The sequence below is a fragment of the Halolactibacillus sp. JCM 19043 genome (genome assembly GCF_001310395.1).
In the GTDB taxonomy this organism is placed as follows: Bacteria; Bacillota; Bacilli; order Bacillales; family Amphibacillaceae; genus Halolactibacillus; species Halolactibacillus miurensis.
On sequence record NZ_BAXD01000002.1, the window covers coordinates 56,715 to 114,385 of the forward strand.

57 protein-coding genes and 5 pseudogenes (1 of these 62 only partly in view) are annotated in these 57,671 nt (G+C 40.6%); 27 read left to right on the forward strand and 35 right to left on the reverse strand.

Translation table 11 applies throughout. From position 1 onward, the window contains the following. The first annotated feature begins 318 nt into the window (after positions 1 to 318). Together JCM19043_RS01970 and JCM19043_RS01975 are read left to right on the forward strand one after the other, a co-directional pair. Positions 319 to 990, forward strand: a complete 672-nt coding sequence (locus JCM19043_RS01970) for an NAD(P)H-dependent oxidoreductase (protein ID WP_062319536.1) — start codon at positions 319 to 321, stop codon at positions 988 to 990. A 115-nt stretch (positions 991 to 1,105) separates the two neighbouring features. Next, positions 1,106 to 1,837 (forward strand): S9 family peptidase, encoded by a 732-nt coding sequence (locus JCM19043_RS01975; RefSeq protein WP_062319538.1) that lies wholly within the window; start codon positions 1,106 to 1,108, stop codon positions 1,835 to 1,837. A gap of 78 nt (positions 1,838 to 1,915) precedes the next feature. On the opposite strand, the pseudogene JCM19043_RS01980 reads toward JCM19043_RS01975, so the two are convergent. The 4 genes and pseudogenes from JCM19043_RS01980 to JCM19043_RS01995 all read right to left on the reverse strand — a co-directional run bounded on the left by JCM19043_RS01980 (position 1,916) and on the right by JCM19043_RS01995 (position 6,622). Beyond that, positions 1,916 to 3,711 (reverse strand): annotated as a pseudogene (locus tag JCM19043_RS01980) (ABC transporter substrate-binding protein). Positions 3,712 to 3,778: 67 nt separating this feature from the next. Next, positions 3,779 to 5,251 carry an ABC transporter permease gene (locus tag JCM19043_RS01985; RefSeq protein WP_062319539.1) on the reverse strand — a complete coding sequence of 491 codons (1,473 nt, stop codon included), beginning with the start codon at positions 5,249 to 5,251 and terminating at the stop codon, positions 3,779 to 3,781. Between the two features lie 33 nt (positions 5,252 to 5,284). Beyond that, positions 5,285 to 6,235, reverse strand: a complete 951-nt coding sequence (locus JCM19043_RS01990) for an ABC transporter permease (protein ID WP_062319542.1) — start codon at positions 6,233 to 6,235, stop codon at positions 5,285 to 5,287. Positions 6,236 to 6,325: 90 nt separating this feature from the next. Next, positions 6,326 to 6,622 (reverse strand): hypothetical protein, encoded by a 297-nt coding sequence (locus JCM19043_RS01995; RefSeq protein ID WP_062319545.1) that lies wholly within the window; start codon positions 6,620 to 6,622, stop codon positions 6,326 to 6,328. 216 nt (positions 6,623 to 6,838) lie between these two features. Here JCM19043_RS01995 and JCM19043_RS02000 point away from each other — a divergent pair, with 216 nt between their 5' ends. Further along, positions 6,839 to 8,536 (forward strand): ABC transporter ATP-binding protein, encoded by a 1,698-nt coding sequence (locus tag JCM19043_RS02000; protein WP_062319546.1) that lies wholly within the window; start codon positions 6,839 to 6,841, stop codon positions 8,534 to 8,536. 78 nt (positions 8,537 to 8,614) lie between these two features. Here JCM19043_RS02000 and JCM19043_RS18510 read toward each other — a convergent pair whose 3' ends face one another. From JCM19043_RS18510 to JCM19043_RS02040, 10 genes are all read right to left on the reverse strand, one after another. Beyond that, the gene (locus JCM19043_RS18510; RefSeq protein WP_369813720.1) at positions 8,615 to 9,616 is read right to left on the reverse strand and encodes a M3 family metallopeptidase; all 1,002 of its coding nucleotides are present in this window, start codon (positions 9,614 to 9,616) and stop codon (positions 8,615 to 8,617) included. Continuing rightward, entirely contained in the window at positions 9,571 to 10,413 is an 843-nt protein-coding gene (locus JCM19043_RS18515) for a hypothetical protein (protein ID WP_369813721.1), read from the reverse strand. The genes JCM19043_RS18510 and JCM19043_RS18515 overlap by 46 nt, the downstream gene beginning before the upstream one ends. A 94-nt stretch (positions 10,414 to 10,507) precedes the next feature. Next, positions 10,508 to 11,227, reverse strand: coding sequence for a YebC/PmpR family DNA-binding transcriptional regulator (locus tag JCM19043_RS02010; protein WP_062319549.1), 720 nt, complete (start codon positions 11,225 to 11,227; stop codon positions 10,508 to 10,510). Between the two features lie 108 nt (positions 11,228 to 11,335). Further along, positions 11,336 to 12,478, reverse strand: a complete 1,143-nt coding sequence (locus tag JCM19043_RS02015; protein WP_062319551.1) for a DUF2264 domain-containing protein — start codon at positions 12,476 to 12,478, stop codon at positions 11,336 to 11,338. Next, positions 12,471 to 13,274: an AraC family transcriptional regulator gene (locus JCM19043_RS02020; RefSeq protein ID WP_062319553.1), complete on the reverse strand. Its 804-nt coding sequence runs from the start codon at positions 13,272 to 13,274 to the stop codon at positions 12,471 to 12,473. The genes JCM19043_RS02015 and JCM19043_RS02020 overlap by 8 nt, the downstream gene beginning before the upstream one ends. Beyond that, complete coding sequence (locus JCM19043_RS02025; protein ID WP_062319555.1) at positions 13,267 to 14,046, reverse strand: sugar phosphate isomerase/epimerase; 780 nt, start codon at positions 14,044 to 14,046, stop codon at positions 13,267 to 13,269. Before JCM19043_RS02025 ends, JCM19043_RS02020 begins: the two co-directional genes overlap by 8 nt. A 33-nt stretch (positions 14,047 to 14,079) precedes the next feature. Further along, the gene (locus JCM19043_RS02030; RefSeq protein WP_062319557.1) at positions 14,080 to 15,075 is read right to left on the reverse strand and encodes a hydroxyacid dehydrogenase; all 996 of its coding nucleotides are present in this window, start codon (positions 15,073 to 15,075) and stop codon (positions 14,080 to 14,082) included. Next, positions 15,072 to 15,701 (reverse strand): YitT family protein, encoded by a 630-nt coding sequence (locus JCM19043_RS02035; RefSeq protein ID WP_369676083.1) that lies wholly within the window; start codon positions 15,699 to 15,701, stop codon positions 15,072 to 15,074. The genes JCM19043_RS02030 and JCM19043_RS02035 overlap by 4 nt, the downstream gene beginning before the upstream one ends. A gap of 143 nt (positions 15,702 to 15,844) precedes the next feature. Then, the gene (locus JCM19043_RS17155) at positions 15,845 to 16,012 is read right to left on the reverse strand and encodes a hypothetical protein (protein ID WP_231631355.1); all 168 of its coding nucleotides are present in this window, start codon (positions 16,010 to 16,012) and stop codon (positions 15,845 to 15,847) included. Positions 16,013 to 16,169: 157 nt separating this feature from the next. Beyond that, entirely contained in the window at positions 16,170 to 16,793 is a 624-nt protein-coding gene (locus JCM19043_RS02040; protein WP_231631356.1) for an alpha/beta hydrolase, read from the reverse strand. Positions 16,794 to 17,021: 228 nt separating this feature from the next. On the opposite strand from JCM19043_RS02040, the gene JCM19043_RS02045 reads away from it, so the two are divergent. Both JCM19043_RS02045 and JCM19043_RS02050 read left to right on the forward strand, forming a co-directional pair. Then, complete coding sequence (locus tag JCM19043_RS02045) at positions 17,022 to 17,450, forward strand: MarR family winged helix-turn-helix transcriptional regulator (protein ID WP_062319560.1); 429 nt, start codon at positions 17,022 to 17,024, stop codon at positions 17,448 to 17,450. Beyond that, positions 17,440 to 18,090, forward strand: coding sequence for a YitT family protein (locus JCM19043_RS02050; protein WP_082394378.1), 651 nt, complete (start codon positions 17,440 to 17,442; stop codon positions 18,088 to 18,090). Before JCM19043_RS02045 ends, JCM19043_RS02050 begins: the two co-directional genes overlap by 11 nt. Before the next feature lie 93 nt (positions 18,091 to 18,183). Here the strand turns inward: JCM19043_RS02050 and JCM19043_RS17160 are convergent, their stop codons facing one another. Both JCM19043_RS17160 and JCM19043_RS02055 read right to left on the reverse strand, forming a co-directional pair. Further along, positions 18,184 to 18,492 (reverse strand): hypothetical protein, encoded by a 309-nt coding sequence (locus JCM19043_RS17160; RefSeq protein WP_231631357.1) that lies wholly within the window; start codon positions 18,490 to 18,492, stop codon positions 18,184 to 18,186. Beyond that, positions 18,486 to 19,601 carry an MATE family efflux transporter gene (locus JCM19043_RS02055; RefSeq protein ID WP_231631358.1) on the reverse strand — a complete coding sequence of 372 codons (1,116 nt, stop codon included), beginning with the start codon at positions 19,599 to 19,601 and terminating at the stop codon, positions 18,486 to 18,488. The genes JCM19043_RS17160 and JCM19043_RS02055 overlap by 7 nt, the downstream gene beginning before the upstream one ends. 295 nt (positions 19,602 to 19,896) lie before the next feature. Here JCM19043_RS02055 and JCM19043_RS02060 point away from each other — a divergent pair, with 295 nt between their 5' ends. The 4 genes from JCM19043_RS02060 (at position 19,897) to JCM19043_RS18000 (ending at position 23,776) form a co-directional block, all read left to right on the forward strand. After that, complete coding sequence (locus tag JCM19043_RS02060; RefSeq protein ID WP_062319562.1) at positions 19,897 to 20,454, forward strand: LemA family protein; 558 nt, start codon at positions 19,897 to 19,899, stop codon at positions 20,452 to 20,454. A 5-nt stretch (positions 20,455 to 20,459) separates the two neighbouring features. After that, positions 20,460 to 22,151: a DUF2207 domain-containing protein gene (locus tag JCM19043_RS02065; RefSeq protein ID WP_062319563.1), complete on the forward strand. Its 1,692-nt coding sequence runs from the start codon at positions 20,460 to 20,462 to the stop codon at positions 22,149 to 22,151. 108 nt (positions 22,152 to 22,259) lie between these two features. Further along, positions 22,260 to 23,192: an L-lactate permease gene (locus tag JCM19043_RS17995; RefSeq protein WP_255349919.1), complete on the forward strand. Its 933-nt coding sequence runs from the start codon at positions 22,260 to 22,262 to the stop codon at positions 23,190 to 23,192. Further along, positions 23,189 to 23,776, forward strand: coding sequence for an L-lactate permease (locus tag JCM19043_RS18000; protein ID WP_255349920.1), 588 nt, complete (start codon positions 23,189 to 23,191; stop codon positions 23,774 to 23,776). Before JCM19043_RS17995 ends, JCM19043_RS18000 begins: the two co-directional genes overlap by 4 nt. Positions 23,777 to 23,856: 80 nt before the next feature. On the opposite strand, the gene JCM19043_RS02075 is transcribed toward JCM19043_RS18000, so the two are convergent. From JCM19043_RS02075 to JCM19043_RS02085, 4 genes and pseudogenes are all read right to left on the reverse strand, one after another. After that, the gene (locus JCM19043_RS02075; RefSeq protein WP_062319565.1) at positions 23,857 to 24,129 is read right to left on the reverse strand and encodes a DUF4351 domain-containing protein; all 273 of its coding nucleotides are present in this window, start codon (positions 24,127 to 24,129) and stop codon (positions 23,857 to 23,859) included. Positions 24,130 to 24,203: 74 nt separating this feature from the next. Beyond that, positions 24,204 to 24,437: an Rpn family recombination-promoting nuclease/putative transposase gene (locus JCM19043_RS18005; RefSeq protein WP_255349929.1), complete on the reverse strand. Its 234-nt coding sequence runs from the start codon at positions 24,435 to 24,437 to the stop codon at positions 24,204 to 24,206. Next, positions 24,437 to 24,777, reverse strand: a pseudogene (locus JCM19043_RS18520) (Rpn family recombination-promoting nuclease/putative transposase); the annotation flags it as partial. The gene JCM19043_RS18005 and the pseudogene JCM19043_RS18520, both read right to left, overlap by 1 nt. A 349-nt stretch (positions 24,778 to 25,126) precedes the next feature. After that, positions 25,127 to 26,317 (reverse strand): coenzyme F420-0:L-glutamate ligase, encoded by a 1,191-nt coding sequence (locus JCM19043_RS02085; RefSeq protein ID WP_062319569.1) that lies wholly within the window; start codon positions 26,315 to 26,317, stop codon positions 25,127 to 25,129. Between the two features lie 198 nt (positions 26,318 to 26,515). Between JCM19043_RS02085 and JCM19043_RS02090 the strand changes: the two genes are divergently transcribed. Next, the gene (locus JCM19043_RS02090) at positions 26,516 to 27,433 is read left to right on the forward strand and encodes a LysR family transcriptional regulator (protein ID WP_231631359.1); all 918 of its coding nucleotides are present in this window, start codon (positions 26,516 to 26,518) and stop codon (positions 27,431 to 27,433) included. A 16-nt stretch (positions 27,434 to 27,449) separates the two neighbouring features. Here JCM19043_RS02090 and JCM19043_RS02095 read toward each other — a convergent pair whose 3' ends face one another. Continuing rightward, positions 27,450 to 28,448 carry a hypothetical protein gene (locus JCM19043_RS02095; RefSeq protein ID WP_062319573.1) on the reverse strand — a complete coding sequence of 333 codons (999 nt, stop codon included), beginning with the start codon at positions 28,446 to 28,448 and terminating at the stop codon, positions 27,450 to 27,452. Positions 28,449 to 28,720: 272 nt separating this feature from the next. On the opposite strand from JCM19043_RS02095, the gene ald reads away from it, so the two are divergent. The 6 genes from ald (at position 28,721) to JCM19043_RS02125 (ending at position 34,449) form a co-directional block, all read left to right on the forward strand. Beyond that, the gene (ald, locus tag JCM19043_RS02100; RefSeq protein WP_062319575.1) at positions 28,721 to 29,845 is read left to right on the forward strand and encodes an alanine dehydrogenase; all 1,125 of its coding nucleotides are present in this window, start codon (positions 28,721 to 28,723) and stop codon (positions 29,843 to 29,845) included. 40 nt (positions 29,846 to 29,885) lie between these two features. Next, positions 29,886 to 30,950 (forward strand): GTP-binding protein, encoded by a 1,065-nt coding sequence (locus JCM19043_RS02105; RefSeq protein WP_062319577.1) that lies wholly within the window; start codon positions 29,886 to 29,888, stop codon positions 30,948 to 30,950. Continuing rightward, complete coding sequence (locus JCM19043_RS02110; protein ID WP_062319579.1) at positions 30,926 to 31,246, forward strand: hypothetical protein; 321 nt, start codon at positions 30,926 to 30,928, stop codon at positions 31,244 to 31,246. The genes JCM19043_RS02105 and JCM19043_RS02110 overlap by 25 nt, the downstream gene beginning before the upstream one ends. Continuing rightward, positions 31,174 to 31,896 (forward strand): hypothetical protein, encoded by a 723-nt coding sequence (locus JCM19043_RS02115; protein WP_231631372.1) that lies wholly within the window; start codon positions 31,174 to 31,176, stop codon positions 31,894 to 31,896. Before JCM19043_RS02110 ends, JCM19043_RS02115 begins: the two co-directional genes overlap by 73 nt. An 8-nt stretch (positions 31,897 to 31,904) precedes the next feature. Next, positions 31,905 to 32,384, forward strand: coding sequence for an LURP-one-related/scramblase family protein (locus tag JCM19043_RS02120; protein WP_231631360.1), 480 nt, complete (start codon positions 31,905 to 31,907; stop codon positions 32,382 to 32,384). Positions 32,385 to 32,763: 379 nt separating this feature from the next. After that, the gene (locus tag JCM19043_RS02125) at positions 32,764 to 34,449 is read left to right on the forward strand and encodes a methyl-accepting chemotaxis protein (protein WP_062319582.1); all 1,686 of its coding nucleotides are present in this window, start codon (positions 32,764 to 32,766) and stop codon (positions 34,447 to 34,449) included. A 194-nt stretch (positions 34,450 to 34,643) separates the two neighbouring features. On the opposite strand, the gene JCM19043_RS02130 is transcribed toward JCM19043_RS02125, so the two are convergent. Beyond that, positions 34,644 to 35,843, reverse strand: coding sequence for a DUF4317 family protein (locus JCM19043_RS02130; RefSeq protein ID WP_062319584.1), 1,200 nt, complete (start codon positions 35,841 to 35,843; stop codon positions 34,644 to 34,646). Next, positions 35,836 to 36,591 (reverse strand): MurR/RpiR family transcriptional regulator, encoded by a 756-nt coding sequence (locus JCM19043_RS02135; RefSeq protein ID WP_062319587.1) that lies wholly within the window; start codon positions 36,589 to 36,591, stop codon positions 35,836 to 35,838. Before JCM19043_RS02135 ends, JCM19043_RS02130 begins: the two co-directional genes overlap by 8 nt. 219 nt (positions 36,592 to 36,810) lie before the next feature. Here JCM19043_RS02135 and JCM19043_RS02140 point away from each other — a divergent pair, with 219 nt between their 5' ends. The 5 genes from JCM19043_RS02140 (at position 36,811) to JCM19043_RS02155 (ending at position 41,416) form a co-directional block, all read left to right on the forward strand. Then, the gene (locus JCM19043_RS02140; protein ID WP_062319589.1) at positions 36,811 to 38,238 is read left to right on the forward strand and encodes a 6-phospho-beta-glucosidase; all 1,428 of its coding nucleotides are present in this window, start codon (positions 36,811 to 36,813) and stop codon (positions 38,236 to 38,238) included. Between the two features lie 92 nt (positions 38,239 to 38,330). After that, the gene (locus JCM19043_RS02145; protein WP_062319591.1) at positions 38,331 to 38,900 is read left to right on the forward strand and encodes a DUF4358 domain-containing protein; all 570 of its coding nucleotides are present in this window, start codon (positions 38,331 to 38,333) and stop codon (positions 38,898 to 38,900) included. 13 nt (positions 38,901 to 38,913) lie between these two features. Then, positions 38,914 to 39,756 (forward strand): MBOAT family protein, encoded by an 843-nt coding sequence (locus JCM19043_RS18010; RefSeq protein WP_255349921.1) that lies wholly within the window; start codon positions 38,914 to 38,916, stop codon positions 39,754 to 39,756. Next, positions 39,753 to 40,202 (forward strand): MBOAT family O-acyltransferase, encoded by a 450-nt coding sequence (locus JCM19043_RS18015; protein WP_369813727.1) that lies wholly within the window; start codon positions 39,753 to 39,755, stop codon positions 40,200 to 40,202. Before JCM19043_RS18010 ends, JCM19043_RS18015 begins: the two co-directional genes overlap by 4 nt. 110 nt (positions 40,203 to 40,312) lie before the next feature. Beyond that, entirely contained in the window at positions 40,313 to 41,416 is a 1,104-nt protein-coding gene (locus JCM19043_RS02155) for a DHHW family protein (RefSeq protein WP_062319593.1), read from the forward strand. 141 nt (positions 41,417 to 41,557) lie between these two features. Here JCM19043_RS02155 and JCM19043_RS02160 read toward each other — a convergent pair whose 3' ends face one another. The 5 genes from JCM19043_RS02160 to JCM19043_RS02175 form a co-directional block, all read right to left on the reverse strand. Next, entirely contained in the window at positions 41,558 to 42,907 is a 1,350-nt protein-coding gene (locus JCM19043_RS02160; RefSeq protein WP_062319595.1) for a carbohydrate-binding domain-containing protein, read from the reverse strand. Further along, positions 42,904 to 43,143, reverse strand: coding sequence for a carbohydrate-binding domain-containing protein (locus JCM19043_RS18525; protein WP_082394381.1), 240 nt, complete (start codon positions 43,141 to 43,143; stop codon positions 42,904 to 42,906). Before JCM19043_RS18525 ends, JCM19043_RS02160 begins: the two co-directional genes overlap by 4 nt. 2 nt (positions 43,144 to 43,145) lie before the next feature. Continuing rightward, a complete protein-coding gene (locus tag JCM19043_RS02165) occupies positions 43,146 to 43,628 on the reverse strand; it encodes a carbohydrate-binding domain-containing protein (RefSeq protein ID WP_062319596.1) in 483 nt (160 codons plus the stop codon). Between the two features lie 17 nt (positions 43,629 to 43,645). After that, positions 43,646 to 44,332, reverse strand: coding sequence for a DUF4956 domain-containing protein (locus tag JCM19043_RS02170; protein WP_062319598.1), 687 nt, complete (start codon positions 44,330 to 44,332; stop codon positions 43,646 to 43,648). A 68-nt stretch (positions 44,333 to 44,400) separates the two neighbouring features. Beyond that, positions 44,401 to 45,081: a polyphosphate polymerase domain-containing protein gene (locus JCM19043_RS02175; RefSeq protein WP_062319600.1), complete on the reverse strand. Its 681-nt coding sequence runs from the start codon at positions 45,079 to 45,081 to the stop codon at positions 44,401 to 44,403. 186 nt (positions 45,082 to 45,267) lie between these two features. Between JCM19043_RS02175 and JCM19043_RS02180 the strand changes: the two are divergent. The 4 genes and pseudogenes from JCM19043_RS02180 (at position 45,268) to JCM19043_RS02195 (ending at position 49,290) form a co-directional block, all read left to right on the forward strand. After that, positions 45,268 to 45,950: pseudogene (locus tag JCM19043_RS02180) on the forward strand (response regulator transcription factor). Next, positions 45,934 to 47,337, forward strand: coding sequence for a HAMP domain-containing sensor histidine kinase (locus tag JCM19043_RS02185; protein ID WP_062319602.1), 1,404 nt, complete (start codon positions 45,934 to 45,936; stop codon positions 47,335 to 47,337). The pseudogene JCM19043_RS02180 and the gene JCM19043_RS02185 overlap by 17 nt, the downstream one beginning before the upstream one ends. 64 nt (positions 47,338 to 47,401) lie before the next feature. Continuing rightward, positions 47,402 to 48,514 (forward strand): YibE/F family protein, encoded by a 1,113-nt coding sequence (locus JCM19043_RS02190; protein ID WP_062319604.1) that lies wholly within the window; start codon positions 47,402 to 47,404, stop codon positions 48,512 to 48,514. Then, complete coding sequence (locus JCM19043_RS02195; RefSeq protein ID WP_062319606.1) at positions 48,511 to 49,290, forward strand: YibE/F family protein; 780 nt, start codon at positions 48,511 to 48,513, stop codon at positions 49,288 to 49,290. The genes JCM19043_RS02190 and JCM19043_RS02195 overlap by 4 nt, the downstream gene beginning before the upstream one ends. Positions 49,291 to 49,368: 78 nt before the next feature. Here JCM19043_RS02195 and JCM19043_RS02200 read toward each other — a convergent pair whose 3' ends face one another. The 5 genes from JCM19043_RS02200 to JCM19043_RS17185 all read right to left on the reverse strand — a co-directional run bounded on the left by JCM19043_RS02200 (position 49,369) and on the right by JCM19043_RS17185 (position 53,277). Further along, complete coding sequence (locus JCM19043_RS02200) at positions 49,369 to 50,115, reverse strand: MurR/RpiR family transcriptional regulator (protein ID WP_062319608.1); 747 nt, start codon at positions 50,113 to 50,115, stop codon at positions 49,369 to 49,371. Between the two features lie 173 nt (positions 50,116 to 50,288). Further along, a complete protein-coding gene (locus JCM19043_RS02205; RefSeq protein ID WP_062319611.1) occupies positions 50,289 to 51,617 on the reverse strand; it encodes a 6-phospho-alpha-glucosidase in 1,329 nt (442 codons plus the stop codon). Positions 51,618 to 51,713: 96 nt separating this feature from the next. Beyond that, entirely contained in the window at positions 51,714 to 52,448 is a 735-nt protein-coding gene (locus JCM19043_RS17175; RefSeq protein WP_255349922.1) for a glucose PTS transporter subunit EIIB, read from the reverse strand. Between the two features lie 26 nt (positions 52,449 to 52,474). Then, complete coding sequence (locus JCM19043_RS17180; RefSeq protein WP_255349923.1) at positions 52,475 to 53,089, reverse strand: PTS transporter subunit EIIC; 615 nt, start codon at positions 53,087 to 53,089, stop codon at positions 52,475 to 52,477. A gap of 50 nt (positions 53,090 to 53,139) precedes the next feature. Further along, the gene (locus JCM19043_RS17185) at positions 53,140 to 53,277 is read right to left on the reverse strand and encodes a hypothetical protein (RefSeq protein ID WP_231631361.1); all 138 of its coding nucleotides are present in this window, start codon (positions 53,275 to 53,277) and stop codon (positions 53,140 to 53,142) included. 460 nt (positions 53,278 to 53,737) lie between these two features. Here JCM19043_RS17185 and JCM19043_RS18020 point away from each other — a divergent pair, with 460 nt between their 5' ends. Both JCM19043_RS18020 and JCM19043_RS18025 read left to right on the forward strand, forming a co-directional pair. Beyond that, a complete protein-coding gene (locus JCM19043_RS18020) occupies positions 53,738 to 54,961 on the forward strand; it encodes a bifunctional UDP-sugar hydrolase/5'-nucleotidase (RefSeq protein ID WP_062319613.1) in 1,224 nt (407 codons plus the stop codon). Positions 54,962 to 55,008: 47 nt separating this feature from the next. Beyond that, positions 55,009 to 55,515: a 5'-nucleotidase C-terminal domain-containing protein gene (locus tag JCM19043_RS18025; protein WP_062319615.1), complete on the forward strand. Its 507-nt coding sequence runs from the start codon at positions 55,009 to 55,011 to the stop codon at positions 55,513 to 55,515. An 87-nt stretch (positions 55,516 to 55,602) separates the two neighbouring features. Here JCM19043_RS18025 and ahpF read toward each other — a convergent pair. Together ahpF and ahpC are read right to left on the reverse strand one after the other, a co-directional pair. Further along, positions 55,603 to 57,128: pseudogene (gene ahpF, locus JCM19043_RS02225) on the reverse strand (alkyl hydroperoxide reductase subunit F). Positions 57,129 to 57,142: 14 nt separating this feature from the next. Further along, positions 57,143 to 57,671 (reverse strand): annotated as a pseudogene (ahpC, locus tag JCM19043_RS02230) (alkyl hydroperoxide reductase subunit C); it runs 37 nt beyond the window's last position.

Sequence of the window (57,671 nt, forward strand, 5' to 3'; positions counted from 1 at the left end):
ATACGACTGAAAATAATGCGTACCATATAATGATACCGTACGACGGAAGATTTACGCAAAAACGAGGAGCAAGTCTAGAGATAGATTTAACTGGATGAACGTTGTTCTCCTATATTTATCAATCAGTTCTCATAGACATACGAGCGATTACTCGAAAATACATAGAAGGTTGATGTTGGCATGCGCTTACATTATAATATTTGGAAAAAGTGATGAATGTTCTCATCTATTATAAAAAAAGTGTTTACTAGAAATGTAATGAGGGGACATAGTAGATAAGCGTATAAAATGAAAATTTTTTGATAGAGGAGCTTATCAATGACAACACAAGAAGAAAGACGACAACAGATTATTGACCGTTATCATTTTAGACACGCGACAAAAGCTTTTGATCCGGAAAAAAAGATTCCAAAAGAAGATGTCGACGTTATTTTTGAAGTGGCACGCTTGTCACCGAGCTCCTTTGGCATGGAACCGTGGCAGTTTGTCGTTGTTGAAAATGAGAAAGTGAAACAATTAATTAAAGACCACTCGTGGGGAGCAAAGGCTAAAGTGAGTGACGCGAGCCACTTTGTTTTAATCTTAGCCCGAACCCACGAAGATGTGCGCTTTGATTCTACTTATCTTAAGGAGCATTATTTACATCACTTACATTACCCTAGAGACGTCGTGGAACATATGAAAGATGTGATTGAGAATTTTCAAAAACATGATTTTGCGCTATTTGATGACATGCGTTACTTAGATGATTGGTCGATGAAACAGACATATATTCCACTCGCTAACATGATGAGTGTAGCCGCAGAACTCGGGATTGATTCATGTCCTATTGAAGGTTTTAACCGTGAAACGTTCGATCAACTGTTGCGAGACGTTGGGGTGTACGGGGAATCGTTTACTTTATCAGTAATGGTGGCGTTTGGTTACAGGAAAGAAGCGCCGAAACCAAAACAACGGCGTGACTTGAATGATGTGGTCACCTGGGTGTAAGGTCAGATAACTTTTGTTGATGATGCGAATATTCGCCAATCAACAGGAGTTTTTATGTCGTGTGGCGAAATAATCATAGAAAACAAAAGTGAAGATCATGAAAGGAGGAAAGCAGATGGAGAAAGTATACCCACTTCAAGTGGACGGATATACGATGCACGGGGTGTTAACCGTTGTAGAAGAACAAGCCCCCTTGGTAATCTTTAGCCATGGTTATAATGGAACAGAAAAGCATCTGGCGGGATTTTGTCAGTTCTTAGCTCAATACGGGATTAATAGTTACCGGTTTGATTTTCTTGGCGGGTCGGTGAATGATTCAAGTGAAATGAAGACAGAAGATATGACAATTCTGACGGAGATGCGGGACTTACTGGCGGTCGTTGATTATTTTGAACAAGCGCCGTTTGTTGATGCTAAACAGCTGTATCTCTTTGGTGCATCGATGGGGGGGCTTGTCTCTAGCCTAGTCGCTGAGGCCAGACCAACAGTCGCCGGCTTATTTTTAATGTTTCCCGCCTTTTCTGTTGCGAGAGACTGGCAACAACGATACAAAACGAAAGCAGATATTCCAGAACGTCTCGTCTTTTGGGGCATGCCGCTTGGGTACCGGTTCTTTGATGTATTACTTGATTTTACTTTAGAAGATGAAATCGGCACTTACCAAGGACCGGTCTATATCATTCATGGGGATGAAGATGCGGTCGTGAGCCATGCGGTCACCGATTGGGTGAAGCCACTTTATCGGCAATTAGATGTAAAAATCTTACCTGGTGAAGGACATGGATTTTCAAAAGCTGGAGAAGAGGAAACAGGCGAGGCGTTACTACAGTTCATTCAGCAGCATTAATATAGAGGGAAATGTTAAAGGTGCGGGTGTTAGGTATTATTAAACAAAAAAAGCGAGCCAAGACGGCTCGCTTTTCTTCTATTCACTTGCATTATCGAAGTAGTCTTGAATAAATTGTTCCACTTGTGCCTCATTATGTTCGACGGTAAGTCCAGTATCGACGAGTGGACTGACAGTAGAGACGGCTTTTAGTTTATTGCTTGATAGAAGGAGATAAACTCTTCTTGGTCTATTGAGTGAAGCACAGCTTGACGTAATGCTTTACTTGTAAGGGGTCCTTCATCTGTATTCATCGCAACATACGTGACACCGTTACTTTGGTTTGTTTGAAGGTAGAGTGATGCATCCTCTTCGACGGTTTCATAACGGTTTTCCTTAATGCCATAGAGGACATGAACTTCTCCATTTCTTAAGGCAGAAAGCGCACTTTCAGCATCTTGAATAAACTTGACTAACACGTCATTAATCTTAGGTTCATGATCGGTTTCTGGCATGTAAGCAGGGTTTTTAACAAAACGTGCCTCATAATCATTCTTACTAATTAATAGATATGGGCCACTGGCATATAACGTGTTGTCAATGTCATTACCTTCAATGACTGTCCGCTGGTCGCCATAAGCAATATCTGTATTCACATCATAATCTTCCACATTAAACGTATTGATCTTTTCGACTTGGTCTTTCGATACAATCCCCGCTGATTGGTGAGCAAGGTAATTGAGCACTTGCGGGAATGGATTCGCCGTCGTGATTTTAACAACTTGATAGTTCCCCACCGCATTGTTGACGTCATCTTCAGAATCGACTAAAGCATTAATAGGCGATGCTAAGCCTTCAGATAAAACATCTTTAATGGATGTGCCATCGGCATTTGTTTGGTCGAGTTCTGTTATGTCTGTCACGACTTCAATCGTTTCCATACTTTCATGCAGACTATAGGTACGGTGATCCGGGACAGAGTTTCTATCCTTAGCACGATTAAGTGAGAAGACGACGTCTTCAGCTGAGACGAGTTCACCTGAGTCAACGGCCGTGTCATTTTCGACTTTGGCGAAGTTAATATCATCGCGTAAAATGAAATAATAATCCGTATTACCGTCACCAATGGCGTAATTGTATGATAGAGATCCATCAGATACAACCTGATCATCATCTGTTAAATTAACGAGTCGGACATACATATTTGTGTTGAGCGTATTAATAGAGCCGTCATTTCCTTTAATTGGGTCAAGTGACGTTAACGTACTGATCGATTGGTGGAACAGCAGTGGGTCTGTTTCACGCTTTGATTCATCATTAAAGTCATATTGTTCCCAGACAGCGGCACGTGAACGTGGTAAACGTACAGTGTCAACATCAAGGATATCCTGGTTGATGCCTTGAGCTTTATATGAGATATAAAGCGGCGCAATATATGCTTCATCTAAAACGATATGTTGTTCTAATTCTGTATACGTTTGTTGATAGTCCTCTGGTAATTCTGTTGCTGCTTGGTTAATCAGTTCATCAGCTTTTTCGTCTTTAAAGAGACTGTAGTCACCATCTGAAGTGAAAAGTGAGCGTACCGCATAATCCGGGTTACCAGTTACCGTCGTCCAACTTGTGACCGCTAAATCATAGTTTTTCGCATCACGTTGGGTCGCAAAACTACCGTAATCAGGCTGGATGTTTAATTCAACATCAAAACCACTTTTAGTCAGTTGGTCACGCAAGATATTGACATCATCCTCACTTGTGGCTAAACCTAAAATATTGATAGTTGGCAGTTCCTCGGTTGTGTTGGTGTTGTCATCTGATACGTCCGATTCGGTGTTCAGGCATCCGGTTAAACCGAGTAGTACCGTAGTGAGTAATAAAAAGAGCCATTTTTTCATCTGTGTTTCCCCCTTAAGATTTATATATAGCTAACATCTAAAATAAGATGGTGAATCACGTTAAGCATTAATGCATCTTCGGATCAAGCGCATCGCGTACACCATCACCTAAAAAGTTAAACGATAAAACGAGCAAAATAATGGATAGTCCTGGAAAAATCGCCAAGTACGGTTCTGTTTCTAAATAGGTACTGCCAACACGTAAGACATTGCCCCATTCAGGTACGTGTGGTTCAACCCCAAGGCCAAGAAAACTTAAGCTACTCGTTGCAATGACAGCCGTTCCAATGGCGAGTGTGGCACGAACAATCATCGGTGCGAGGGCATTAGGAACGATATGTTTAAAAAGTATCTTCCATTCAGATTCCCCAATCGCACGGGAAGCCTCAATATATTCGAGATTTTTAATCATGAGGACGTTCGCCCGCATCGTCCGGGCAAACATGGGAATTGCCCCAATACTTAAGGCAATAACTAAGTTCGTTGTATTTGATCCAAAAGCGGCGATAATCGCAATCGCTAGAAGAATACCTGGAATCGCGTATAACGCATCGAGTATCCGCATAACGGTTTGGTCCACAAGTGGATGGAAATAGCCACTGATCGCCCCAAGCACGCCCCCAATGAGCATAGGGATAAGCGTGGTTAACACGCCGATGGATAAGGAAATCACACCACCACGGACAACCCGTGAATATACGTCACGACCAAAGTTATCTGTTCCAAATGGATGCGTGAGACTAGGTTCCAACAATAAGGTTTGATAGTTATTTTCTACCGCAAAGCTTTCAACGAAAGTAAAAGTGCTCATCCATGATAGTGAAAAAATGATGACAATAAACAACAAACCTAACATCGCCGTAAAGCTTCGGGTAATCTTTTGCCAAAATTGACTGGATTGTTCGCGTTTAGATACATCCGTTTGAATGTAATGAATATACAGCTGATAACTGAGTAAGAGCCGGATAACATTTCCGGTAAGCGCGGTGATGACGAGAAAAATAATCAATAAACGCATACGTGCTGTTAACTGTTTAGTTTCCATTAAGTCAGGTTTTAAATAGTGTATCAACAGGCCATCAGTAACGGTAAGGACTACCAGACTGATAAGAATGACCAGAAAACTGTTGGTGACATAGGGCTTAAATATATTTAGAGCTGTAAGAGCAACTAAAAAGACATCAGCGATAAAAATATACGTCATAAAGGTATAACTGATGGTTTCTTTCTCTTGTCTTAGCCTAAAACCAAAGCTTGCGGTAAAGACATTACCAGAAAAAAGACTAAAGACCTGAAGTAAGGTGAGGGCGCGTGTTAATTTAGAGTGAGCCACTGGTGTTATACCTTCTTTAACTAGTCTGTGTAAGAGTACGCTTTGGATGATGCTCTCAATTAAAAAGGCGAGTGCTAACAACGTGTACACGGTCGTAAGATGAATAAACGCTTGATATAAGAAAAATATAGTGAACACAAGTGACAATACAAGCGCAAACTGTCCGTGTTTATAACGGTCATGTTGTTTGATTTGTTGGGTCGTCATGAGTCTCCTCCTCTCTTCGTGTATGTTATAGGTTTAATCATTGAGTTCAGCTCGTAAGCGTGGATTAAGCAAGGCGTATAGTAAATCAACGAGTAAATTCACCACAGAAATCATCACCGCAATATAGACAACCCCAGCAAGAATTGCCGGAATATCGGGAATGAACTGTTTGTCCACGATATAACTACCGAGCCCTTGAATATTAAAAACCTTCTCCGTTACACTGGCCCCACCAAGCATGGCTCCAAACTGTAAGCCAATAACGGTCAAAATGGGAATCCAAGCATTAGGGAGCGCATGTTTTGTGAAGATACGCCTGTTCGACAATCCTTTCGCTTTAGCGGTCACAATATAATCTTCATGCATGACTTCTAAAATTTCTGATCGCGTCATCCGAGCGATGGTTGCTGAGAGGCCTGTTCCTAAGACAATGACCGGCATGATGAGTGATGCGAATTGTCCAGGAATATACGTCGATGGCAACCAGTCTAGTTCAATCGCAAACGTTAAGATAAAGATGAGACCTTGCCAAAAGCTTGGAATTGATAAACCAATGAGTGCAAGGAACATAAAACTGTAATCCCAAAAGCTTTGAACTTTAACCGCAGAGATAATGCCAATCGGTACGGCAATAGCAATAGCTAAGACAAGAGAAAGAAAAGCCAACGTAAGGGTGACCGGGAAGCGGTTTTCAATGTTGAGTAACACATCTTCATTACCTTGATACGTTGTTCCTAAATCAAACGTGATAAAACCATGCAAGCGATCCGTTAGTTGCACGAGATACGGCTGGTCTAAACCAAATAATGCCTCGAAGTTTTCACGTTGTGCTGCGGTTGCTTGATCTCCTAGTATATTCTGGGCGGGGTCCTGTGGTGAAAAATAAAGCAAAGTAAACACAATGACAATCACCGAGAAGATAACAAAGACAGTCGCTACGAGTCGTTCAAAAATAAACCGAATCAATCCGTGATGATAAATCAAATAAAAGAGATAAAGAAAAAAGCCAAGGCACAAGTGTCAAGAGTAAAAAACGTCGTGATTGCAACAACTGTTCAAAAAATTGCGGGTAATTTAATCTGTATTGTTGTTCTGTTTTTTTAGAAGCGCATATTCCTTAGAAATAAATGCTTGTTTTTCATTTTCATTCGGATCGCGATTGAAATAATCTATTCGCTGATCATAATCCGTTGAGAGTTGCTGGATCATCTGTTGGTCTAAAAGAGTTGCTGTCGCAGGTTGCTTACGTTTTTTAAACTGAAAGTACAGCAGTGCTGGTATGTGAATCACGATACCTAACAACCAATGAATGAGGCGCAAGCCAACTGAGGCTTGACTAACGTGAAACCCTTTGATTAAACGTGTCGTCATGTTTTAATCTTCCTCCTTTCAAAATACTTGATAATTCCTACCTGTTTAGTATACAATAACTTAAACAAGATTATAGATAGTCTTTAAGGTAATGTCAAATATAAAAATTTAATCTGTCTTAATGTATGTCTTCATTCAGACACTATGCATATATGAAAGAGGACAATAAACAAGACGTACCTTAAGGTACGTGACTAAATAGAAGTAGGTGAGTGTATGTCAGTATTAACAACTGAAAATTTATCGGTTGACTTTAAACGAATGAATGAGACTCATCGCGTCGTCAACCAGATTAATTTTTCAATTGCGAAAGGTGAGACGCTAGGCATCGTAGGAGAATCAGGTTCTGGTAAAAGTGTGACGGCGAAAGCGGTGATGAAATTATTAGATGAACAACAAACAGAGGTAGCGATAGAAACGCTTGACTATAATGGAAACGATATCGCCAGTTTAAATCAGAAACAAATGACAAAAGTGCGAGGGAAAGAAATTAGTATGATCTTTCAAGATCCGATGAGTGCTTTTAACCCAACGATGAAGATCGGGAAGCAATTGATTGAAACAGCGCGGGTACATTTGCAGCTTTCAAAAAAAGAGGCAACGCATCGTGCCCTCGATATGCTTAAGAAAGTAGGCATTGACCGAGTCGACGAACGTTTTCATCAATATCCGCATGAATTCTCAGGTGGCATGTTGCAGCGGGCAATGATTGCGATGGCGCTTATTTGCCGTCCGAAACTACTGATTGCGGATGAACCGACCACTGCTTTAGATGTAAGGATTCAAGCACAAATCTTGAAACTAATGAAAGATCTCCAACAAGAAATAGAGATGAGTATTATATTAATAACCCATGACTTTGGTGTCGTCGCTGGGATGTGTGACCGTGTTGTTGTGATGAAGGATGGTGAACTTGTAGAAGAGAATGATGTTACTTCTATCTTTAACGCGCCTAAACATCCTTACACGAAAAAGCTGTTAGAAGCACTGCCACGTTTACACGAGGATAAAGTATTAACAAAAGAGTCCAAAAATGAAGAGACACTATTATCTGTATCAGGGTTAACAAAGGTGTTTCAGCTGAAGAACGGAAAGAAACTCCAAGCAGTTGAAGATGTGAGTTTTGATATTAAACGAGGGGAGACACTTGGACTCGTTGGTGAGTCAGGATCAGGTAAATCAACAACAGGACGATTAATTCTCCAATTAGAATCTTTAACGGCAGGTAGTGTCACCTATAAGGGGATGCGGATTCACCGCTTTAATAAACAAGAACGGCTTAAATTAAGACGCGATATTCAAATCATTTTCCAAGATCCAAAAGCATCACTAAACCCGCGAATGAAAGTGATGGACATTATCGGTCAACCACTGGATGTCCATCAATTATATAAAGACAAAGATGCTCGTAAGAAACGGATAGAAGAATTATTGCTGCTTGTCGGATTAGAACGTGAGCATATGTACCGCTATCCACATGAATTTAGTGGGGGGCAACAACAGCGGATTGGGATAGCCAGAGCACTGGCTGTTGAACCGGAGTTTATTGTCTGTGATGAAGTCCTATCAGCGCTAGACGTATCGATTCAAGCGCAAATGGTCGAGCTTTTAAAAGACTTACAAGAAAAGTTAGGTCTGACTTATTTATTTATCGCCCATGACTTGGCAATGGTGAAACATTTATGTGACCGGGTTGCGGTGATGTATGACGGAAAACTGATTGAACTCGGATCATCTGTTGATGTTTATAATCAACCGCTGCACTCCTACACACAAGCACTCATTGATGCTGTACCTATACCAGACCCAGGCAAAGAAAGAGAAAAGTTACACGCCTATCAACCAGGAAAACTTAACTTTGTGTTTGATAATCGTTGGGTTGAAAAGAGTAAGGGACATTGGGTTAGAGAATAAAGGGTCATTGATAAAACAAGGTATAAAAAACAAGGACAACATTAAGTGTTGCCCTTGTTTAGGAGAGAGAAAGTAAATTTAATTATTTTCTAACTGATCAGCTAACGCGATAAACTGATCGACATCTTTAGCCATTAATTTCACGCCTTCGGCCCAGAAGTCAACGTTAGTCACATCAACGCCTAAGTGTTTCATCGCAAGATCTTCAACCGTCATGGCTCCAGTATCTTTAAGTAAGGCAATATATTTCTCTTCAAAGTTTTTAGGTTGCTTTAAGTATTCTGCGTAAATACCTAAACTGAATAAGTAACCGAATGTGTACGGGAAGTTATAAAACGGGACATCATCAATAAAGAAGTGCAGTTTACTACTCCAAAAATGAGGATGATACGTATTAAGTGCCCCGTGGAACGCTTCTTTTTGTGCTACAGTCATTAATTTTGACAGTTGTTCGTGTGAGACAACGCCATTTTTTCGTGCTTTGTAGAAGTTGTCTTCAAAGATAAATCGGGCATGAATGTTCATAAACATAGCCGTTGCCCCTTCAAGTTTATTATTTAATAATGATAGTTTTTCTTCATCTGAGCGTGCCGATTGAACGGTCGCATTCGCAATGATTGTTTCAGCGAAGGTACTTGCCGTTTCCGCCACGTTCATCGCATAATGTTGATTCAAGTACGGGACATCGGTTAAGACGTCAGAATGAAAGGCGTGTCCTAATTCATGGGCAAGCGTGCTCGTATCAGATGCAGAACCAGTAAACGTCATAAAAATCCGCGACTCATCAAATTCAGGTAAGCTCGTGCAGTAACCACCCGGACGTTTATCGTTACGATCTTCAGCTTCGACCCAACGATTTTCTAACGCATGTTTAGTAAAAGCAGTCAGTTTAGGGAAGGCGCTAAAATGTTTGATGATAAAGTCACAAGCTTCGTCATAAGTAAATGTCATAGCTTCGTGATCGCCTACAGAGAGTGGCGCATCAACATCTTGCCATGCCAATGAATCTAACTGTAGTAGCTGTTGTTTTTTCTTTAAGACGTCACAAATGGTTGTTTGTTGTCTGAGACAGCTTGCCACATCGCCTCTAGTGTCGCTTTTGACATCCGGTTATATTCAAGTGGTTCTTCTAAATGATCTTTATATTGATGCTTCTCTTGTAGTGTCATGCGGTAACCATCTAAGTGATTTAACACATCGGCGAATATTGGAGCCTGATGATTAAATGCTTCTTCCCAGGCCGTGAACAGTTGTTTTCTTACCTCAGGATCATTGTCTTGCGACATTCTATTCATTGCTTGTCCGATGGACAAGTTGACGGTTTCTCCTTGCTTGTTTGTCCACGGGATTGTCATCGTTGAGATAATCGTGTCATACACCTGACTCCAAGCAGCAAGTCCATCTTTATTTAACTCCGCAATTAAAGTTTCTTCTCGTTCTGAAAGAAGACGGGCACCTTTTTTGCGCTGCTCTGTTAGGACAAAGTTCATTGGTACTAAGTCGTCATCGGCTAAAAACTGAGCAAATGTTTCTTCATCAAGGTCGACGAGTTTTTGGGTGAAGTGATTCCCAACTTTATTTAATTCGCTAAAGAGCACCATGATTTCACCCTTAATAACAGGCGCATAAGTATCTTTTGTGTTCGCATCATGAGCCATATTAGCAAATGTAGATGCTTGTAGTAAGGCTTTTTCTAGTTTTTCTTGTTCGGTTAAGAGTTGTTTGAAGTCTGATAACCGATTGGTAAACTGATTGACGTTTGCTTTAAACGCATCTAATTCTTGTGCTATTGTTTGAAGTTTTTCTTTAAGGGCAGGTGATGCGGTGCCACCAGAAAAAATCGCATCTAAATCCCATGTTTGTGCATAATTCAACATAATCACCTTTTCCTTTTGTTATTTTTTCTCGATATAAGCTATGAAGGAAAGAAAACTTAACGCATCTACGCTAAGTTTTCTTGACTGTGACCTATTAGTCGTCCAGTTGGACATTATGATAAACATTTTGAACATCTTCTAAATCTTCTAAGGCATCAATCATTTTTTCAAATGTCTCTAAGTCCTCACCAGATAGTGTGAGTTCGTTTTGTGGTAACATCGCCAGTTCAGCGACAGTAAAGTCTTCGACCCCTGCTTGTGTTAGAGCTTCTTGTACCGCATGAAATTGATCAGGCTCGGCGTAAATAATGACCGCACCATCTTCATCGACAACGTCACGTACATCAAGGTCCTGTTCCATCATCAGTTCAAAAATTTCATCAACCGTTTTACCTTCAATACCTAAGACAGCAGTATGGTCAAACATATAGCTCGCTGAGCCATTCGTTCCCATGTTACCTCCATTTTTACCGAATGTCATCCGGACATCAGCAGCCGTACGATTCACGTTATTCGTTAACGTATCGACAATCACCATCGACCCACTTGGGCCAAAACCTTCATAACGGAGTTCATCGAAGTTCTCTTCACCGCCACCTTTTGCTTTATCAATGGCACGGTCAATTATATGTTTTGGTACACTATAAGTTTTCGCGCGTTCCAAAACAAATTTGAGCGCTTGATTAGATTCAGGCGAAGGTTCGCCTTGTTTTGCGGCCACGTAGATTTCGCGTCCGAATTTCGCATAAATCCGGCTGGTGTTTTTATCTTTACTGGCTTTCTTTTCTTTAATATTGTTCCATTTACGTCCCATTATTACACGCTTCTTTCTTCTTTAGCTTTAGTACATCATCGTTATTTATTATACACGAAATGAGAAGTGGATAAAGAAAAAACAAGAAAAAAGTACACAACAACCAAGTTAATTATCAAGCGGATAATCGTTTTTTAAGTCTTCACCATTAAATAGTCGTTTGGTCGTCCAAGGCTGTGCTTTATCTTGCCAAAAAGGTGCTGTTTCTTTTAAACCAAGGGGTAAAAAGATAACGGATGCAAGATAAAGACTTCCCGTTGAGATATAAACCTCACCAAGTCCAGGCTGGTGTCCACTGACACCAATGGTTAAATAGCCTGCTTCATTAAAGGTGTTAGACTTTTCTAACGTTTGTTCAATCACCGCATCCAGTGCCGCTCGCAATTGTCCAGGTGAAAGATCAGTTAGATCTTCACGCCAAGCGTGATGCGCAAGATTATGAAAGATGCCCGTTCGATACGCAAGCGATCGACCAGTCGCAGGAAACGTACCTGTTGGTGAAATCATGCGTTCAAGTATAGTGCTGTAGCGCTTGCTGCGGGTTAAAATCGGTTCTTTTAATATATCCCAATCAGGGTGCAAAACGCCCGTTTGTGTCACGATATCGACAAGCATCGGATGAATGACGATACTATTATAATAATCTTGATGATAACGCGGACCATCACTGTAGGTGCCATCACCCACATACCAGGCATTAAATTGTTTCAAACTGAAGTCAATACGCATCGGATCCCAATCCTCTTCTCCCACGCCATATAAGAAAGTTTCAATCATAGCTGAAAATAACAACCAGTTAGAGTAAATAGGCTTGCGCGTTCGGGTTTGTTTCAAACAGTGAATGATTTGTTGTTTCGTCTCATGTGGCAATGGCTCCCATAAACTAGTTGGTGCGCGTAGTAAAGCTTGGGCCAAAAAGGCACTGTCGACTATGGGTTGCAGTCCTTCACTAAAGTTAAAATAGTCATGAGAATGGGGATCTGTTCCAACATGTAGCGCTTGTTTTATGTATGTGAGATAGCGTGTTTGTAATTCTTTTTCGCCTTCGTCAATCGCAGGTGTTTCTAACCAAGGGGCGATACCAACAAGCAATCGACTAAAAGCTTCTAGATGGGTATAGTCTTCTTGCTTAGTATCTGGCTTTTTTTCAATCGGCATGGTTTGTTTTAGTTTATCTTGACTTAACGGGATGATAATCGGTTCAGTTAGTTGTGTTAATAATTTTAACCAGTGTTTGCGTGTATCAGTCATAAGGTATGGTCCTTTCTTTGCGGTATTGTTCGGGTGTTATATCAGTAAATTTGTTGAACTGACGATAAAAAGTTGCCAGTGATTCGTAACCAACTTCAAAGCCAATCATCGTGGCAGAGCGATCTGTTTCTAACAGTAGTAAGCAAGCTACGTCTATTCGCTTTTTATGAATCGCCTCATAAGGTGTTAGCTGGTAGATCGCTTTGTAAATACTGGACACATGTCTCGTACTTAAGTTGAAGAGCTTGGCTAATTGATCATTTGAGTGAATCTCATAATAATGTGTTTCGATATACTGATGAATGGCTTCTGAACGTGAATAAGACCGGTCATTACTCGGTGCCGTCTTTAACCTTGTCACCAACAGCAACAACTGTTGGCAAGTTAGTTGTAAATCGAGTTGATCAAGTGGTTCCTTGCTTTTCGTTAGTTGTAGTACCTGTCTAAAAGCCTGTCTTAACTTGAGCTGATGTTGGCGAGTGGTTGATAATAGAAATACCGATTGAAACGGAGGCCTTGAAAATACCTCCTGTAATACGGGCGCGAGCATTGTTTCATCAACTCTTAAAGCAAGCAGGGTCATTTGCGTCGTTGTCGTCACCGCATGGGTTGTCTCTTTAGGGATAAAGACAAGTGATTGGTCAGTAAGTGGTGTCGTGTGATGTGTGTGATAAAGCATCCCGCTCCCTTTTAGTACATACAATAACTGTAAGTCTGGATGGTGATGGCGTTGTTGACTCGCTTTTTTTCGGTGATGGTTTTCTTCGATCTGAATCAGCTGTTTGATGTCACTCACCCCTTAAAGATGCATTGATAGTTTTTTTCCAGTGATGCAGTGTTTGTACGTCTTGATTAAACTGATTAATATTATCATTTTTGACAAATTCCATTAAATAAAGATGTGATTGTGATTGCTCAAGCACACGGATGTAGTCGAGCCAAGTCGACTCACCTGTATCTAGTGGATAGCGATTAAAAGTCTCGTCCCACTGAAACACATGGATATGACTAATATATGATTGGAGCATGTTTAAATCAAGGACTTGCTGCTCTTTAGTAAAAGATCCAAGAGGTTGCCAGTATAGCTTCACATTCGGTTGATTAACAGCTTGAATCAACTTGAGCGCTGCTTGTCCTGAATCAGTATAGGTAAAGGCATGATATTCAAGATGGAGTGTGATCGCGTGTTTTTTGGCTTCTATAGCACAACGTATAATATCTTGTACAATGTGCTGAAACGTTTCTTCTGAGTATGTCTTAGGAGTTTTTGATTTGTCCATTCTTCCGGCCCAGATGCGAATATGGGACGTTTCTAGGGCGAGCGCCGTCTCTAAGACAGCATCGAAGTCTTCCTCTGTCCCCGCATGATAATATGAGCCATAAGAGGAGACACGTAAACCGTGAGCACGGGTTAAGTCTCCGATTTCTTTAGCCCGAGTGAGATTGCCAGGCGGTACGTGGATATCTCCTCCCCATTCGATCGCCTGGAGTTGTTGGTCTTTCGCTAGTACAATAATGTCTTTTGGTGTGTGTTGTCGAAAAGTAATGGAGCAGAGTCCAAGTTCCATTGTGTCACGCCTTTCGTTAAAATTAGAGTAAGTTCAAGCTTGGCGGTCAAACGTGTCTATATCTAATCGATATAGCAACGGTTCATTCGCTTGATATCGCATGAATTCATCGACCATCGCTTGACCAAGTCGGAATTTTTCTTGTCCTACACTCCCGGCGATGTGCGGGGTTAATAATACATTAGGAAGTGTATACAAAGCTGATGTTGTCTCAGGTGGTTCTGGGTCTGTGACATCGAGTAGACTCGTTAAGTCGGGCCTTTTTCCCATGACGTCAATCAAGGCCGCTTCATCAATAATCGCTCCGCGAGCGGTGTTAATAAAGGTGGCGTGTTCTTTCATCTGTTTAAAGTGCTCGCGTTTAATCATCTTGACGGTTGATGGTAATAGCGGTGCATGTAAAGAGATGACATCGGCTGTTTGAAACAACGTATCCAGATCGACTGGTGTGGCACTATATGCAGAAAGCATTTCGGGTGCTAGATACGGGTCGTAGACAATAAGATCGACATCAAAGTTTTGTAAGTGTTCACAGACCATTTTACCAATGGTACTGAAACCAATAATCCCAATGGTTTGATTGTAAATGCCTTTAATATCAAGCATAATACCGTTGGAAAATTGTTTAGTCTCGCGTAAGGATTGTTGGAGACGAAAGCCGTTCTTCAAACTAAAAAGAATTTGACTTAAAGTGAACTCCGCGACGGGTCTCGCATTAATCGTATTAGCGGTTGAGACGGTGATCCCCTTTAACAAGTCACGACTCATAATCTGTTTAACAGAACCCGCTGCATAAAAAATCGCCGTCAGTTGTGGTAAGTAATCAAGTACCTCGGCAGAAAATACCGGTGCGCCCCAACCAGAAAAGATAATCGAGACATCTTGTAACAAAGGTAAATGGTCGTTGATATTGTCTTTTGTGATAACCGTATCATACACCTCAATCATGGATGTAATCTGTTGGATAGCTTCGTCTGAATAAACATCGGATAGTATATGTTGATCCATCATAAAAACAGCTTGTGTCATGTGCGTGATGCCTCCTTATTTTTACTGAATAAATGGATAAAGAAACCTGTCGCAAAAGCCGATAACACTGTTCCTTCTCTTACGCCTGAGATATCACGAAGAAAAATAAGTGAAAAAATCAAGGCAATGACGACAAGTGAAAAGTCAAATTGTATTTTGACTGTGCTAAATGAGCGGTGACGGATAAAACTGTACGCTTTGACAATGCCTTCAGCCGGGTTGTTAATCAGCTTCGCTTGTAGTTGTAGCTTAGTCGCGATCGCAATAATGAGTGAACCTAATAAGACCATCATAAGTTTAATCATATAGTAAGTCGGATCAAAGCGTTCTAAAAGTTGAAACATCGTATCAATAAAAAAACCTAACAGTGGCATTAGTAATAGTTGTAACCACTGTAGCCTCTGGAACGTGCGCTTTAATATAAGGCGTTGAGCTAATAAAAAACTTATGTTTATAGCGGTCATCATAGTCCCGAAGGAGAGCGGGAAAGCAAGGCTTAACACATAGGCAGGGCTTGTGATTGGTGTCGTACCGATGTTGGCATGTGTCACAATCGCAATACCAAGTGCCATGACGATTAAACTAATGAGCAACAGAAAGCTAGACTTGATAAGTGATAAAATAATGTCCCCCTCCTATTAATATCGTGCTGTCTCTTAGTTTAATAGAGTGGCGTCGGTTTGTCTTATCTATTTGCGATCACATTCTCATATTCGGAAATCGGTTGAGATAAAAAAGACAGACATCGCTTTGTCTGTCTTTGTCAGCCTTATGAGAGTGTATGATCTAGATAACGCGCGAGAAACCGAGTCACTTGTCGGCGGTACTCCTCTTTATCGGTCACATAACTGTACGCGTGCTCTGCACCAGGGACGATGTACAGGAATTTATCTGAAGCGGCTGCTTGATAGAGTTCATACGCCATTTGTGTTGGCACAAAGCTGTCTCGATCCCCATGAATAAATAATGTCGGGTGGTGCTTTTTTTCACTTGTTCGACGGGTGACGCTTCGGTGAACGAATAACCCGCCTTATATTTTGTAAGTAAACTCGTCATTGGAATGAACGGATAAGATGGGAGCTTATATAAGTTCTTTAGTTGATAGCCCAGTTCTTTTTCCACAGAGCTATATCCGCAGTCTTCCACGATGCTTTGACTTGGTCTGGTAAAGCTTCCCCGCTGACGTTAAGTACAGTCGCCCCACCCATACTAATACCGAAGAGCACAATCTCAGTATCCTGCCCGTACCGATTGATCAGTGAATCAATCCAAGCAAGATAGTCGTGACGTTCCGGCCAACCGAAGCCAATGTAGTCGCCTTCACTGTCACCGTGACCTCTCGCGTCAGGAAGAAGAATGGTAAACCCTAAATCGTAAAACAACTTCGCAAAAGGCGCCATTTCTTTACTCGTTCCGCTATAACCATGAGCCAAGATGGCTACTTTACCGCCTGCTTCTGGGTTTTCAATAAGCAAGGCTTTAAGAGCTAAATCATCCTGTGAGTAAAGCGTTAGAACATCACGGTCGACTTTTTGAAACCAGAGTTTTTCAGCTTCCCATGGATCATTCGGTACGACATTGATTAAATCATAATCAGGGGAGGTATTTGTTTTCTTGTTTTTAACAGCTTGCTTATAAAAGTAGATACTGCTGTAAAGTAATGTTGCGCTCGTCGCCCCAAGGGCTGTTAAAGCGATTTTTAATGTTTTTTTCTTCACCGTCATCATCCTCGTAGTATAAATATTGTTTTAAGTAGCCGGTCTATGTAAAAACTGGGATACTTTATAGCTCCATTATATGAGAGATGAATGAAAATTGCGAAGAATGAGTAGACGCCATATATAAGAAGTTAAATGATTAAGAAGGATATCAAGTATTTTCCCAACAAAACGACAAAAAAGTGTGCTATAATTAGCTAGCTAATTAAAAAATGAGGAGTGACACAGATGGTTTTATATGGACATCAAGCAGGACAATTAAGTAGGACATTTAAGAAAGTATTAAATGAACAACTACAAGATTCACATTTATACGCAGCACAGTGGGGATTGGTTATGTTTTTATATACAGAAGGACCGCATAGTCAAAGAGCCATTGCCGATTATTTGAAAGTTGAGGCACCCACACTCACGCGCATGGTCAATCGTTTAAATCAAGAAGGTTGGATCAAGAAAGAAGAAGGTCTTGACCGAAGAAAACGGATTATTGGTCTGACAGATGAAGCGAAGAAACACTATGAAGAATGGAAAGATATTAGTGACAAAATTGAGAAGAAAGCGACGCGAGGCATTCCTGAAGAAGAGCTAGAAGTCTTCCGAAAAGTCGCAGAAAAAATGATAACTAACTTAGATGGAAATAAGCGTTATGTCTTCTAATCAAACTAACAAGATGAACGAATCACCGTACACACTGAAAAGTTATCTTATTCGATTATTCGTCTTTACTGGTGGGTTATATTTACTTGCTTTCGGTGTATCAGTTATTATTAAAGCGAATCTAGGAACAGCGACATGGGATGTCTTGCACATCGGTTTGTCAGAAAACTTTGGTCTATCTATTGGTCGATGGGTTCAAATTGTTGGCGTACTGATGGTTATCTTGACATCCTTTTTAGAGAAGAAACGCATTCAAGTCGGCAGTGTATTAAATATTGTATTTGTTGGATTCTTCTTAAATCAAATATTAGCGGCTGATTTTATACCAGCACCAACGACCCTTTCTCTTCGCGTTATGATGTTGCTTTTAGGTGTCGGGATTATGGGGATTGGCTCAGGCATGTATGTCTCATCAAAAATTGGTGCGGGTCCACGTGACGGGATGACCCTTTATATTTCGAAACGTTTTTCTCTATCGATCGGGACTTCGCGTACAATTTTAGAAACGCTCGCTTTAACTTCTGGTTGGTTATTAGGTGGACCGGTGGCCATTGGGACGTTTGTGACCGTGCCGCTCATTGGACCTATTATGCAACGATCATTAGGTGTTTGGACGAAGATTCTAGTGAAAGTAGCTTGAAAATCTATTGTCATTTAATAAAAGCATGATCCCTGTTTACTTGCTGAGGATCATGCTTTTTGTGTAGGATCTATCATTAAGGCGTGCTTATTGTTATGAACACGCACATTCCTTACGCAATGTTTTTGATTGTTGATAAACGGTTTTTGACCCAAGCGATAACATTAAATCTTTCTTTGTCGGTTCTTTCTCTAAGATTTTTAGTGTGTAGTAAACGGATACGACGAGTGGAACGGTTGCCGCAAACCAAGCGAGTGGGTTAGACATAACAGCCCCACTAAAGCCAAAGTATTCACTTAATATAAGCGCACCAATGACACGGGCAACAAGTTCTAATACCCCTGCCACAGTGGGCACAAAGCTATTACCTAAGCCTTGGATGGATGGTCTTAGTACTAACACAAGGCAAGTAACATGTAGAAGGGCCACTGAATTGTAAAGAAGCGCTCAGATAATGCCAGTACCTCAGGATTCCCGTCCTCAACAAAGAATCCGGCTAAATAGCGACCGAAGAACAAGAGGATCACACCAATCGATGCAGCATAAACGAGTGTAATAGACATCCCACTTTTAATCCCTTGCTTAATTCGGCTAAACTCACCCGCTCCAAAGTTTTGAGCAACAAAAGTTGACATAGCTACGCCCATTGTTTGAAGAGGCATTGTCAGTAGCTGTTCAATTTTAATTGATGCGGTATATGCGGCAACAGAAAGTGCGCCTAATTGGTTTAGAGTAATCTGAATGGCGACTGAGCCAATCGCAATAATTGAATACTGGAAACCGTACGGTAAACCAATACGTAAATGTTCTTTATATTCAGCCCAGTCTTTTGTCCAGTCTGATCTTTTGATTCGTAAGATTCTTACCCGTTTTTTAATGTAAATCAGGCAAAGCACAGACGCAATCAGTTGAGAAATCACTGTCGCATAACCCGCACCAGCGACATTCATGTCAAAACCTAGAATAAACGTATAGTCTAAGATAATATTTAATATAGACGTGACGATTAAAAATAGTAATGGTGTACGCGAGTCACCAATCGCCCGTAATACATTTGATAAGTAGTTAAACATCACCGTCGCGCCAATCCCAGCAAAAATAACGACTAAATAGTCATAAGCATCATCAATGATTTCTGGTGGTGTCTGCATCAACTCTAAAATGTTACGTGTATTAAGTGTTGCCGCAATTGTCAAAATAATGCTGATGATAACGACAATAATTAAACTCACACCTAAACTACGGCGCAAAGCTTTTTCATCTTTTTTTCCAAACCGTTGCGCTGTAATCACCGCAAGGCCGGCAGTCAAGCCAATCGCCAAACCTAAAATTAAAAACATAATACTTCCAACAGAACCAACCGCCGCTAATGCATCCATCCCTAACGTTTGTGAAACAATGAAGGTATCTGCCATCGAATAAAATTGTTGGAACACGTTCCCTAACAACATCGGTAAACTAAACAATACAATCAGTTTCAGAGGGTTTCCTGAAGTCATATCTCTTCCCATAATGTCACCTCAACCTTTCTTTCTCTTCATCTTATATAATTAAAAACCACAAATAATCTCATGGTTTTTCCGTTATTATTCTTAAGGTCTTTGAATAGTATAGTCCTATTTATTAAAAATGCAAGGCAGATGAATCAAATTAATAAATTATATTTAAAAAGAGCAAAAAGTTACCTTGTTAAACTTAAACCGCTTACCTATTAAAATATCGTGTGAGAGGACTAACAATCGCTATTCAGTCTGATATAATGGATATAGCAACATCACTTTACTAATTGAAAAGAGGGTGCAAAAGATGGTCGGTTGGATTGTTTTAGCGGTTATTTTAGTATTAGGACTTATTTTGATTATGTGGGGAATTTCTACCTACAACAACTTGGTGTCTACACGTGAACTTGTTGAGAATGCGATGGGTCAAATTTCGACGCAAATTGAATCGCGTTGGGACGCGTTAAAATCAATGATTGATGGCACAAAGCGTTATGAAGCTCACGAAGCAAAAGTGTTAGAGGGCATTGCTGAAAAACGCTCACAAATTGGTAAGGGTGCTGATGTCAGTGAAGTGAATCAAGATGATCAATTGTTTAATCAAGCCTTAGGTCGTTTAATTGCGGTAGCGGAAAGCTATCCGGATTTAAAAGCATCAACAGTGTATCAAGATACACTTGCACAAATTGATAAGTATGAAAATCAAGTCAGACAATCACGTATGATTTATAACGATACGGTGACAAAATTTAATCGTCTGATTCAAATGGTGCCATCCAATATTATTGCGGGTATGTTTAACTTTAGTAAGCGTGATTACTTTGAAAGTACAGAATCTAAACAAGACATGCCGAGCTGGGGGTGAGGTTGATGCGAAAATCACTCCTGACACTCGTTGTTTCGTTCGTGTTATTTAGTTTTTTAAGTATCGATGTATCGGCTAATTCGATGTCAACACTCGATTTACATGTTGAGCTCCATGAAGACGGTTCAGGGACGATTACCGAAACACGCCAAATGAACCTTGACGAAGGCACAGAGATGTATAGTGTGTTAGACAACCTAGAAGGCGCAGTGCTTTCCAATTATTCGGTAACCGACTTTGGTGAACCATTCACGTTCCAAGATGGTTGGGATCTTGATTGGAGTCGCGAAGAAAAGGCAGGCAAGTACGGCATTATTGAAACAGATGAGGGTTATGAACTGACATGGGGAATTGGCGAATATGGTCCACATGAATATGTCGTCACGTATACCTTGTCAGATTTAGTCCGTCAGTTAGAGGATGGGCAAAGTCTAAATAATAATTTCTTTGATGGAGAGGGAAGTATTAATCCAGAAGAAGTATCAATCACCGTCACAGGACCGATATCGTTTACTCAAGATAATACGAGAATTTGGGGCTTTGGCTTCAATGGTGAAGTCTATTTAGAAGAGGGGGATTTAGTTGGTTGGAGTAATGAACCGATTAGGGACAATGGTCATATTACCTTACTGATGCAGTTTTCTGAACCAATCTTTTCTGGACTAAAGACAAAACAGATGTCACTTGAAGAAGAGTTAAATCGATCGTTAGAAGATAGTAGTTATGGCGATCAGCCAATGACATTCGGTGAGAAAATGATAATTGCCGCGTTTGTGTTATTTGGTATACTTTTGATTGGCTTTATTATTATTGTTGTCGTGGCACGTTCACGCGCAATCAAAAGAGCGAACCCACTCGTCACAGGGAAAGCAAGAGAAAAGTTAAATGAAGGTCAGTATTATCGTGAGATTCCGTATACGAAGGGTCCAATGCGCAACGTGCAGTATTTACTCGAATCCGTTGGTACGGGTAGTTTTGAAAACTACTTTAGTGCGTACGTATTAAAGTGGGTAAAAGATGGGTATATTACACATACGACAGAAACAAAAGGAATGGTCTTCAAAAAAGAGCACGATCAGTTTGTGTTAAATACGTTTAAACTAGATAAATCCGTCGATAAGATTGAACGACGTTTCTTTAAGGTCGTTGTCGAAGCAGCAGGCGCGGATGGTGTGCTTGATGAGAATGAAATTAAAGCTTGGTCGAAGAAGAACTACAAAGAGCTTGACGCGCTTAAGAATGATTTATTAAGGTACTCAAAAGATCATTTACACCACCAAGGTTATTTATATTTTGAAGAAGTGCCGTTTCTTGGGATGCATGCGACTATTACCAAAGCAAGTGCCGAAGGTGAAGAATTATTTGATCGGTTAGTTCAATTTAAAAATTACTTAACTGATTTCTCTTTACTCGATGAACGACAAATCAAAGAAGTTGGCCTCTGGGAAGATTTGATTATTTGGGCGAGTCTTTACGGTATCGCAGAAGAGGTGGCCAAACAATTAGCGGAATTCTATCCGCAGTTTGTCAGTCAATCGGAAGTGCGCGTATCGGATATTTATATCGCTTATGCTTTCTCACATAGTATGCAGTCAGGCTATAGTAGTGCTGTCTCAGCGGCTAGTGGCGGAGGCGGTTCAACGAGCTTTGGTGGCGGCGGTGGCTCCATGGGTGGTGGAGGAAGTGGCGCAAGATAGCTTCCTCGCCCGAAAGACGGCTATCTTTTTACCCTTGACAGAAAAAGTAAACAGGTAGAGAATAATGACGAGAGAAAATAGTAAATGTACTATAGGGGGCAACAACCAATGAATGATTATGTATTATTTCTGTTTGCACTTATTCCGATTGTGTTTTTAATTTTAGCTTTAGGTGTGTTCAATCGTCCGGCTTATAAAGCAGGGATGTGGAGTGTACTCATTGCTAGTGGCTTAGCGTTTTTCTTCTTTGATATGACACCATTCGGTATTGTAACCGCGATTGTTGAAGGAGCGGCTTTAGGGATTTGGCCGATTATGATTGTGATTATCGCGGCCATTTTCACTTATAATTTGGCTCAACATACGAAAAGCATGGATACAATCAATAAAATGTTATCGAGTATTTCTACCGATAAACGCATTCAAGTCTTGATTCTCGCATGGGGCTTTGGAGGATTCTTAGAAGCAGTTGCTGGTTACGGGACAGCCGTCGCTTTACCCGCGAGCATTTTAGCGGCCCTTGGATTTAATCCGTTATTTGCGGCGATTATCTCACTCGTTGCGAATACTGTGCCAACGGCTTTTGGTGCGGTCGGTATTCCGGTATCTACACTCGCACAAGTCACCGGACTTGAGGTAACCACGCTCAGTTACACAATTGTATTACAACTTACGTTGTTTATTATTATTATTCCATTCGTTTTAGTGTTCATGACTGGTAGAAGTCTGAAAGCATTAAAAGGTGTTGTCGGTATTACACTGGCTTCAGGTATTGCTTTTGCGGTGCCGCAAATCTTTGTGGCGCAGTACTTAGGGGCCGAACTACCAGCGCTTGTCGGTAGTTTGTTTAGTATGGCAACGACGATCGGTATGGCACTTTTGTTTCATAAAGATAAAAAAGCCAAAAATCCAGAAGTGGTATCTGTTTCTGAAGGGTTTAAAGCTTGGTTACCTTACATTTTAATTTTAGCTTTTATTTTACTGACCAGCCACTTGTGCCGGCTGTGTATGATTTTGTTTCACATATTCAAACAACCGTGACAATTTATCAAGGACCAGGTGCAGCGGCATCGACGTTTAAATGGGTTGGGACACCAGGCGTTCTCATTATCCTTGCGGCTGTAATTGGCAGCTTGATTCAAGGGGCTAATTTAAAAGACATTGTTGGTGTGTTTGTCAGTACGGTCAAACAATTATCAAAATCAGCGCTTACGGTCGTGGCGATTGTTGCCCTTGCGAAAATCATGGGCTATAGCGGTATGATTACAAGTATTGCGACCGTGTTTGTGTTAGTGACCGGTTCATTCTATCCATTCTTTGCGCCAATGTTAGGGACACTTGGTACGTTTGTGACGGGGAGTGACACGTCATCGAATATTTTATTTGGTCCACTTCAAATCGAAGTTGCGAACTCGATTGGTGTTGATTCATACTGGTTGGCCGCAGCCAATACCTCAGGTGCGACAGGTGGCAAAATGATTTCACCACAAAGTATCGCTGTCGCAACATCTGCCACTGGTCTGATTGGTCAAGAAGGTAAGATATTCAATAGTACCTTAAAATTCTGTTTAGGCTATGTCGTCTTCTTAGGAATTTTAGTATATGTCGGTAGTTTATTCATTTGATTATGGACGCTATTGTTATGTAAAGTAAATAAAAACACCGCTTAATCGTCTTTTTCATCGATTAGGTGGTGTTTTTATGTTTATAAATAGTTGTTTAAGTCATCAATTGTCTCGATCTCATCAAAATGTTCAATAATTGTATTGATTCTAGCTTCATCTAATTGATAAACGTGCTGGATGGTGGCTTCTGGTATCTCGTTAAGTTTCATGGTTAACATCTTGTGTAAAGCTTTAGCCATCCCTTGTTTTAACCCTTGTTCTAATCCCTGTTCTAAACCTTCTTCTCTAAGAATGTCGGCAATTGTCATGACGACGTCACTTCCTTTCGGATAGGCTTGTTCTAATGTTTTCACTATATCATGGATATCGTGTTTTGAGAATGCGCCACTAGCACTAAAAATGTATCGGATTAATGTTTCAAAGTAGGCTAAGCAACATCTTTCATATCAACAGTATAGATGACATCAATGGCGTGATAGATCATTTGTTTTAATATTTTGGGGTCATCTGAGTGAATATCACGTAAGGCAGTAAAGGATAATCTTAATTCTATTGGTCCTAAAATGTCTGCATCTGAAAATGTGGAGACATCAAACAAGATATAGTTAAAATTAGGCGTGTAGCTTTTCATTGCTTCACTTAATAGATCGAACCCTTCGATTAAGTCGCTAACGACTCACCTGTATGCCAGGGGTTTTTTCCGTGATAAATCACAAGTGGAATAATCAAGGGTAGTTTAGCTGACTTATGTTGATGTGCCGCCGTTTTCCATATATCACACATGTACTGTAGTAACTGCACGGCAACTGTGGACTTTGAAAGCTTTTGTGTTCAAACAATAGATAGAGATACCCAACTTTTTGGTTCATCTCAACTTTAAACAAGAGATCGGAAAACACTTCTTTTAGATGCTCGTTAATGAAACTGTCTTTCTGAGGTTCGAGTGTCTCTACATCGATGATGTCTACGATATGTGCTGGTAAATAATGAACCAAAATTCTTTTGTGACAGTTATGTTGTGAAACGTTTCTTTAAAGAATTTGTCATGGGGGTTTTGGATATGAATGATTATCACCTGCTTTGTAAGTTTCACAGATATGTTTTCTGTGACTCATGAGTTAATCACATCTTAAATGAAAACAAGTCATGTATCCAATTGCCTAAATCGGAGAATTGGTAAATGGGGTCTTATGGTGAGGAGAATATTAAATACTCAGGTGAAAAGTTCATCTTCATTTGCCTTGAAGGTATAAAAATTTTTTCTAGTATGCGTGCGACTAAAAAAACCTACCAGAGATTCTGGTAGGCTTTACTATGATAGATATCGCGTATCCGATTCTTTATGATTGCTTAAACTGTATAGTTATCAAAATAACCTTGGATATAGACAATCGGTGTCCCTTTATCACCACTACCTGATGTTAAATCAGCTAGCGAACCGATGAGGTCAGTTAAACGACGCGGGGTTGTCCCTTGTGCTTCCATATGTCCGACCAAATCATCTTGTTTATTTCTAATGTAGTTAGAGATGGCATTTTTTAATTCGTCACCTTTTAAGTCACTAAAGTTATTGTCAGCAAGATACTTTAATTTCACTTCATTCGGTGTCCCGTCTAAACCAGTCGTAAAGGCTGGTGAAACAACTGGGTCTGCCAACTCCCAAATTTTACCCGCGGGGTCTTTAAAAGCACCGTCACCATAGACCATCACTTCGATTTGTTTCCCAGTTTTTTCAGACAGCGTCTGTTGAATCCTGTCAACGACAGGCTGAGCGTTATGTGGGAATAATTTCACGCGGTCTTCGGTTGATTTATTCGACCCAAGTAATCCATATTCTCCGTTAAAACCACTGCCATCGATTGAATGATTTAAAATATCATCCAGTGTATGGACGGTTTCTGCGCCTTCTGCTTTTAAAATGCGCTTAGTTCTCACGCGTGTATGAATATCACAAGCGAGCACATGTTTTGTATAGTTAAGAATGGCCTTGGCATTATTCGCAAAAATAACTTCACATTCAGCTCCAGCTTCTTCTGCGACTTCTTTATAGTAATCGATATAGTCCACACCTGTGAAAGTGTGCTTCTGATAACCAAAGTGGTCACGGAAAGTTTTCTCATCTAAAACATCTGTCCATGGATTAATGCCCTTTTCATCTAAGTGATCGAGTTCAACTAAATGGTTACCGACTTCATCAGACGGATAACTAAACATAATCACTACTTTCTTTGCGCCCATACTAATCCCGCGAAGTAAAGTCGCAAAGCGGTTACGACTTAAAATAGGGAAAATAACCCCAACGGTTTCGTCGCCAAACTTATCTTGAATATCGGTCGCAATTTGAGCGGTTGTCGCATAGTTTCCTTGTGCTCGTGCGACAATTGATTCTGTTACGGCAACAATATCTTTATCTTGAGGTACAAATTCACCTTGATCAATCGCTTTCATCACGCTATCAACAACAATCGCTTCGATGCTGTCACCTTCATTAATAATGGGGCATCGTAAGCCTCTCGTAACGGTTCCTATTACACGTTCCATTTGTATTCGCTCCTTAAAAAGTCGATTATTTAACGTGTAAACAACAATTAATGTTCGTGTTTACTATTACACTATACGCGCTTGTTATCTATAAGTAAAGTTGATATATTGAATATGAGATATAATTAAAACGAATATCAATAGAGGGCATGCATAGATAATCAGTTCTTATCGATGCGGTTAGACCCAAACATTTAAGTGAAAAGAAATGGAGTGACAGAAGTGAAAGCAAAACTCGATTTGTACCGAATTTTTGTCGAAGTAGCTGAAAGAAAAAGTCTATCAAAAGCAAAAGAACATCTGTTTATGAGCCAACCAGCTATTAGTCAAGCACTAAAGCAACTAGAAGAGAGTTTGAATCAGCGACTATTCCACCGGGAATCACGCGGTGTAGAATTAACGACCGAAGGGAAAGTACTGTATCAGTATGTGAAAGATGCCCTGCACCTGATTGACCAAGGAGAAAAACAACTCGATGCCTATCAACAATTAGAAGCAGGCGAGCTTAGTATCGGTGTCGGTGATACGGTAAGTAAATATTATTTACTCCCGTTTCTACAGGCGTTTCATGAGCGCTATCCCAATGTGCATTTTAAAATCGTAAATGGAACGACTTTAGAATTACTCCCACTTGTGAAAAGCGGGGAAGTTGATTTTGCGGTCTGTAATTTACCTGTGACCGATCCTGTGATTGAAACGAAACCTTGTCTAGAAGTGCGGGATGTGTTTGTTTGCGGAGAAAAATATCACGATAATTTTAGCCAGCCCATCTCGATTGAGACGTTATTGACGTACCCCATTATTTCGTTAGAGAAAAAGTCTAATTCACGTCGCTTTGTGGAGAACTACTTGATATCAAAAGGTTTTGAATATACACCGACATTTGAAATCGGTTCTTATGATCTCCTCGTTGAGTTTGCGAAAATTAATGTAGGTATCGCTGCGGTGGTACGTCCATTTTCTGATGAGGCGATCAACCGAGGTGAGGTCTATGAAGTACCTCTACTTGAACCGTTACCAACACGTCATATCGGTTTATGTTTAAAAAATAATGTTCCACCATCACAAGCAGCACGCACGTTTATGGAGATGATGAACGATGACTTGAAAATATGACTGGTTCAGCAAAGTCTTATTTGTAAATGAGCTGTCTTTTATGTTTGGCTGATAAGTATAGAACGATAAAACGATAAGCATCAACGATCCCGCGAGTCGTAATGACGCCGATAAAAGCAAGGGTGCCGAGTTTTCCGCCTGCATTCTCTAAGAACGGTTGACTAAAAATCATCGTGATGGCACTTATGAGGGAAGCTAAGTAAAACAATGACACACGTGGTAAGACTAACCGATTGCTCATAGCGGTAAACGTTCCCATCATAAAGGCAGCAAGTAGAATGTGAGGGATAGTGATTGGAATGACCATTCCGATTAGCACAATAGCCATAGTGGCTATACTTGAGGCAAAAATGGGGTCATGTTTCAGGTAGCGCCTGATGGTGAGGGTCAGCCAGGTCCCTAATAATGTAAAGAAAATAAGCCATAGCTGCATCTTGACGTCAGGAATCGTCAGACTAACTGGGCGGTGACCAAGCACATAGCCAGAAGTTAAGGTTCCAATTAAACTTAAGGCACCTAATTTGCCGCCATAACCGACAAAGGTGTAGCGACTAAATACATAGATGATCCCGGTGACAACGGCCGCGAGGATAATGCACCAAAAATCGGGTAAGAAAACGGTATGAGTCATACCAATGAAGGAACCGGTATAAATGATGGTCTTTTGTCGTTTGAAAAAAACAGCACCACTTAAGCCAACGACGGCAGATGATAAATAGGCACCGAACTGAAAAGTATGACCGAGACTAAAGGTAATCATCGCTGAGCTAATGATTAAGATGACTGTTGTCGTGTCGGTCTTCTTCCAGTGATACGGTGATTTAAAGTGCCGCTCAAAAAACTGCAGGGCGAGGGCATGAAGTTTCAGTGAAAAGAAAAACAGACCAAGGAGAAAAAACAAACCAAATAACCACCTCGTTTGAGACATGACCCAATCGACAAAACTTATCGTAAACAACATGAGACCGATTAGGGCGAGGGGTAAGAAACCGAGTAGTAATAGAAGGAGTGACATTTGATTCACCTCTTTTAGAAAGTTAGGGTTAGTATTCTTTTCCTTAAATGCCTCATCATGAAAAGAGAAGTTGGGATATTTTTTTGACAATTTTGTGACAGTTATATCACCGTTCTTGAAAAGGTATGAAATTAATCTCTTTAGGGTATATAAAGACTAACATGTTGATTTATTAAGCGTTCATTTGTTATGCAGGCTTATATAATTGGATATATGATGTGTTATAGTAAAAGTATGTATATTAATTCACAAATATATTAGGAGGATGTCTTATGCGTATTGGTATTCCAAAAGAAATTAAAAACAATGAATTTCGAGTTGCAATGACACCAGTTGGTGTCGAACTATTAACGAAACAAGGTCATGAGGTATTCATTGAAACAACAGCCGGCGAAGGTGCTGGCTTTCTAGATGAAGATTATCAGTCAAAAGGGGCTGTTATTGTACCTGAAGCCCGAGACGCTTGGGAAGCAGAAATGGTGATCAAGGTAAAAGAGCCGCTCGCAAGTGAATATCGCTACTTTAGAGATGATCTGATTTTATTCACGTATCTTCACTTAGCAAATGAACCAAAGCTGACAGAAGCATTAAAAGAAGCGAAAACGACGGCGATTGCTTATGAGACGATGGTCGGTGCTGATGGCGGTTTACCGATGTTACATCCGATGAGTGTCATTGCCGGACGATTGTCTGTTCAAGTAGCCGCCCATTACTTACAAAAACCAATGGGTGGAAGTGGTGCGTTAATTGGTGGTGTTCCAGGTGTTAAAAACGGTAAAGTCACGATTATTGGCGGTGGTGTCTCTGGACAAAACGCGCTTCAAATTGCGAAAGGTTTAGGTGCTCATGTGACGTTACTTGATATCCGTGCCGAAGTCTTAACGCAAGTTGAAGCCGATTATGGTCATGAAGTGGTGACGCAAATTTCTAATGAAGTCAATATTCGCGAAGCGATTAAAGATGCGGATATTGTCGTTGGTGCCGTGCTTATTCCTGGTCGAAAAGCGCCAAAACTGGTGAGTGAGGATATGGTGAAACAAATGAAACCAGGTAGTGTCATCGTTGATATTGCGGTCGACCAAGGCGGTATTTTTGAAACAGCTGATTTGGTAACCACTCATGATGACCCTGTCTATGAGCGTCACGGTGTCCTACACTATGCGGTTGCGAATATGCCAGGGGCTGTTCCGCGAACATCAACGATCGCACTTACGAACGTTACTTTACCTCATGCGGTACAATTAGCTAATCGAGGTGTGAAAAAAGCCGCCGAACGCGATCATACGCTGTATAGTGGTATTAATTTATATGATGGTAAGTTAACGAACCTTGCCGTTGCCGAAACATTCGGTTATGAATATCATGAATTTAGTCAATTAGTCAACGATGAATCATGACAGACGTCACAAATGATTCTAAAATAGTGAAAAGCTCTTGATGAATCCATCAAGGGCTTTTTACTATGGTAAAATAAAGGTAGAAGAAGGTGAGGTGATTGAAATGAATCATACGATAGGCGTCTTTGCCCATGTCGATACCGGTAAAACCACCTTTGTGGAACAGTGGCTTTATAACAGTGGCAGCTTAAAACAAAAAGGGCGGGTCGATCATAAAAATAGTTTTCTTGATCAACACCGAATTGAAAAAGCACGCGGTATTACGATTTTTAGTGATTATGGCGTGATTGAAACAGCAACCGACCGATTATATATTATGGATACACCTGGTCACGTCGATTTTCAGATGGAGATGGAACGTGCCCTTAGTGTGATTGACGTCGGTGTTTTGCTCGTGAGTGCTAAAGAAGGTGTCGTCTCACATACAAGAACGGTCTATCACTTATTAAAAGACAGAAACATTCCGGTGATCTTTTTCATTAATAAAACCGACCTATTAGGTGCCGACGTTAAAAAAGTGACAAGCATGATTGATCAACTTACTGGTACAGATAGCTATTTATTCGAAACAAGTGATTTGAAGGCAACTGATATAGAAGCGTTAGCTTTGTTGGCTGAGAGTTTAATGGACGCTTACCTCTCGGACACATTGAAAGAAAAAGATATCATGACGTTCATAACTGAACGTTTCAAAGAAAGTGCGCTCGTTCCTGTTTTTAAAGGTGCCACGTTACATAACGAGGGATTGGATGTGTTTGATCACTGGCTTAGGCGTTTGTTACCAAGAGAAAAGCATGTCGAGCATCATCAGCCAGTGGCGGATGTGTTTAAAGTGCGTTACGAAAACGGTGAACGATTAGTCTTTGTGAAAGTATTAGCGGGTGAATTTAACGTGCGTGATGAAGTGACTTATAAAACGTTCACGGGTGAGTTAATGACAGAAAAAATAACCGCAATCAAACAGATGAACGGGCCGAAGCAAACATCGATTCAGTCAGCGACAACAGGGATGTTAGTGGCCTTGGTCGGCTTATCAACGGTTCAAGTATTTGACCGTTTGAATGATCCAGATTATCAAGCGTGTCAAAGCTCAAACCAACGTTAACGGTTGATATCATCACATCAGCTGATCTCCATGATCTGTACCAAGACATGTTGAAGTTAACAGAAGAAGACCCGAGTTTAGCCGCCAGACTCAGTCAAGATAAAACCCGGGTGCAGCTAGATGTCCACGGAGAAGTACAGCTAGAAATTTTAGCTGATATTATTTCTGATCGGTTTGGTTATGAGTCACTTTTTCACAACCGGACATTTTATATCAAGAGACGATTAAACAACCTGTCTATGGTTATGGTCACTTTGAACCGCTCAAGCACTATGCCGAGGTACATCTCTTATTAGAGCCGGCAAAAAGAGGCTCTGGTATCCAGTTTAAGTCAGCGTGTGATGTAAATCAGCTCAGTGTTAGTCATCAGCGCTTAATCGAACAACATCTCTTTGAGAAGTCCCATAAAGGGACAGTGATCGGGGCTCCGCTCACTGATGTTTCCGTGACGTTAACAAATGGCCAGGCCCATGAAAAACATACCAGTGGTGGCGACTTCAGAGAAGCCACTTGGCGTGCCCTAAGGCAGGCCTTATTGATGACAGACATGGTGTTATTAGAACCACTGTATCGTGTGGAGGCAACGGTGACGCCGGATTTACTCGGTAAATTGATGCAAGACATCACCAAAGCAGGTGGTGAGACCGATGCCCCGCTCATAAGAGAAACAGATGTTTTTCTGACCGGTCGTGTGCCGGTTAAGACATTTTATGACTATCCAAAAAAGTTCTTGAGCTATACAAAAGGAGAAGGTCACCTTGGTCTTAGCTTTTTTGGATATGATGAAGTTAACGATCTAGAGTCAATCACCGCAGCACAAGCATATGATCCGTGGCATGACGAAGAAACAACCGGGGATTCAATCTTTTGTCAAAAAGGGAAAGGTTATACGGTAAAAGCAGACGAAGCAGCACAAGCGATGCACTTACCGATAATAAAGAAATGAGGGATACAATGACAACATTTTATATGCGTCAAAAAGTATTTAGCTTAGGTGAAAAGTTTACCATTACTGACCAGAATGAAGAGGCGAAGTATACCGTTCAAGGAAGTTTCATGCAGATTCCGAAACAATTTACGATTTATGATCAGACCAATCAAGCTGTTGGGACGATTACGAAGAAAATGATCAGTCTCCTGCCAGCTTTTTATGTCTCTGTCGATGGGTTTAAAGAGATTATGATCCAAAAAGCGTTCACTTTTTTCAAAACCCGCTTTGATATTCATGCGGAAAATATTCATATTGTTGGCGACATTTTTGATAAGTATTTTGAGGTCCACGGTCCGGCAGGTGTGATTGCCTATGTTGAAGAGAAATGGTTCACCTGGGAGATACATATACGATTGACGTGGCAGATGGGCGTTATGAAGCGCTTGTCATTAGTCTTATTGTTGCGATTGACTTTGCGAAGGCTCAGGAGACTGATGCGTTAAAAAATAGCACAAAAAAAGCAGACGATAGGATAGCTACCGTTTGCTTTTTCATTGTTCGTTATCACAGTTACCCTAAACCTAAAACGCGTATGTTTCTCCTCTCTTACAATGCTTCTTATGCCTTCACGTTTTTTCTCCTATAGTTCATATCTTTGTCATACCCCATGTTAGCTGCTTTTATCCACATGGTTATACACATATACCGCCTGGTTCATGATTCGTTTTTGTTATCCACAAGTGGATAAGTGTTGTTTGTGCAGAAAAATAGGTCGTTCGTGATTGATTGCTTTTAAGGAGTTGTACTCTTGTTATAGTCAAAGCAAACCATACAAATAAATGAAGGCGTTTACTTGAAGTGAAAACAAAAAGGAGCAGATCAATGAAGCAATCTATGAGCAGACGAATGTCAATTATCTTTTTCCTATTAGGGATGATTTTTTTGACGAATACCATTATGAGTGCGATAACAAGTGACCAAGTACGGTTATCATCTGAATTAATGAGTGATTATTTCTTACCAATAGAACAAACACGGTTAGCCTTTAAAGAGCCCCTACATTATATCGATTTAGAAGTGCAAGGTAACCTTACAGGAGAAGTAGCTATACGAGAGGATACCAACAGTCAACTTGTGACTTTAACGGATACCTTAAAAAATACACTAGAGAATTATTCAGACCGTGTGATGCATAATGAATTATTATTAGCATTTGAACCTGTGGAACAAGTCTTAAATGACATACGTACGACACTCCAATCAGGTGAGGTTGAAGCGTCTGAATGGGGCATGTTGTACGAGACTTATAAATTAGCTGAAGCCGATTTTAATGACGTACTAACGCAAAATATTGCCCATGAAAAATCATTAATAGACAGTCGCGTCAGCCGGTTAGTAATCATCGTCTGGGGCATGGGACTGTTATTTTTCGTGGTTACGTTGATAGGTTTCCTTCATTTAAGGCGGACCATCGTCAAACCGCTCGTCGTTATGAGCCGGACATTAGATGAGATGATTGTCGCAATAGAAATGAAACAAGGTGATTTATCGAAACGGTTAACGCATAAACAATCAGATGAATCCGGTGTGATTCGAGATGCGGTCAATGACTTTATCGAGCGACTACAAAGGGTGCTTATCGGTGTAAAACATGACACGGATTTAACCGTATCCAGTAGTGAAACACTTGATCAAACGATCATTGAAAGTACCGCACATACGGCATCGATGAGTGAATCACTGCATCAACTATCGGCGACAATGGAAGAATTAAATAGCACTATCTTAGAACTAGAACACGCCTCTATTCAAATTGAAGATAAAGCGACGGTGATGGATACTGTGTCAATCCAACAAGTATCGGTCATTGATACTATTACAGATGAAACAGCGGCTCTAAATCAGCACTTAAAACAAAACCATAAAACGGCAAAAGATCACATTGCTTTGATGTCAAAAACAGTCACAGATGCAATTAAAGATGCGGCCGCTGTTAAACAGATTGATGACTTAACCAAAACAATCTTGGATATTTCGGGTCAAACGAATTTACTTGCTTTAAATGCCTCAATTGAAGCTGCGCGCGCGGGTGAAGCGGGAAAAGGTTTTAGTGTAGTTGCCTCAGAAATTAGAAACTTAGCGGCTTCAACTGAAAACACCGCGTCACATATTCAAACCGTTAACGGCGTAGTAAATGAGGCGGTTAATCAATTGGTTAAAGAAAGTAAAGGGATGATTGATTATCTTCAATCAGATATACTCACAGATTATCAACAATTTAACAAGGAAATGAATCGCTTCACCAATCAGATAATAGACTTAAAGGATGTCTTTATCGGATTTAAACAACATACCAACCTATTTAAAACAACGAGTCGTCATATGGCAAGTGGATTAAAAGAAATGACCGAGGCAACAGAAGATGCGGTTACCCGGGTCGTATCATCAAGTGAAAGTGCGGCCGGCCTGTTAGAAAATATGGAAGACATGCGTCAATCATCAAACAATCAACGCGATATTATTCAGCGTCTTACTACACAATTAGCGCCGTTTAAAAAGCTAGAGTAATTATCTACATGTGGATAACGTCTTTTAGCAACGCTTGTCAGTTTTTCTCGTGGATAACGTGGGGATAACACGGTATCTTAAGATAGACGTATAGATCCAAGAGTATCTATACAGTAAGATAAAAAACCAGTAAAAACCTTCATTTCGCAAGGTTTTTACTGGTTTTAAATTCAAACAAATGTATGGTGACTGATTTACTCGTTGTCTTTGGTTGCATCGTCTTTCTTTTCACCAAATACTTCTGGAATCATCGTAAAACCATCCACAACCGTGTCTTCGTCAACCTCAATCATTAAATAGCGACGGCCAAACATCTGCATTTGTTTGACGTAACGTAAGTCCTCCGGACTCACTTTGACATCGGCGACTTTTGTATTGATCTTAATTGATTTTGATTTGTATTTCGGGACAATGTTTTTCGCTTTTAATGTGTAATGTTCATCGTCAATCACCGATTGAAACGCGATTTTTACTCGTTCGGGTTCAATGGGTGTGGACCCACTCGTCGTCAATAGTTCAGCGATATCTTTATAATCAAGTGTTGGGACCTCATCTTCTTCTTCATTTTCTTCGACTCGGCGATTAATATCTTCATACATTGATGAGAGCGTTTGGGTATCCATTTTATATCCAACGGTGTCTCTGACGATTTCTTCAAAGATGATTTTATCTTCTTGTTGGGTCACGGTTTCCTCTGCTTCTAATACATCGGTAATAAACGTTTCATCTGGTTCATTTGCTTTTGGTGCGGTATAAAGAATGTGGTTCACATCCGCTTGTTTATCCGTAAAACATGGGAATAAAAAACCACCAATCGGGGCTTTAATATTAATGACCGGGTCCACAATGACTTGGTATTTAAACGTTTTTTCGACATAATCAAATAGTAAGTCTTTCGGCGGGTCCTGGGTTTTATTGATGGTACACAAAATAAACTGATGATCGTAAACGAGATCATTTTGATGGGTAAAGTCATCATCGGGTTTCTTTTGTGGTTTTAAATAATCCCCTTTAATAAAACTAATGACAATATCATGGTCATACTCGCGGGACTCAAGCATCCGTTCAACAATCTCTAACATGAGTTCGGTAAAACGCGCTTGGTCTTCGGTCATTAATGCTTCGTTTAATTTCAGTTGAACCGGATCCTCGGTATCTGGTTGAAATTTAAGCTCAAATAATTTTTCGTCGAGCTGACCAGTTAACGTCTTTTTAAAGTTAGTGAAAAATAGATCTTGTTCATCTTCTGCGAGAATATTGAACGGACGATTGATTTGGTGATAAATTTCCTTCGTTTCTTTCATCACATAGACGTTAAATATATTTTGCACGTGTAATAAATCATTGTCACGCTTAAATTGTTTTCTAATATCGGCAATATCTTTTTTATTCATGTGGGTCCTCCAAAATTTCGTTTCGTTGTTGTTCATGTTGGTTCAATTTACGGGCCAGTGTTTCTAATAGATAAATGACCGGCACTTGGGTGGTGATGTTGGTGTCTTCGTAATATTCTTCTGTCATATAGTAAGCGAGATTAAGATCACTCATCTTCGCCGTTGTACACTGTTTGTTGTTGGTAATACTAATGACTTTTGATCCTTCCCGTTTTAGCCGGTTCATTTGTTTGATCGTAAAGCTATTTTCGCCGGAAACAGACAAGACAATCGAGACACTGTTTTTCTGAAGTCGATTATGGATCGGATAAGAAAAGTCTTTGATATACATCGAAAACTTCCCCAAGCTAGAAAAATAACGGGCCCCGTACTCAGCTAAAATACCTGAACTACCAATGCCGACAAAGAGCACGTTATCTGCCTGTGTTAACATCTGGACCGCCTCTTCTAAAACGGTTTCTTGATCGCTTGAAAGCGTCCGCTCGAAAAATTCCATTACTGCGTGCTCGCCTGATTTAACAACCGATTGGCGTGACTTTAATTCAAGTTTTAATTTCGTTTTAAATTCAGAAAACCCTTCACAGCCGACTTTCTTACAAAACCGTAAAATCGTTGCGGTTGAGACGTGAGTATGTTCGGCGAGTTCTCTAATCCGCATATAAATGACTTCATGTTCATGAGTAATGACGTAATTATAAATATCTGTTTCAAGGTCGTTAAATGAGGCAATCATTTCACTAGTAAACATTCTTTCACCTGCTTTTCTACACGTATGAACGCACTATGTCATTCCTATATTATAGCACAATGATACACCCTGTGTCAGAAATGTTACATGGGACATTTCGTGTAAATATAAACAAAATGTAGGTTTTGCCGAGTGATAACTTGGAAATATGATACGATAAAGATAAGAACAAAAGATACCAATTAAATAAAACATAAAAATCTAGAGGAGGAAATGCGTATGGGTTTTAGAAAAGATTTCTTATGGGGTGGCGCAACAGCGGCTAACCAATGTGAAGGGGCCTATAACCAAGATGGACGAGGACTCGCAAATGTCGATGTCGTACCAACAGGTAAGGACCGCTTCCCAATTATCGCAGGTAAACGTAAAATGCTTGATTTTGAAGAAGGGTATTTTTATCCGGCCAAAGAAGCAATTGATATGTATCACCACTACAAAGACGATATTAAACTGTTTGCCGAGATGGGTTTTAAAACGTATCGCTTATCGATTGCGTGGACGCGGATTTTCCCTAAAGGTGATGAGCTAGAACCAAATGAACAAGGGCTTGCCTTTTATGAAGATCTCTTTAAAACATGCCAAGCATACGGGATTGAACCACTTGTCACGATTACCCACTTTGATTGTCCGATTCATTTAATTAAAGAGTACGGCGGCTGGCGTAACCGGAAGATGATTGAGTTTTATGAGCGTTTAGTACGCGTGTTATTCACCCGCTTTAAGGGGCTTGTGAAGTACTGGCTTACCTTTAATGAAATTAATATGATCCTCCATGCGCCGTTTATGGGCGCAGGCCTTGTGTTTGAAGAGGGAGAAAATGAACAACAAGTGAAATATCAAGCATCCCATCACGAACTTGTGGCGAGTGCGGTCGCCACAAAAGTGGCCCATGAAGTCGACCCAGATAATATGGTTGGCTGTATGTTGGCGGCTGGCTTAAACTATCCGTATACGTGCAAGCCAGAAGATGTCTTTTTGGCCCAACAAAAAGACCGAGAAAACTATTTCTTTATCGATGTCCAGTCACGTGGGGAGTACCCAGCGTATGCGTTAAAACAGTTAGAACGTGAAGGCATTGAGATTGAGATGACAGCGGAAGACTTAGAAGTACTTAAAAACCATACGGTCGACTTTATTTCATTCAGTTATTACTCATCCCGTGTTGTGACAACGGATCCTAAATTAAACGAACAAACCGAAGGCAATATCTTTGCCTCAGTAAAAAACCCGTACTTAGAAGCGAGTGAATGGGGCTGGCAAATTGACCCGCTCGGGTTTAGAACAACAATGAACGCACTCTATGACCGTTACCAAAAACCGTTGTTTGTTGTAGAGAACGGCTTAGGTGCGATTGATACACCAAATGAATCAGGTTATGTTGAAGATGATTACCGGATTGACTATTTACGTGAACATATCAAAGCGATGAAAGATGCCGTCGAGATTGATGGCGTTGATTTACTCGGTTACACGTCTTGGGGTTGTATTGACCTTGTCAGTGCAGGGACAGGTGAGATGAAGAAGCGTTACGGCTTTATTTATGTTGACCGTGATAATGAAGGTAACGGGACGCTAAAACGTACGAAGAAAAAATCCTTTGATTGGTATAAAAAAGTGATTGCTTCAAACGGTGAAGATTTAGCTTAAGTAAAAGGTTACAACTTTTTAAAAAAGTTGTAACCTTTTACTATTGATGGCGACTAATGACATAGATATACATAAGAAAGGGAAGGATAAACATGAAAAAAGTATGGTTAGTTGTTAGTTTAATTGTTTTAACGATGGTAATGGCGGCGTGTGGAAGTAGCTCAGAAGGAGATTCTGCAGATGAGACAGAAGCAGTCACCATGAATACCGAAGAAGTGATGAATCAAGTTGAAAGTCAAATCAGTGAGGATATGGGCGGGGAGACAGGCATGTTACAACGTGCTAATTTAACCGATGAAGAAGACCCGGCGGGTCAAATGTACATCGATACAATGGGGATTGAACGTGATCTACTCGCTTCTGGCTTTGGTTATCAGTCAATGATGAATGTGAATTCTACCACGATTATTGTGTTAGAGGCCGCATCAGCAGACGATGTACCTGCAGTAAAAGAAGGTTTAGAGGCATATTTAGAGAATCAAGTGAATGTTTGGAGTCAGTACTTACCGGATCAATATGAAAAAGTTGAGAATAACATTATTAAAACAGCTGGTAACTATTTGATTTATATTACGTATGATCACCCAGAAAATATCGAAACGATTTTGATGAAGCAGCTGGAGCTGAATAAGCGGCTGCTTCAATCCTATAGGGTGATGTAAAGGAGGACTAACGATGGTCTTTAGCTCACTGACATTTTTATTGATCTTTTTACCCCTTGCGTTAGCAAGTTATATCGTTAGTCCAAAGCGGCTAAAAAATGGAGTGCTACTTATTGTTAGCCTCCTTTTTTATGCGTGGGGAGAACCGGTTTATGTCTTCCTCGTGATCTTTTCGGGGGGGATGGACTATCTTCATGGCCGTTTAATGGGGCGATTTGACGAAAGAGATGGGTTAAGAAGGCTCGTCTTACTGTCGTCACTCGTCATTAATTTAGGCGTGTTGTTTTTCTTTAAATATGCTGATTTTCTTATAGACTTACTAAACAAAGCGTTTCAATTAGACATCGGCCTATTAGAATTACCCTTACCGATTGGAATTAGCTTTTATACGTTTCAAACGCTCTCGTATACGATTGATGTCTACCGAAAGAAAGTAAAAGTGAATCACAGCCTGATTGACTTTCTTATGTATGTATCACTGTTTCCACAACTTGTCGCCGGACCGATTGTCCGTTATGAGGCGATTGATGATCAATTGAAAAAGAGGGTTGTCACAAAAGAAGACATAACAGAAGGTATGTTTCTCTTTAGTTATGGTTTAGCTAAAAAAGTCCTCATCTCCAATCAAATGGCGGCTTTGTATGAACAACTGACAGCCATTGAACCTATATCCGTTTCGGTGAGTGTCTTTGTTGGATTGAGTTATGGTTTACATATTTATTTTGATTTTAGTGGCTACTCTGATATGGCCATTGGTTTAGGTCGTCTGTTTGGCTTTCATTTTCCGGAAACTTCAACTATCCGTATCAAGCCACTTCGATTAAAGACTTCTGGCGACGTTGGCATATCACACTGAGTCAGTGGTTTAGGGATTATTTATACATCCCGCTTGGAGGTAACCGGGTCGGACAAGTGAAATGGTTAAGAAACGTGCTCATCGTTTGGTTTTTAACGGGGCTTTGGCACGGGGCGAGTGTCAACTTTATTCTTTGGGGCTTATATTTTGGTATGTTTCTAATTGCGGAGACGTATATCAGTCCTCACGTCTCACACAAGCTGCCGGTCATATTAAAGCGGATGTATACCCTCGGGGTTGTCCTTATTAGCTGGTTGATTTTTAGTTTCACAGACATTAATGAGTTAGTGGACTACATCACAGGACTGGTTATCTTTGAAGCGCCGCCGACGGCACTGTTATATTATCTGCGTGAATATGCGGTGTTGTTAGTGGTTGCCATCATCGGGTCAACCAATGTGTACAAGCGTATAATCATGAAAAATACCTCACGCACAGTATGGTAGTAGAAAGTTTATTCGTGATGGTTCTTGTGGTGTTAGCGATGGGTTACCTTGTTGATCAGTCATTTAACCCGTTTATTTATTTCCGGTTTTAATGTGAGAGGAGAGGTAGGATGAGACGATTAATAGGGATGTTGATGATTGGTTTTTTTGGTATGCTGGCGGTGTTGACCTTCATAATGAAAGACCAAACCTTTTCAGAAACGGAAAATCGTTACTTACAAACGATGCCCGCTATAGAACTGGAAGCAATCCTTGACGGGTCCTTTATGGATGACATCGAAACGTATTTAGCTGACCAAATCGCCGGTAAAGATGTTTTCCTTACGTTAAAATCAAAGACAGAACAAGCGCTACTTAAAAGAGAAAATAACGGCGTCGTAAAAGCAGGGGATTATTTAATTGAACCGTTTATTTATCAAGAAGACAATCTGTTAAAAAATCTTGAAGCGATCAATCAGTTTCACCAGTCTAATCAAGCTCTTTTTGATATGACGGTGATGATTGTCCCAAATCAAGTCGCTATATATGAAGCAGACTTACCGGCGTACTTACCGACAGATGACCAAGCGCATGTATTACAAACAATAGACGAGCGCCTTGATATGGACACCGTTAATGTGAGTGAGGTATTACGTCAATATAAAGAAGACACTATCTATTATCATACCGATCATCACTGGACAATGCGCGGGGCGTACTTAGCTTATCAACGATGGTTTAACGAAAAAGCAAAGCCACTATCGGATTATCAATCTGAAGTTGTTTCAACTGATTTTCCGGGTACGCGTTACCGCAAGTTTCATGATTTAACCTTACCAAAGGATACGATTGAATGGTTTAACGTGACCGATGCGCTTGACTTAACCATCACTTACAGTGACGGTAGGGTGACGGATCACTATACCCATCCTCAGTATTTAGATAAAACGGATCAATATCGGTTCTTTCTAGATGGGAATGATTCGCTGATTAAGATAGAGGTTAATCATGAAGAGAAAACAAATAGAAAGCTTATGGTCGTAAAAGATTCGTATGCTGATAGCTTTATCCCGTTTCTACTACCTCATTACGATGAGATTCATTTGATTGATCCGCGTTATTATAAACAGTCACTCAAGGCGTATATGAAAGAATACGAGCTCAGTGAACTGCTCGTCTTATATAACCTTCATACCTTTAATGAAGACCAATCACTTCGTCATATATTGTATTAATAGTTCATCCATATTGTCTATTATTCAAACACCTATTATACAACCAAAAAATAACGCCTTTAGACTTTAATCCTGTCTAAAGGCGTTGCTTCTTTGTGCTGTTTTTACTTGTAGTAGTTAATATTATATTTTGCAACCGGACTACTTAGCGGGTCTATTAGGTCTTCCGCCAAAGCCGGATTCTGTGAGCGGGGTACTGCTTACGCCTGAAGGTGTCAGATATGTTAATGTATCTGTTAGCGTAAAGTCTAGCTCCGTTGACGTTGTGATTACGCCCTCCGTAATTAATCCGTTGACAGCTTCCCCGTCAACCTCAACAGCCGTATGCCAAGTAAATGTCGTGTCTGTTTGAAGCAATGGACTGGATACAACAATCGTCTGATAGCTTTTCGTTGGCGTGAAGCCTAGAATGAATTGACCACTGTCATCTGTCAGGGCAATAGCCTCGGTTGTTGATTGATCAAATTGATAGACGATACTTGGCTGAGAGGAAGTATCTGACGGACCTTGTGCCATCGCACTACTTCCAGCCGCGATCAATGTTCCACCTGAAATCGTAAAGGTTTCATCATAATCAAGGGCGCCGTTACCACCATCAACCGGGCCGTTCACGATAACGGTTCCTCCCGTCATATCGACGGTCGTATTAGAGTCAATACCGTCGCCTGATGCATCAATCGTTATGTCTCCACCATGAATGGCCAAGTAGCCTGTCTCTCCATTTGAGGCACCAGTACCAGCATTCATCCCATCATCCGTTGATGTGATGTTAAGTGAGCCATCATGTATCGTGACGATGTTAGCTTCTATCCCCTCATAACTTTTTTCAACCGTGAGTTCGCCTGCGTTTATCGTTAAAACGTTATCCGCATGAATGCCGTCATCCCCGCTAGAGAGAACAACGGTCCCACCGTCTATTTGTATCTCGTTATTACTATGAATCGCATCATCTAAGCTGTTAATGGTGAAAGTGCCTGAAGCGATCACGAGAGTATTTTCAGCTTTTAATCCTTTAGTTGAAGGGGTATCATCAGACGTCTCATCCATCGTTTCATCATCTGTCGTGTCGTCCTCCATTTCATTAGGTGGTGTCATTTGTCCGTTTTCGCCCTGCATGCCATCAGGTGGCGCCATCTGTCCGTTCTCACCCTCCATACCTCCAGGGGGCGTCATCCCTTCAGGACGTTCGCCTCTATCGCCGGGCATTGTGGTTAAAGATTCGCCGTTCTCTTCAAGGATGGTGCGAATCTCATCGATTGATTCAGCAACGAGCAGTTGTTCTTTTACATCATCATCAAGGTCATTTGCTTCAATTAATTGAGTAACGATTATCTCTATATTTAATGGCCCACCAACTTGTCCCATCGGCTGGTCATTGGTGGAGGAAATCGTCTCTGGTGCACCGCCACCAGATGTGAGTGTATAGTTTCCCTCTTCGACATATAAAGAGGCGATACTTTGGATGGCATCTGATTCGGCTTCAATTGTCATGTCACTAGATAAGATGGTGATGTTACCTTTATTGTCGTCCTCGTTTGTCGTTTTGATCCCATCTCCGCCCGCGTGAACGATAAGGTGCTGTGAGTGATATAAGTCATATCTCGTCCAACAATCCCGTCATCAAGTGCAGTGACATCAAGTGTGACTTCGGTAATCAGTAAGTCATCACGACTCGTGATTCCGTCATTGCTTGATGTTTCAACGGTTAGTTGCCCACTCCCATTAATGGTTAAGTCTCCCGACTAAATAAGACGGCCGTAAGGTCTTCATCTTTTGTCGTGGCCGTGGAGATGAGTGTGTTGTCAGTCTCAGGTGCGACAGATAGAATCGTCTCATCCGCTTGTTCAATATGGATGGCCGTTGGTTGATCTGTTTCAATAGAGGCGCCATTTAGTACAAGGCGTACAACGCCGTCATCTTCTTGGTCGACAATAATCGCCCCTGCATTGTACTCGCCAGAAAAGACGTAAGTACCTGAGGTTCTAATATAAATGTCAGCATCTTGTTGAGTGATGGCACCATCTCCTTCAACAGAAATCGTGCGATCGTTTAATGTCACCATGGTTGCCTCATCCGTCCAATCAGAATAAGTCGTGATGGCCTCAAGTGGCTTTGTGATTGTTTCTGTTGCTATTTCATTCGTCGTCTCTTCAGCCATACACCCTGACAAAAATAATATCAAGGTAATGGCTAACATCATTAATTTTCGCATAGTGTCTCCTTTCGAAATTAGGCCGTAAAGTTACCGTCATAGCTCAACATAACCGCAGAGCGCACCCCGCTTAGTTCGGCAAGTGTTTTTGTGAGCGCTTGGTCAGCGGTTTTCAAACGTAATTCATAGGTGATTTCTGTTTCTCCACCAGAAATTTGTGACGAGGATTTTAGTTTCGCTTTTTTCGCTGTTTGTTTAACGGTTTGTTCAATTGTTTGAGCAAGGTCCCCGTCGTACTTAACAATCAGTAAATAAGACGTATCAGGTGTTAATCGATTGTAGAACAATAATTGAACGAGACCAATTGCGAGCGTACCGATAACAGCTAGAAGGATGAGACCGGCGCCCGCGAGTATCCCAGTAATGATGGACCAGAATAAAAAGACTAAGTCCATTGGGTCTTTGATTGGTGTACGGAAACGTACAATTGATAAGGCACCGACCATTCCAAGAGACAGTAACACATTTTGGCTAATCCCCATAATCACAAGAGCTGTCGTCATGGTCATAATGACGAGACTAATATTAAACGAATGGGAATAGATGACCCCGTTAAAGGTTTGTTTATAGATAAAGAAAATAAACAAGCCTAGAATAAATGAGGCAAGAATCGCAAAAACGGCATCTAACATTGAGAAGCTCGTTGCTTGATCGAGAAAGCTTGATTTAAAAATATCAGTAAAATTTGTAATGTTTGTTTCCATATTAATAACTCCCTTTAATTATAATTGATAACGGATGATTGATATACTTGTTTGACTTGATAAAATCATTAACCATACATTTGGCTCAGTTGAAATTTAGAACACGCATCCTGCTTCGTATCAGGAAACTGTATTAACGGCTTAATAACAGACGGTAAATAGTCGTCGTATTTCACTTCTAAAATCACTTCATTTGGTTCTAAACAATTTACCATCGGTAAATAACGGTTTAACATATCGATGTTGTATAGACTCGACTGAACATGAGAATCAAAGGTGATCCTGACTTTACCGTAAGGATACGTAAACGCCTCTCGCTGATAATCAATGACGGTCTGTGGTTTCAGTTGTCGAAGCGTTATTTCTTGATAAAAATCTTTGATTAATTGGTCTTTATGTTGAGTCATCCAATCTACCTCACCCGTCATCAGTCGTTGATAATCGGGCGTTGTTAAGCAGGCCTTTGTTTTAAAGGTTTGATTATGACGTTTACTCTTTCGTTCAAGAAATAAGTGGTGATGATTGTGGTCATATAACCGAATCCGATATTTGTCTCGGTTGAGATACCCCTCTTTCTTCTCGTCTAAGATATTGTGCTCGTGATTGTCGAAATAAAGGGAACGAATGTGATAGCGGCCGTTGTCATTCGCATGACAATCCGTTGTTAGTAAATGCTGCAATTTTTTTCTTAAAATATAATAGTCGGACATTGAAATGATATGTTTTAATTCATGACGTCCTTTTAACATGTTTTTACCTCCTTTGTCTGTCAACACGATTAATTTTAGCGATGGAATGTGTCAACTGTATGTCAAAGGTGAAAAAAATATATTCAAAAATTTTACTAATCATTTGTTCCTCCGACATCTGTTTGACACAAATTTTTGGTACAATAAATGAGATAATAAAACACGGATAGAAATGAGGGAATAATCATGAGCCAACACGTGTTGATTGTTGAAGATGATTATGCGATTAGTGAAGTATTAAAAGCTTATTTAAAAAAGGCAGGCTTTTTAGTTAGTCAAGCCTATGACGGGACAGAGGGAATCAAGCGATTTAAAGAAATGACACCGTCGATTGTTATTCTTGATGTCATGTTGCCATATAAAAATGGTTGGGATGTATTAAAAGAGATTCGAATAGCCTCAACGGTACCCGTGATTATGTTGACGGCGCTTGGAGATATTGATGATAAATTAACCGGATTAAACGGTGGGGCAGATGATTATATTGAGAAGCCGTTTGAAGCAGAAGAAGTGCTCGCAAGAATACAAGCGGTGCTGAGACGAAGCGGAGTGAAAGATGCAGATCGTGTGACATTTGGTCAGTTATCAATTGATTTTAAAGCGCATCACGTCATGTTGAATCGTCAGCCAGTTGTATTAACCCCAAGGGATTTAGCGGTGTTATTGTTCTTAGCCGAGCACCCGAATCAAACCTTCACTCGTGACCAATTGATTGATGCGGTGTGGGGGTATGATTATGACGGGAGTGATCGTGCGGTCGATTTAGCAATAAAACGCATACGAAAAGCCCTCGGACCTTGGCCACAATCAGAAGGGAGATAAAAACATTACGCGGATTGGGGTATCAGCTATATGTCAAAAATGAATAAGGTAAAACCATCGCTTAATCAAGTATTTATTACGCGTTATTTATTGGCTCTGATTGCCGGTTTACTTGTGATTATGTTAGTCTTTGTTATCTGGATTAGAGAAACGACAAAAGACAATCGGCTTGATTTAATGGCCGTGATGGCAGAGAGTACGGCTAATCGAGTGGTGAATAACCGTAGCGACAGTGATGATGCGAATCGATTGAATGAGCCACCTCAGTTTGAACAATTAAATCCTCGTCCGATTACCGTAATAACGACTATCATCGGTGAGGTCATTCAAACAGATCCGCCTTTTGTGTCGCCGTCACCTTCTTTATCAGAAAGCGAATTAGCAAGTGATGAGACTGTATTCGAAAAGCTTATTGACGACACAACATACTATCTTGTCACAGCGCCAATTGAGAATGAAGATGTCCGTTATGGTTACGTCGTGTTAATGAGCAAACGAAGTGACCTCATGGCCGTCGATCAAGAGTATGTGCAACTCTTTTTCATGTTGGTGGCGCTCGGTTTCATCGGTTTTATTACGATTTTTATCATGACGAAACGCCTTACCAAGCCTATTACCGCTGTAAGTCAAGCAGCTAAACAGATTGAAGCGGGAGATTATCAGATTCACTTACCCGAAGGCGCTCGTGAACGGGAAATTGATGAATTGATGCGAGGATTTAATCAAATGGCGCATAAACTTGATCAATTAGAATCACTCCGTACAGAGTTATTAGCCGGTGTCACCCACGAATTAAAAACACCGGTGACATCCATCAGCGGACTACTTCAAGCGATTGATAGTGGTGTAGTACAAGAAGCAGAAGCAAAAACATTTATTAAACTCTCGCTTAGTGAAACAGCCAAACTTAAACAGATGGTCAAGGATTTACTGAATTTCAATCAATTTTCACTGGATGCGGTTAAAGTATCCCTGCAGGAATTAGAACTCGGTACGTTGTTAGCAGGTGTGATTGAGCGGTTTAATCTCATACCTGAAGTGACAAGTAAGGGACAACTCAATCTAAAAGTGACGTCCCCTATCAATCTACAAACGGATCCGGTCCGTGTTGAACAAATTATGACGAATCTCTTACAAAACGCTAACCAGGCAACGGATGGTAACCAAATGATTTCAGTCACCGTAACAGAAGCAACCACCACGTATATCATTGAAGTGAGTGATCAAGGTCAAGGGATTGAACAACAGGATATTCCTTATATTTTCGAGCGTTTTTATCGTGGTGAAAATAAAAAGTATACGACACGTGGATTAGGGCTTGGATTAAGTTTAAGTAAGATGATGGCCCAAGCATTAGGTGGTGACCTGGTATTAGTTGAAACGTCTGAATCTGGTACCACTTTTCGGTTAACGCTTCCGAAAGAATCAGAATAGGTATACACTAGACTGGTAAATGATATTAAACATTTACCAGTCTTTTTCGAAATGAGGTAAATTTATGTGGACAGTAAAAAAACGGACAATGAAAAGTATCGTAGCGGCTAGTCTCTTACTAAGTATGATCAGTGCTTATTTACTCATGGGGATAAATACGTTATATGAGCGACCCATTGTTGAATTAGTCGAGATTGAAAATGCAGCAGAAACGGTCGTTCAGACGAATGATGCGGGCGTTGCGGTAGATACCGTTTATGACGTCACATTTCAAGCGGAGCTAAAGAATACACCGTATCGTGGAGATATGCTTACGATGCGGTATGAATATAGTGACAGTTCGCCGTATCATGCGGCACTTAAGGAGGGGGATAAGGTTTTTGTCACTCTGCGTGAAGGTAATGAACTAACAGCTGAAGTCATTGAGGTGAAACGCGATCAAGAGGTACTCGTCTTATTTAGTTTGTTTTTACTGATGATGCTTATAATTGGTAAGCGGCAAGGGTTATTTGCGGTCTTAAGTTTACTGTTTCATGTCACGATTATGGCCGGTGCGATTTATTACTTTGTGAGTCAACCTAACACGTCATTACTTGCGCTTATGAGTGTGGCAGCTATAATTATGACAGTGACGTCGTTAATTTTTGTCAGTGGCTTGACGAAAAAAACACTTAGTGCCATTTTGTCGACGCTTACCGGCTTAGCGATGATGATGATCATTACTTTATTCGTCTTAAGACTAACAAATCAACAAGGATTAAGGTTTGAAGAGATGGGATTACTGACGCGTCACCCGGATGCGGTCTTTACCGCTGGGCTTCTTATCGGCGCGATTGGTGCGGTCATGGATGTTGCAGTCACGATTGGCTCAACCTTGTTTCAAATTAAACAAGAGCACCCAACGATTGAGACAAAAGCATTGATTGCTTCTGGTCGACAGGTCGGTCAAGATATTATGGGTACGATGACGACGATTGTCTTTTTTGCTTATATCAGTGGGACGATACCAACGCTTTTAATTTACTTATTAAATGATGCGTCGCTCGGCTTTAGTTTATCAATGAATTTCTCGCTTGAACTCGTTCGTGCGTTAAGCAGCGGCATTGGGATCGTTCTTACCATTCCCATTTCTATTCTCTTTGCGGTGCTCTTTACGAAAGTAGGTGAGAGGACATGACCTCAGTCAGTGTACTTGCTTTCATCCTCTTTGTGTTAATGAGTGTCATTGGTGGAAAGAAAGGGTTGTTAAGCTTTAGTGTCATGTTGATTCACGTCAGTGTGATTATTATAGCGGTACTCATTATGACGGACCCTGGCGCAAGCCCGATGATCATTACCTTGATCGCTAGCATCATCATTAGTTATGTGACCTTATTCTTTATTAACGGGAAGAATAAAAAAACGACCACCGCCTTTGTAGCAACAATGATGACCATGGTTGTCTTAATTGGTGTGATTCATTTCTTTGTCCGCTGGACACATGTGGGAGGATTTAGTACAGAAGAAGTGGAAGAACTGGCGATTTATTCGTTCTATTTTGGTGTGAATTTCACCGAAGTCATCACATCCGTAATTATTTTAAGTACCATCGGAGCGGTGACCGATGAAGCTATTTCCGTTGCTTCACCGATGTATGAACTGTATCGTCATAACCCTAACCAATCACGTAAAGAACTCTTCTCTAGTGGGATGCGGGTGGGGATTGATTTACTTGCGACGAGTGCGAATACACTATTCTTTGCTTTTTTCGGTAGTTATCTGGCGTTACTCGTTCGCTTTTTCGACATGGGTTATCATTTAAGTGAAGTGCTAAATGCAAAAGTGTTTGTCCAAGAGATTGTGACGATTCTGTTGTCCGGTATGGGTGTGTTACTCATTGTTCCGGTGACGGCGTATTTGACGGCTTACCGGTTGACGACACAAAATAAGTCAGACATGTCTCATGACAGGTAATATAAAACGCTCACCTGTCGTTTGTCGTAACATATTTAATGAGCATAAAAGCAATAGAAAAACAGCTAATCATTTGCATTAGCTGTTTTTCTTATAATCTAAAAAGCCGCGGAATAATAAATCAATCAGGACTTGAAGTCCAATAAATGATTTTTGCATATGACCGTTAAACGTACCGAGATCGGTTGATTGGTAATATAAGTGATAGGTAGAGTGTTCGGCTAAGTGATTGTTTTTAAAACTTGTGATTGAGAGCGTGGGGATGCCTTTTGCTTTTAAGCGCTTTAAATCATTAAGAATCGGATTCACATCACCACTTAAAGAAATTAAAATCACGAAGTCATCAGGTGTCATTTCCTTTAAGGCCATTTGAAATTCTGTTAAAGCAGGTAAGTGATAGAGATGTTTACCGGAGGTAAACAAATAGCGTTTTAATTCACGTAAGGCATTTTCTTGTCCAAAACCGGTCGCAAAGCCATAGAGTTTATGTGCGTGATTAATACATTCATAGATTGGTTGCTTTTCCATTTCTTCGAATAGTTGGCACGTATAGTCAACGTCATAACGTGACAGTTCGAATAAATCTGATAGATTTTCTTCTTTTGTGGCATGTTCCTTTAAATAATATTTAAACTCGCTAAATCCAGAAAACCCTAGTTTTTGGGTGAGACGTAAGATGGTTGATTTTGATGTCATGCAGGCATCACTTAAGGCGATAATCGTCATTTTTTGCGCATCATCAGGATGTCTTTCAATATAGTCTAAGATGTAATAATCGTTATCAGTTAAGTCATCGGCATGTTTATGAATGAGTGCTTGAAACATTTAGCATCCCCCCTTCTTGTTAGCTTCATTATAGCGAAGAAAAGTAGGTGTGACTATGGACAAATCATGAATGATATAATAATGAGAGCGTTTAAATATTTAATGGGTATAAGAAAAAGCAGGCGGACGATGGTTGATCGTCCGCCCGAAAGTGAATGGTTTGATTTGATTAATTATTTTAATGTTGGCCAAAAATCTTTATTTGCTTCAATTAAGTCATCTAGCAACGCTTTAGCGACACGTGCGTTAGGTACTGTGCGCGATAGCGTAAGAGCTTGCCATAATTTTTGGTAAGATCCTTCTTCGTAAGCTTCGACGACCAGTTTTTCTACCGCCACTTGTTGTTCCATTAAGCCTTTTTGGAAGCGAGGGATCTCTCCTTGTGTGAGTGGTTCTGGACCATTTTTACCGACGATACATGGTACTTCGATCATGGCCGTTGGCTCAAAGTTTGAAATAGCGCCGTTATTTTCAACGATGAGTAACATTCTTTCACCGGTATTATAAGCAATCGCCCGAGCAAGATCGACGATGTATGATGCGTGCTCGTCAATCTCAAGTGTTGCCCCTTCGGTTGATTGGTTTTCGGCAATGCGTTTACATTCGGTAAAGACATGCTTCTCACGGCCATCCATCACTTGGTTTGCGCGGGTATAGTTCGGATCTGTTTTCTCTACTTCATCTTGTGGGTAGAGGTAATACTTCAAGTACGTGTTTGGCATCGTATCAGGTGCTAACGCATAGACGTCTTTTACTTTTTTGAAGGTATCTTGCCAGCTTTTATCCACGTGTTGACCCGCATTAGAGAAATCAACCGCATAACCATGATCTTTCACGTGAGCTTTTAGTTGTGGCATTAAATCATTCCCTGATTGGTCGGTAATGGATGTCCACCAACCGAAGTGATTCAGCCCGTAGTAACGGACTTGCATCTCTTTGCGTGACTTTAGGCCGAGAATTTGAGCCATTAAGTTTTCAATTGAGATTGGCATGTCACAAATATTTAAGATTTTAGCGTTTGGACGTAATTTACGCGTCGCTTCAGCGACAATCGCCGCTGGATTTGAATAATTTAACATCCAGGCATCTGGTGAGTATTGTTCCATATAATCGACGAGTTCTAATACCCCACCGATCGAACGCATACCGTAACTCATCCCACCTGGTCCACACGTTTCTTGACCAACCACGCCGTATTTAAGCGGAATCTTCTCATCCATTTCTCGCATTTTGTATTTACCGACACGAATATGTGCCATCACAAAGTCAACATCGGTAAACGCTGTTTCTGGATCAATCGTTTTAACGACGTTAATCTCAGGTGCTTTTTCTTTAATGATGACTTCGCACGCATCCGCAACAATGTCTTGGCGTGCTTCATCATTATCATAAAACTTGATTTGACGAATCGGTAAGCGGTCTAAGTTGTCTAGAAGCATCAGGACAATCCCTGGTGTAAATGTAGAGCCGCCGCCTGCGATAACAATTGAGTGTTTTTTCATTTTAAATCGTCTCCTTTATTGGTTAAAAATAATATAAATGATGGTAAACCTTTGATCTATCTATCTATTCCCATCCTAAGTTAAGTGTATATGCGGTTAGTTCATTAAATCTTCTATATTTCCTCGTACTTGAGGCACTCTAAGTCCCACAATGACTTGTAAGTTATGACCTGATCTAACGACACCAGCAGCGCCGATTTCCATAAATGCTTCATCAGTTGCGACTTGATCTAAGTCTTTAACTTTTACACGCAGTCGCGTGGCACAGTTCGTAATACTATCGATATTGTCTTTTGATCCAAGTGCCGCGAGGTACCCTTCGGCAAGTTCTTGGTCCACTGATTTTCCAGTGTCTCCTGCTTGTTTACTTTGCTTGTAATCTTTTTTTGTCTTCAGCGAGACATCAGCCGCACGTCCTGGTGTTTTGTAGTCAAATTTCTTAATCAGTGCTCTAAAGATGACAACGTAAAGGGCTAAGAATAAAACACCCACGGCGAATTGAATCACATAAATGAGCCAGTGATTAGCGCCAAGTGGTAACCAGTTCTGGAAGATGAAGTCGATAAAGCCTGTTTGGAAGTTCCCAGATAAGCCGAGTACATATAGCGTTGTTGCCATAGTGGCAGACAGTAATGCGTGCATAAAGAACAACAGTGGTGCAACAAATAAGAACGTAAACTCAATCGGTTCAGTGATCCCAGTAAGTACGGCTGTCACAACGGCTGGAATTAAGAGACCGAGGACTTTTTTTCTGTTTTCAGGTTTAGCGGTTAAGTACATCGCAATCGCTGCCCCTGTTGTACCAAATGTTTTACCCATACCCGTAAGCATTAAGCCACCTTGTGGGAAGAGTGATGTTAAGCTATCAGTTGAACTGGCAAAGTCGGATAAGTTCTGAATCCAATAGTTGACTGTTCCACCATCGATGCAACCGGTCCGTAGAAGACGGGACCATAAATGAAGTGGTGCAAGCCTGTTGGAATCAAAATTCGTTCAAGGAAGGTAAATGTCCAAACGCCAAAGCCTCCTGCTTCAACCATAAAGCTTTGCATACCGTAAATACCATCTTGAATCGTTGGCCAAACAAACAGCGTAACGAGTCCTGCCAAAATAGTGATTGGGAACAAAATAATAATGACAAGTGGTGTCCCTTTAAAGCTTTGTAGGATGTTTGGTACTTCTTTGTCGTAATATTTATTGTGAATCCATACAGCAAGGGATGCCGCAACAATCGCACCGACTAAGTTCGTGTCAAGGGTAAGAACGCCGGCGATTTCAGTTAAACCTAAGGCACCCGCTTCAAACGTATCCACACCGAACGTTGGTCCGAAGTAACTGAGTGTCGAACCCATAAAGTAGTTATACGTTAAATACGTAATAAAACTCGTTAAGGTCGCGCGCCCCGTTTCTTTTTTTGCCAAGGTAATCGGAATACCTAATACGAAAATAATTGGTAAGTTGTTAAAAATCACGAGTGACGTTTGTAAGAAAATATCCGTAATCTTAAAGTAAGTTGAACCTTCTACGCAAAGGGGAATAATTGCTGGTTTTGTAAGATAACCGTGAGACCTAATAAAATACCGGCAAAAGGTAAGAGGAGCGCAGGGAAAAACATCGCCCCACCAAATCGTTGTACTTTGTCTTTTAAGGATTGAAACATAATGTAACCTCCACATCATTTTTTTAATGGCTTACGATCGATCTGTCTGATGAATAGAATAATTGACGTCGTTCCTCCTTTATCGTGTTTAATTCGTGGTGTCAGTCTCTTTTTAAGTAGCTTTTAAAATGTTTGATATTGACTAAACGATGTTAGAATTGAGCCTAACATCGCTTTGACACTCTTATTAAAACATCAATAGTAAGCGTTTACAATACTTTGAATACAGTAAGGGAAGGAGTTCAACGTATAGATATTTTTCTCTTAAACCGGGAAAATTCCCAATCGGAAAAAATGAGGGATTAATCAGAAAATTAGAACTAATATAGGAAGTGTTGTAAGTGATTTAAACTATGATAGAATTGTAAGCGAATACATTGTTAGACGTCTGACGACATACCTGGAACGATACATAGCGGTGTCTAATCGTGCATCCGAAAAAATAAAAGGAGTTGGGTAAATGAAACGAAGTAAAGTCATGTTGTTAGGTTTTTTAGCTGTTTTGTTCGTCTTAATCTCACCACTATCAGTCTTTGGTGCGGAAGAACCTGTTACATTGAAAGTCTTTCACACCAATGATATGCATGCAAGTATTGATGATTTTGGTAAGATGGCAGCCTTTTTAGAAGCAGAACGTGCGAAAGTTGATCACTCACTCTATTTAGATGCAGGTGATGTGTCAAGTGGTAATCCAGTTGTTGATTTGCAAGGTGGTACACCGATTTTTACACTGCTGAATGCGATGAAACTCGATGCGATGACGATTGGGAATCATGAGTTTGATTACGGTCAAGAAGCGTTTCAAAGTAACAAAACGCTATCAAACTTCCCTTGGTTATCAGCAAATATGACAATTACTGATTCATCCATACCAATTGATGGCGTAGAACCCTATCATATTTTTGAATTTGATGGTGTGAAAGTAGGGGTGCTCGGCTTAACGGAAGCGCCGCCTGCCACAAGCCCATCAGGTATCGTCGGTTTAAGTTTTGATAATTACCTTGATACAGTTACGCAATATGAATCGCTACGAGATGAAGTAGATATTCTTATTGGTCTTAATCACGTTGGAATTGCTGATGATAGACGTATCGCAGAAGCAACAGATTTCTTTGATGTCATTGTTGGGGGGCACTCTCATACTCAATTAGATACACCTGAGATGGTCAATGGTACAGCGATTGTCCAATCAGGTAGTAATGCAAGAAACATTGGTATGTTAACATTAATATTTGATTCAGAAACAAAGGAGTTAACCGTTGAAGGTTCTTTACAACCGGTAGAAGCGCTTGACGATGAAGTCGTTGATAATGAAGTACAAGCGTTGGTTGATGGCTTTAACGACGCGTCAGAAGAATTATTATCAGAGGTTTTGGGCCAAACTAATACAGGTTTATCAAGAGAAGACCGTTGGATGGGTGACGTGCAGCTTGGTAATATGATTACAGATGCTCTTCGTAACTTTGCTAACACAGATATCGCTATTACAAACAATGGTGGTATTCGTGCAAGTATTGACCCAGGAGATATTACCGCAGGCGATGTATTTACTGTAGATCCATTTGGTAATGTTGTGACGATTGTTGAAATGACAGGTAGTGAACTAAAAGAGATCATCGCCTATTCCTATCATCGTTCGCTAGAAGATTACGGTCCGCAGATTGACTTGCAAACATCGGCTTAACTTACACAATCTATACGGATGAAGAAGGTCTATACGCAGATTCAGACTTGTTTGTTGAAGGAGAATCAATCGATTTAGAAGCAACGTATTCTATTGCTACCAATAACTTCATTGTTGAAGGTGGTGACGGATATAATTTCTCAGCAGCAACGATGATTCAAGAAGATGCTGGACTGGTGACAAGCGCGTTAATCCAGTACATTCAAGAAACAACAGAAGCTGAAGGTGCTGTTGATTATGACATGACAGAAAATCGTATTCAAGTTAAGGCGCAAGAAGAAACAGCGCCTGTTGAACCAGAAGCGCCAACAGAACCAGAACAACCAGAACAACCCGTTGAAGAAGAGACGCCAGCTGAAGAAACAGATGATTCAGCGATAGAGGAAGAAACCGAGTCAGACGAAGAATCAGGTGAATCAACAGTAGAAGAAGAAACCTCTGAAGAAGGTGAACGTTTACCGGATACAGCAACACTAACGATGAACCTATTATTAATCGGGACACTCCTTATTGGTGGCAGTGTTTTTGTTATTAAGAAAAAAGGCGTTGAATGATGTCGTTGTATTTCTTTAATTGAGAACCAAGATAAAAAACAAGCCATCCAGTCTCTTAAGACACCGGATGGCTTGTTTTTTTGAAAATTAGTTTCTAATCAAGTAATCAAACGCACCAAGTGAAGCAGTAGCGCCTGAACCCATTGAGATAATAATCTGTTTATAAGGCGTATCCGTACAGTCACCGGCGGCAAACACACCCGGTAAGCTTGTTTGACCATGCTTATCAATCACGATTTCTCCCATACGGTTACGTTCAACTGTATCACCTAACCAGTCTGTGTTAGGTACAAGACCAATTTGGACAAAGACACCCGCAAGCTCAATATGGTGCTCTTCGTCTGTATCACGATTTTTATACGTGAGACCATTTACGGTTTCGTCACCTGTAATCTCAGTCGTTTGCGCATTTTTAATCACGGTGACATTTGATAGTGAGTAAAGGCGGTCTTGCAGCACTTGGTCAGCTTTAAGTTCTGGTAAGAACTCAACCACCGTTACATGTTTCACGATACCCGCAAGGTCAATCGCCGCTTCAATACCTGAGTTACCACCACCGATAACCGCCACATCTTTACCTTCGAATAATGGACCGTCACAGTGAGGGCAATAAGCGACCCCTTTGTTTTTGTACTCGTGTTCACCAGGTACGTTAATGTTTCGCCAACGCGCACCGGTTGAGAGAACAACGGTTTTACTTTTAAGGACAGCACCATTTTCAAGTTCTACTTCAAAGAGATCATTTTTCTTCAAGCTCTTCGCTTGTAACTCTTCATCACATTAATGTCATACTCATTCACATGTGCTTCTACGTTACCCATTAATTTAGGACCTTCAGTGTAAGGCACACCAATGAAGTTTTCAATACCTAATGTATCCATCACTTGACCACCAAAACGATCAGCAACAAGGCCAGTACGAATGCCTTTACGTGCGGCATAAATCGCAGATGTTGCCCCTGATGGGCCACCACCAACGACTAACACATCGAATGGATCTTTACTATTCAGTTCCTCTGGGTCTGGACCAGTAGAGACTAAGGCGAGTAAGTCATCAAGGGTCATACGACCAGATTCTAAGAATTCACCATTTAAGTAGACGGCTGGAACAGCCATGATGTTTTCTTTCTCGACTTCAGCTTTATGAGCGGTTCCTTCTACCATTGTATGGGTAATATTAGGGTTTAACACACTCATAATGTTTAAGGCTTGAACAACATCTGGACAGTTGTGACATGATAATGACACATATGTTGTAAAGTTCAATTCTTTAGAAATCCCTTTAATTTGTTCGACTTGACTATCGTCAATTTTAGGTGCACGGCCACTAACTTGTAAAAGAGCCATGACTAAAGAGGTAAACTCATGTCCAAGTGGGACACCTGCGAATGTAACACGCGCCTCTTCACCTTTTTTAGCGATAGTAAAACTTGGCGTGCGTGCTAAGTCTTTTTCTTCAACCGTAATCCGGTCTGACATTTGACTGAGCTCATCCACGAATTCTTTTGTTTCTGTTGAATGTTTATCGTCGCCAAGTGACACTTGAATCACAAGGTCAGACTCAAGCAGGGCTAAGTACTGCTTGAGTTGTTCCTTAATTTGTTGGTCTAGCATAAAGAAATCACTCCTTAGATTTTACCTACGATATCTAGGCTTGGTTTCAATGTTTCTTCGCCTTCTTGCCATTTCGCTGGGCAAACTTCGTTAGGGTGTTTACGTACATACTGTGCGGCTTTTACTTTATTAATAATAGTCGACGCGTCACGTCCGATACCGTCTGCGTTAATCTCAACTGTTTGGATGACACCGTCTGGGTCAATTAAGAACGTACCACGGTCCGCAAGACTGATGCTTCGTTTAGTACATCAAAGTTGCGAGAAATTGTTTGTGATGGGTCACCAATCATCGTATATTCGATTGAACCAACCGCATCTGAATGTTCGTGCCATGCTTTATGCACAAAGTGTGTATCTGTTGATACTGAGAATATTTCCACACCTAATTCTTTAAGGGCTGGGTATTCTTTCTGCATATCTTCTAGCTCGGTTGGGCATACAAATGAAAAGTCAGCTGGATAGAAAACAACGACACTCCACTTACCTTTAAGATCTGCTTCTGTTACCTCGAAGAAATCTTCTCCGTGTTTGAATGCTTGTG

Excerpts from the sequence above, each read along its gene's own strand:
- JCM19043_RS01995 (WP_062319545.1), bottom strand. The coding sequence starts at position 6,622 with ATGACGACACGTTTAATCAAAGGGTTTCACGTTAGTCAAGCCTCAGTT.
- JCM19043_RS02015 (WP_062319551.1), bottom strand. The coding sequence starts at position 12,478 with ATGACTGATACACGCAAACACTGGTTAAAATTATTAACACAACTAACT.
- JCM19043_RS02185 (WP_062319602.1), top strand. The coding sequence starts at position 45,934 with ATGTCAAAAATGAATAAGGTAAAACCATCGCTTAATCAAGTATTTATT.
- JCM19043_RS02025 (WP_062319555.1), bottom strand. The coding sequence starts at position 14,046 with ATGGAACTTGGACTCTGCTCCATTACTTTTCGACAACACACACCAAAA.
- ald (WP_062319575.1), top strand. The coding sequence starts at position 28,721 with ATGCGTATTGGTATTCCAAAAGAAATTAAAAACAATGAATTTCGAGTT.
- JCM19043_RS02050 (WP_082394378.1), top strand. The coding sequence starts at position 17,440 with ATGTCTTCTAATCAAACTAACAAGATGAACGAATCACCGTACACACTG.
- JCM19043_RS02130 (WP_062319584.1), bottom strand. The coding sequence starts at position 35,843 with ATGAATAAAAAAGATATTGCCGATATTAGAAAACAATTTAAGCGTGAC.
- JCM19043_RS18515 (WP_369813721.1), bottom strand. The coding sequence starts at position 10,413 with ATGTTGAATTATGCACAAACATGGGATTTAGATGCGATTTTTTCTGGT.
- JCM19043_RS02145 (WP_062319591.1), top strand. The coding sequence starts at position 38,331 with ATGAAAAAAGTATGGTTAGTTGTTAGTTTAATTGTTTTAACGATGGTA.
- JCM19043_RS02095 (WP_062319573.1), bottom strand. The coding sequence starts at position 28,448 with ATGTCACTCCTTCTATTACTACTCGGTTTCTTACCCCTCGCCCTAATC.
- JCM19043_RS02175 (WP_062319600.1), bottom strand. The coding sequence starts at position 45,081 with ATGTTAAAAGGACGTCATGAATTAAAACATATCATTTCAATGTCCGAC.
- JCM19043_RS02125 (WP_062319582.1), top strand. The coding sequence starts at position 32,764 with ATGAAGCAATCTATGAGCAGACGAATGTCAATTATCTTTTTCCTATTA.
- JCM19043_RS02000 (WP_062319546.1), top strand. The coding sequence starts at position 6,839 with ATGTCAGTATTAACAACTGAAAATTTATCGGTTGACTTTAAACGAATG.
- JCM19043_RS02190 (WP_062319604.1), top strand. The coding sequence starts at position 47,402 with ATGTGGACAGTAAAAAAACGGACAATGAAAAGTATCGTAGCGGCTAGT.
- JCM19043_RS01985 (WP_062319539.1), bottom strand. The coding sequence starts at position 5,251 with ATGACGACCCAACAAATCAAACAACATGACCGTTATAAACACGGACAG.
- JCM19043_RS01970 (WP_062319536.1), top strand. The coding sequence starts at position 319 with ATGACAACACAAGAAGAAAGACGACAACAGATTATTGACCGTTATCAT.
- JCM19043_RS02195 (WP_062319606.1), top strand. The coding sequence starts at position 48,511 with ATGACCTCAGTCAGTGTACTTGCTTTCATCCTCTTTGTGTTAATGAGT.
- JCM19043_RS18010 (WP_255349921.1), top strand. The coding sequence starts at position 38,914 with ATGGTCTTTAGCTCACTGACATTTTTATTGATCTTTTTACCCCTTGCG.
- JCM19043_RS02010 (WP_062319549.1), bottom strand. The coding sequence starts at position 11,227 with ATGGGACGTAAATGGAACAATATTAAAGAAAAGAAAGCCAGTAAAGAT.
- JCM19043_RS02170 (WP_062319598.1), bottom strand. The coding sequence starts at position 44,332 with ATGGAAACAAACATTACAAATTTTACTGATATTTTTAAATCAAGCTTT.
- JCM19043_RS02160 (WP_062319595.1), bottom strand. The coding sequence starts at position 42,907 with ATGACAATTGAAGCCGAATCAGATGCCATCCAAAGTATCGCCTCTTTA.
- JCM19043_RS02200 (WP_062319608.1), bottom strand. The coding sequence starts at position 50,115 with ATGTTTCAAGCACTCATTCATAAACATGCCGATGACTTAACTGATAAC.
- JCM19043_RS02155 (WP_062319593.1), top strand. The coding sequence starts at position 40,313 with ATGAGACGATTAATAGGGATGTTGATGATTGGTTTTTTTGGTATGCTG.
- JCM19043_RS02030 (WP_062319557.1), bottom strand. The coding sequence starts at position 15,075 with ATGACACAAGCTGTTTTTATGATGGATCAACATATACTATCCGATGTT.
- JCM19043_RS01975 (WP_062319538.1), top strand. The coding sequence starts at position 1,106 with ATGGAGAAAGTATACCCACTTCAAGTGGACGGATATACGATGCACGGG.
- JCM19043_RS02085 (WP_062319569.1), bottom strand. The coding sequence starts at position 26,317 with ATGGAACGTGTAATAGGAACCGTTACGAGAGGCTTACGATGCCCCATT.
- JCM19043_RS02205 (WP_062319611.1), bottom strand. The coding sequence starts at position 51,617 with ATGAAAAAACACTCAATTGTTATCGCAGGCGGCGGCTCTACATTTACA.
- JCM19043_RS02045 (WP_062319560.1), top strand. The coding sequence starts at position 17,022 with ATGGTTTTATATGGACATCAAGCAGGACAATTAAGTAGGACATTTAAG.
- JCM19043_RS17995 (WP_255349919.1), top strand. The coding sequence starts at position 22,260 with ATGAATGATTATGTATTATTTCTGTTTGCACTTATTCCGATTGTGTTT.
- JCM19043_RS02065 (WP_062319563.1), top strand. The coding sequence starts at position 20,460 with ATGCGAAAATCACTCCTGACACTCGTTGTTTCGTTCGTGTTATTTAGT.
- JCM19043_RS02060 (WP_062319562.1), top strand. The coding sequence starts at position 19,897 with ATGGTCGGTTGGATTGTTTTAGCGGTTATTTTAGTATTAGGACTTATT.
- JCM19043_RS02055 (WP_231631358.1), bottom strand. The coding sequence starts at position 19,601 with ATGGGAAGAGATATGACTTCAGGAAACCCTCTGAAACTGATTGTATTG.
- JCM19043_RS18020 (WP_062319613.1), top strand. The coding sequence starts at position 53,738 with ATGAAACGAAGTAAAGTCATGTTGTTAGGTTTTTTAGCTGTTTTGTTC.
- JCM19043_RS17175 (WP_255349922.1), bottom strand. The coding sequence starts at position 52,448 with ATGCTTACGGGTATGGGTAAAACATTTGGTACAACAGGGGCAGCGATT.
- JCM19043_RS02120 (WP_231631360.1), top strand. The coding sequence starts at position 31,905 with ATGACAACATTTTATATGCGTCAAAAAGTATTTAGCTTAGGTGAAAAG.
- JCM19043_RS02140 (WP_062319589.1), top strand. The coding sequence starts at position 36,811 with ATGGGTTTTAGAAAAGATTTCTTATGGGGTGGCGCAACAGCGGCTAAC.
- JCM19043_RS17185 (WP_231631361.1), bottom strand. The coding sequence starts at position 53,277 with ATGTTTCAATCCTTAAAAGACAAAGTACAACGATTTGGTGGGGCGATG.
- JCM19043_RS02105 (WP_062319577.1), top strand. The coding sequence starts at position 29,886 with ATGAATCCATCAAGGGCTTTTTACTATGGTAAAATAAAGGTAGAAGAA.
- JCM19043_RS02165 (WP_062319596.1), bottom strand. The coding sequence starts at position 43,628 with ATGCGAAAATTAATGATGTTAGCCATTACCTTGATATTATTTTTGTCA.
- JCM19043_RS02135 (WP_062319587.1), bottom strand. The coding sequence starts at position 36,591 with ATGTTTACTAGTGAAATGATTGCCTCATTTAACGACCTTGAAACAGAT.